The sequence below is a fragment of the Devosia sp. genome, from assembly GCF_017307495.1.
GTDB lineage: Bacteria > Pseudomonadota > Alphaproteobacteria > Rhizobiales > Devosiaceae > Devosia_A.
The window spans coordinates 1-57,671 of record NZ_JAFKHE010000025.1; the positions used below are offsets into that span (position 1 = coordinate 1).

At 63.8% G+C, this 57,671-nt stretch carries 46 protein-coding genes (1 of these 46 running past the window's edge); 37 read left to right on the top strand and 9 right to left on the bottom strand.

Annotated elements, in window-relative coordinates; translation table 11 throughout:
• From J0I99_RS15840 to terL, 10 genes are all read left to right on the top strand, one after another.
• On the top strand, positions 1 to 312 hold a 312-nt coding region (locus J0I99_RS15840), incomplete at its 5' end, for a tyrosine-type recombinase/integrase (protein WP_291398583.1).
• Positions 313 to 481: 169 nt separating this feature from the next.
• Entirely contained in the window at positions 482 to 3,142 is a 2,661-nt protein-coding gene (locus J0I99_RS15845) for a GH116 family glycosyl-hydrolase (protein ID WP_291398584.1), read from the top strand.
• Positions 3,143 to 3,169: 27 nt separating this feature from the next.
• Positions 3,170 to 4,441 carry a sugar ABC transporter substrate-binding protein gene (locus J0I99_RS15850; protein ID WP_291398585.1) on the top strand — a complete coding sequence of 424 codons (1,272 nt, stop codon included), beginning with the start codon at positions 3,170 to 3,172 and terminating at the stop codon, positions 4,439 to 4,441.
• A gap of 73 nt (positions 4,442 to 4,514) precedes the next feature.
• The gene (locus J0I99_RS15855; protein ID WP_291398586.1) at positions 4,515 to 5,399 is read left to right on the top strand and encodes a carbohydrate ABC transporter permease; all 885 of its coding nucleotides are present in this window, start codon (positions 4,515 to 4,517) and stop codon (positions 5,397 to 5,399) included.
• A gap of 2 nt (positions 5,400 to 5,401) precedes the next feature.
• A complete protein-coding gene (locus J0I99_RS15860) occupies positions 5,402 to 6,292 on the top strand; it encodes a carbohydrate ABC transporter permease (protein WP_291398587.1) in 891 nt (296 codons plus the stop codon).
• A gap of 13 nt (positions 6,293 to 6,305) precedes the next feature.
• Positions 6,306 to 7,199, top strand: a complete 894-nt coding sequence (locus J0I99_RS15865) for an AraC family transcriptional regulator (protein WP_291398588.1) — start codon at positions 6,306 to 6,308, stop codon at positions 7,197 to 7,199.
• 1 nt (position 7,200) lies between these two features.
• Positions 7,201 to 8,289 (top strand): ABC transporter ATP-binding protein, encoded by a 1,089-nt coding sequence (locus tag J0I99_RS15870; RefSeq protein ID WP_291398589.1) that lies wholly within the window; start codon positions 7,201 to 7,203, stop codon positions 8,287 to 8,289.
• Positions 8,290 to 9,286: 997 nt separating this feature from the next.
• Positions 9,287 to 10,708, top strand: coding sequence for a DNA methyltransferase (locus tag J0I99_RS15875; RefSeq protein ID WP_291390204.1), 1,422 nt, complete (start codon positions 9,287 to 9,289; stop codon positions 10,706 to 10,708).
• Position 10,709: 1 nt separating this feature from the next.
• A complete protein-coding gene (locus J0I99_RS15880; RefSeq protein ID WP_291390205.1) occupies positions 10,710 to 11,177 on the top strand; it encodes a DUF5681 domain-containing protein in 468 nt (155 codons plus the stop codon).
• Positions 11,170 to 12,651: a phage terminase large subunit gene (terL, locus tag J0I99_RS15885; RefSeq protein ID WP_291398590.1), complete on the top strand. Its 1,482-nt coding sequence runs from the start codon at positions 11,170 to 11,172 to the stop codon at positions 12,649 to 12,651. Before J0I99_RS15880 ends, terL begins: the two co-directional genes overlap by 8 nt.
• Here terL and J0I99_RS15890 read toward each other — a convergent pair.
• Together J0I99_RS15890 and J0I99_RS15895 are read right to left on the bottom strand one after the other, a co-directional pair.
• Positions 12,599 to 12,910, bottom strand: coding sequence for a hypothetical protein (locus tag J0I99_RS15890; RefSeq protein WP_291392703.1), 312 nt, complete (start codon positions 12,908 to 12,910; stop codon positions 12,599 to 12,601). The genes terL and J0I99_RS15890 overlap by 53 nt on opposite strands.
• Positions 12,911 to 12,991: 81 nt before the next feature.
• Positions 12,992 to 13,798, bottom strand: a complete 807-nt coding sequence (locus J0I99_RS15895; protein WP_291392701.1) for a hypothetical protein — start codon at positions 13,796 to 13,798, stop codon at positions 12,992 to 12,994.
• 124 nt (positions 13,799 to 13,922) lie between these two features.
• Between J0I99_RS15895 and J0I99_RS15900 the strand changes: the two genes are divergently transcribed.
• From J0I99_RS15900 to J0I99_RS15920, 5 genes are all read left to right on the top strand, one after another.
• The gene (locus J0I99_RS15900) at positions 13,923 to 14,129 is read left to right on the top strand and encodes a helix-turn-helix domain-containing protein (protein WP_291392699.1); all 207 of its coding nucleotides are present in this window, start codon (positions 13,923 to 13,925) and stop codon (positions 14,127 to 14,129) included.
• A gap of 872 nt (positions 14,130 to 15,001) precedes the next feature.
• Positions 15,002 to 15,856, top strand: coding sequence for a hypothetical protein (locus J0I99_RS15905; protein WP_291392698.1), 855 nt, complete (start codon positions 15,002 to 15,004; stop codon positions 15,854 to 15,856).
• Positions 15,853 to 16,287: a cytochrome c gene (locus J0I99_RS15910; protein ID WP_291392696.1), complete on the top strand. Its 435-nt coding sequence runs from the start codon at positions 15,853 to 15,855 to the stop codon at positions 16,285 to 16,287. Before J0I99_RS15905 ends, J0I99_RS15910 begins: the two co-directional genes overlap by 4 nt.
• Before the next feature lie 97 nt (positions 16,288 to 16,384).
• Positions 16,385 to 17,524 carry a multicopper oxidase domain-containing protein gene (locus J0I99_RS15915; RefSeq protein WP_291392694.1) on the top strand — a complete coding sequence of 380 codons (1,140 nt, stop codon included), beginning with the start codon at positions 16,385 to 16,387 and terminating at the stop codon, positions 17,522 to 17,524.
• Positions 17,521 to 18,717, top strand: a complete 1,197-nt coding sequence (locus tag J0I99_RS15920; RefSeq protein ID WP_291392691.1) for a ZIP family metal transporter — start codon at positions 17,521 to 17,523, stop codon at positions 18,715 to 18,717. Before J0I99_RS15915 ends, J0I99_RS15920 begins: the two co-directional genes overlap by 4 nt.
• A gap of 722 nt (positions 18,718 to 19,439) precedes the next feature.
• Here the strand turns inward: J0I99_RS15920 and J0I99_RS15925 are convergent.
• From J0I99_RS15925 to J0I99_RS15940, 4 genes are read right to left on the bottom strand one after another with little or no spacing between them, the layout of a single operon-like run.
• Positions 19,440 to 19,889: a signal peptidase II gene (locus J0I99_RS15925; RefSeq protein WP_291398591.1), complete on the bottom strand. Its 450-nt coding sequence runs from the start codon at positions 19,887 to 19,889 to the stop codon at positions 19,440 to 19,442.
• A gap of 21 nt (positions 19,890 to 19,910) precedes the next feature.
• Positions 19,911 to 20,378 carry a Cu(I)-responsive transcriptional regulator gene (cueR, locus tag J0I99_RS15930; protein ID WP_291392690.1) on the bottom strand — a complete coding sequence of 156 codons (468 nt, stop codon included), beginning with the start codon at positions 20,376 to 20,378 and terminating at the stop codon, positions 19,911 to 19,913.
• On the bottom strand, positions 20,375 to 22,936 hold the full coding sequence (locus J0I99_RS15935; protein ID WP_291392688.1) for a heavy metal translocating P-type ATPase: 2,562 nt from the start codon (positions 22,934 to 22,936) through the stop codon (positions 20,375 to 20,377). Before J0I99_RS15935 ends, cueR begins: the two co-directional genes overlap by 4 nt.
• Before the next feature lie 58 nt (positions 22,937 to 22,994).
• Complete coding sequence (locus J0I99_RS15940; RefSeq protein ID WP_291392686.1) at positions 22,995 to 23,543, bottom strand: TetR/AcrR family transcriptional regulator; 549 nt, start codon at positions 23,541 to 23,543, stop codon at positions 22,995 to 22,997.
• A 119-nt stretch (positions 23,544 to 23,662) separates the two neighbouring features.
• Between J0I99_RS15940 and J0I99_RS15945 the strand changes: the two genes are divergently transcribed.
• Together J0I99_RS15945 and J0I99_RS15950 are read left to right on the top strand one after the other, a co-directional pair.
• On the top strand, positions 23,663 to 24,151 hold the full coding sequence (locus J0I99_RS15945; protein ID WP_291392684.1) for a hypothetical protein: 489 nt from the start codon (positions 23,663 to 23,665) through the stop codon (positions 24,149 to 24,151).
• A gap of 147 nt (positions 24,152 to 24,298) precedes the next feature.
• Positions 24,299 to 24,499: a heavy-metal-associated domain-containing protein gene (locus tag J0I99_RS15950; protein ID WP_291392682.1), complete on the top strand. Its 201-nt coding sequence runs from the start codon at positions 24,299 to 24,301 to the stop codon at positions 24,497 to 24,499.
• 234 nt (positions 24,500 to 24,733) lie between these two features.
• Here J0I99_RS15950 and J0I99_RS15955 read toward each other — a convergent pair whose 3' ends face one another.
• The gene (locus tag J0I99_RS15955) at positions 24,734 to 26,326 is read right to left on the bottom strand and encodes an AarF/UbiB family protein (protein ID WP_291398592.1); all 1,593 of its coding nucleotides are present in this window, start codon (positions 26,324 to 26,326) and stop codon (positions 24,734 to 24,736) included.
• A 450-nt stretch (positions 26,327 to 26,776) separates the two neighbouring features.
• Here J0I99_RS15955 and J0I99_RS15960 point away from each other — a divergent pair, with 450 nt between their 5' ends.
• Positions 26,777 to 28,462 (top strand): NAD(P)-binding protein, encoded by a 1,686-nt coding sequence (locus tag J0I99_RS15960; protein ID WP_291398593.1) that lies wholly within the window; start codon positions 26,777 to 26,779, stop codon positions 28,460 to 28,462.
• A gap of 18 nt (positions 28,463 to 28,480) precedes the next feature.
• Positions 28,481 to 32,107: a pyruvate:ferredoxin (flavodoxin) oxidoreductase gene (gene nifJ, locus J0I99_RS15965; RefSeq protein ID WP_291398594.1), complete on the top strand. Its 3,627-nt coding sequence runs from the start codon at positions 28,481 to 28,483 to the stop codon at positions 32,105 to 32,107.
• 34 nt (positions 32,108 to 32,141) lie between these two features.
• On the opposite strand, the gene J0I99_RS15970 is transcribed toward nifJ, so the two are convergent.
• The gene (locus tag J0I99_RS15970; RefSeq protein WP_291390268.1) at positions 32,142 to 34,502 is read right to left on the bottom strand and encodes a phosphoketolase; all 2,361 of its coding nucleotides are present in this window, start codon (positions 34,500 to 34,502) and stop codon (positions 32,142 to 32,144) included.
• Positions 34,499 to 35,680 (bottom strand): acetate/propionate family kinase, encoded by a 1,182-nt coding sequence (locus tag J0I99_RS15975; protein ID WP_291398595.1) that lies wholly within the window; start codon positions 35,678 to 35,680, stop codon positions 34,499 to 34,501. Before J0I99_RS15975 ends, J0I99_RS15970 begins: the two co-directional genes overlap by 4 nt.
• Positions 35,681 to 35,839: 159 nt before the next feature.
• Between J0I99_RS15975 and J0I99_RS15980 the strand changes: the two genes are divergently transcribed.
• From J0I99_RS15980 to J0I99_RS16065, 18 genes are all read left to right on the top strand, one after another.
• A complete protein-coding gene (locus J0I99_RS15980) occupies positions 35,840 to 36,259 on the top strand; it encodes a rhodanese-like domain-containing protein (protein WP_291389558.1) in 420 nt (139 codons plus the stop codon).
• Positions 36,260 to 36,436: 177 nt separating this feature from the next.
• Positions 36,437 to 37,720: an MFS transporter gene (locus tag J0I99_RS15985; RefSeq protein WP_291389557.1), complete on the top strand. Its 1,284-nt coding sequence runs from the start codon at positions 36,437 to 36,439 to the stop codon at positions 37,718 to 37,720.
• 9 nt (positions 37,721 to 37,729) lie between these two features.
• Positions 37,730 to 38,257, top strand: coding sequence for a hypothetical protein (locus J0I99_RS15990; protein WP_291389556.1), 528 nt, complete (start codon positions 37,730 to 37,732; stop codon positions 38,255 to 38,257).
• Between the two features lie 42 nt (positions 38,258 to 38,299).
• Positions 38,300 to 39,982 (top strand): alpha-glucan family phosphorylase, encoded by a 1,683-nt coding sequence (gene glgP / locus J0I99_RS15995; RefSeq protein WP_291398596.1) that lies wholly within the window; start codon positions 38,300 to 38,302, stop codon positions 39,980 to 39,982.
• 104 nt (positions 39,983 to 40,086) lie between these two features.
• Positions 40,087 to 40,794, top strand: a complete 708-nt coding sequence (locus tag J0I99_RS16000) for an ABC transporter ATP-binding protein (protein ID WP_291390442.1) — start codon at positions 40,087 to 40,089, stop codon at positions 40,792 to 40,794.
• A gap of 11 nt (positions 40,795 to 40,805) precedes the next feature.
• Complete coding sequence (locus tag J0I99_RS16005; protein ID WP_363278177.1) at positions 40,806 to 43,163, top strand: FtsX-like permease family protein; 2,358 nt, start codon at positions 40,806 to 40,808, stop codon at positions 43,161 to 43,163.
• Positions 43,164 to 43,286: 123 nt separating this feature from the next.
• The gene (locus tag J0I99_RS16010; protein WP_363278175.1) at positions 43,287 to 44,402 is read left to right on the top strand and encodes an HlyD family efflux transporter periplasmic adaptor subunit; all 1,116 of its coding nucleotides are present in this window, start codon (positions 43,287 to 43,289) and stop codon (positions 44,400 to 44,402) included.
• A gap of 127 nt (positions 44,403 to 44,529) precedes the next feature.
• Complete coding sequence (locus J0I99_RS16015) at positions 44,530 to 45,204, top strand: DUF6629 family protein (RefSeq protein WP_291390436.1); 675 nt, start codon at positions 44,530 to 44,532, stop codon at positions 45,202 to 45,204.
• Positions 45,205 to 45,781: 577 nt separating this feature from the next.
• Complete coding sequence (locus tag J0I99_RS16020; RefSeq protein ID WP_291390435.1) at positions 45,782 to 46,201, top strand: hypothetical protein; 420 nt, start codon at positions 45,782 to 45,784, stop codon at positions 46,199 to 46,201.
• Positions 46,198 to 46,473, top strand: a complete 276-nt coding sequence (locus tag J0I99_RS16025) for a hypothetical protein (protein ID WP_291390433.1) — start codon at positions 46,198 to 46,200, stop codon at positions 46,471 to 46,473. Before J0I99_RS16020 ends, J0I99_RS16025 begins: the two co-directional genes overlap by 4 nt.
• Positions 46,474 to 46,556: 83 nt before the next feature.
• Positions 46,557 to 47,921: an MBL fold metallo-hydrolase gene (locus tag J0I99_RS16030; protein WP_291390431.1), complete on the top strand. Its 1,365-nt coding sequence runs from the start codon at positions 46,557 to 46,559 to the stop codon at positions 47,919 to 47,921.
• On the top strand, positions 47,918 to 49,459 hold the full coding sequence (locus J0I99_RS16035) for a thymidine phosphorylase family protein (RefSeq protein ID WP_291390430.1): 1,542 nt from the start codon (positions 47,918 to 47,920) through the stop codon (positions 49,457 to 49,459). Before J0I99_RS16030 ends, J0I99_RS16035 begins: the two co-directional genes overlap by 4 nt.
• 38 nt (positions 49,460 to 49,497) lie before the next feature.
• Positions 49,498 to 50,565 carry a type II glyceraldehyde-3-phosphate dehydrogenase gene (locus J0I99_RS16040; RefSeq protein ID WP_291398598.1) on the top strand — a complete coding sequence of 356 codons (1,068 nt, stop codon included), beginning with the start codon at positions 49,498 to 49,500 and terminating at the stop codon, positions 50,563 to 50,565.
• 29 nt (positions 50,566 to 50,594) lie between these two features.
• Positions 50,595 to 52,016 carry a multicopper oxidase family protein gene (locus J0I99_RS16045; protein ID WP_291398599.1) on the top strand — a complete coding sequence of 474 codons (1,422 nt, stop codon included), beginning with the start codon at positions 50,595 to 50,597 and terminating at the stop codon, positions 52,014 to 52,016.
• A 22-nt stretch (positions 52,017 to 52,038) separates the two neighbouring features.
• Positions 52,039 to 54,483 carry a cation-translocating P-type ATPase gene (locus J0I99_RS16050; protein ID WP_291390427.1) on the top strand — a complete coding sequence of 815 codons (2,445 nt, stop codon included), beginning with the start codon at positions 52,039 to 52,041 and terminating at the stop codon, positions 54,481 to 54,483.
• An 11-nt stretch (positions 54,484 to 54,494) separates the two neighbouring features.
• Positions 54,495 to 55,394, top strand: a complete 900-nt coding sequence (locus J0I99_RS16055; RefSeq protein ID WP_291390441.1) for a ribose-phosphate pyrophosphokinase — start codon at positions 54,495 to 54,497, stop codon at positions 55,392 to 55,394.
• A 72-nt stretch (positions 55,395 to 55,466) separates the two neighbouring features.
• Positions 55,467 to 56,525 (top strand): beta-propeller fold lactonase family protein, encoded by a 1,059-nt coding sequence (locus tag J0I99_RS16060; RefSeq protein WP_291390425.1) that lies wholly within the window; start codon positions 55,467 to 55,469, stop codon positions 56,523 to 56,525.
• A 681-nt stretch (positions 56,526 to 57,206) separates the two neighbouring features.
• Positions 57,207 to 57,671, top strand: the 5' portion of a protein-coding gene (locus tag J0I99_RS16065; protein WP_291390323.1) for a cytochrome c. It continues 129 nt past the right edge of the window; the window shows 465 of its 594 coding nt (coding positions 1-465); its start codon is at positions 57,207 to 57,209; its stop codon lies off the right edge, out of view.

Below are 57,671 nucleotides of genomic sequence, written 5' to 3' on the forward strand. Positions count from 1 at the left end.
AAAATGCCAGCGTCGGATAACGCTCAACAATGCCATGTCGATCACTCCACAGCCCCCGCTCAAACCACGAGGGGCAAGGGTCACACATGGGTCAAATCTCGATGGAAAAATCCCAGCCTGCTGGGTCAGTTCTCAGTGGCAATCAACACTCACTCGTTGCGTAGAAGCAAGGTAGCGCAGCTCTATCGGAAGACGGGGAACCTGAGGGCAGTGCAGTTGCTGCTCGGACACGCAAAAATCGAGACGACGGTTCGCTACCTCGGCGTAGAGGTAGACGACGCGCTTCGGCTTGCGGAGCAGATCGAACTCTGAAGATTGGCGCGAAACCAAGGGTCGGTTTCGCGCCACAAGCGGACGTCCTGCCGATGTGTACAAATGTCCTCGCGACAGGATTGAACGCATGCCATCGCTAATCGCGCTACTAGGCAGATAGCAACGAGAGGCCGAACCTCTTGTGTCCTGTTCTGGGAGCGATGTGCACATGGAGCGCGCAGCCTATTTTCGTTACGCCGGCGAAGCCGCACGCAACGTGGTGTTTCCACTGGGCGGTATCGGCGCCGGTTCTATCGGCATCGGCGCCGATGGTCGGCTCCGCGACTGGGAAATCTACAACCGCCCCAACAAGGGCAGCGTCAACGGCTTCAGCCACTTCGCCGTCCGAGCCGAACGGGACGGTGTTGTGCTGGACACTCGGGTGCTCCACGGACCGTTCCAAGGCTCACTAACCGGCGATTACCTCGGCAAACAATTCAACTCGTTCGGCTTCGGCGTGCGCCGGGAGCATATGTCGGGATTCCCCAGCTTCGAGAGTTGCGCGCTCTCTGGGCCCTATCCGGTGGCAACGCTGGATTTCGCGGACAAGCGCTTTCCCGGTACGGTCAAGCTCAACGCATTCAGTCCCTATCTGCCAATGGAGAGCCGCTACTCGAGCATGCCGGTGGCGATGTTCGAGTTCACCCTTTCCAACACCACCGATAAGGCGATCGACTACACGTTGTTCGGCTGCCTCGGCTTCGAGTTCCGCGACCCGGCAACGGTGAGCGTCGGCAACGACGGTGATCGTATGGCGCTGAACGGCCGGTCGGTGTCCGACCCCAAATCGATCCATTACAGCGAACTCGGTATTTCGACCGATTGGGCCGAGACCAGCCACCAGCGGCATTTCTTCCGCGGCAGCTGGTTCGATGCGCTGGAAGTGTACTGGCAGGACCTCAATCGGCCGGGTCCACTTAAGGACCGCTACTACCAAGATGGTGCGACGCACCGCATGTCGGGCAGCCGGGCCGTCGCCGAGCATTCGACACTCGCCTGCCACCTCACCATCGCGCCGGGCGAGAGCAAGACCGTCAAGGTCGCCATCGCCTGGTATGTGCCCAACGCCAGCAAGTACTGGGTATCGCAGAACGCCCTGATCGGCGAGCCCAAGGACATCCCGAGCGTCTGGAAGAACTACTACGCAACCCAATGGACCAGCGCCGACGCGGTCGCCGCAGAAGCGTTCGCACGTTGGGAGTTCCTTGCTGGACAAACCAAGCGCTTGCAGGCGGAGCTGCTCGCCTCGACGCTGCCGGATTCGGTGCTAGACGCCGTGTCAGCCAACCTGTCGATCGTCAAGACCGCCACCGTGCTGCGACTCGAGGACGGCACCTTCTACGGCTGGGAGGGTTGCCATCCCGATGCCGGCTCCTGCGAGGGCAGCTGCACCCATGTCTGGAATTACCAGCAGGTCCTGCCCTTCCTGTTTCCGGACCTCGAACGTTCGATGCGCGAGGCCGATTTCGCCTACAACCAGTTGCCTGGCTCGGGCGGCATGGCCTTCCGGCTGGCACTGCCGCTCGGCATCGGCACCTCGAACGACCGGCCCTGCGTTGATGGCCAGTTCGGCAACGTGCTGAAGGCCTATCGCGACTGGAAGCTTACCGGCGACCTACGCTGGCTCCAGCAGGTGTGGCCGTACGTCAAGGCGGCGATCGGCTACGCCTGGCACCCCGACAATTACGACATGTGGGACCCGGAGAAATCCGGCGTACTCACAGGGCGTCAGCACCACACCCTCGACATGGAGTTGTTCGGGCCGAGCTCGTGGCTCAACGGCTTCTATCTGGGGGCGCTGCTGGCCGGGTCGCAGATGGCCAGGGCGGTAGGCGATGACGATGCCGCCGCAGAGTTTGCCGAGATCTATGCCCGCGGCCGCAAGTGGACGCACGAGAACCTGTTCAACGGCAGCTACTTCATTCAAGACGTCGATCTCACCGACAAGGCGCAGCTCGCCCGCTTCGAGTCAAAGCTCGGACAGTCGAACTACGTGCGCGGCTCGATCTACGACCTCTACTGGAGCGATGAGCATGGCCAGGTGAAATACCAGGTCGGGCAGGGTTGCGAGATCGACCAGGTGCTAGCGCAGTGGCATGCCGGGCTCTACGGCCTCGGCGACGTGTTCGAACCGGAAAAGTTCGCCTCTGCGGTCCGCGCCATCTACCAGCACAATTTCAAGCGACGGCTTGGGGACGAAGCCAATCCCTGCCGCGTCTTCGGCTTGGAGGATGAAGCTGGCACGTTGATGTGCGCATGGCCGCCTGGCGCGGAGCGTCCAGCTATCCCGGTGCCCTACAGCCAGGAGTCGATGCACGGCTTCGAATACGCCTTCGGCTGCCAGTTGATGATGATCGGCGAGTTGGAAAAGGGCATCGAGGTATTCGCCGCGGTGCGGGACCGTTATCGCGGTCACAACCGCAACCCATGGAACGAAATCGAGTGCGGCTCCAACTATGCCCGTTCGATGGCGAGCTATGCCGCGGTGCTTGTGCTGTCCGGCTTCGCATTCGATCTCAGCGAAGGACGCATCTCTTTTGCGCCCAAGCTGCAGAGTGGCGGCCGCTTCCGCTCGATGTGGTCGACCGGAACTGCCTGGGGAAGCGTCGCCATCGATGATGGCGAAGCCCGCATCACTGTGCTCGGCGGCGAATTGTCGATCGACGAGATCGGCGTCGGCGAGATCACCTTCAAGGCCCAGGCCATCGATCATTTCGGCGGCAAGCCAGAGCGTCGCGAAGGACGCTCAGTGTTTCACCCCGGCATGGGCATGATGCTCCGCCATGCGGGGATTACCGCTACCAACCAACCGGACATCGCAAGCCTTTAAGACCCGTGCCAACAGGGAGGAGACCCCATGCGCAAGTTCCTATCGATCAGTCTACTGGCCGCGGCCATTGCCAGTCCCGCGCTAGCCCAACCGGCCGCCGATACCACCGCCACCCTCAAGGTGTTCCAGTGGGTCAACCCGCAGATTATCGCCTCGACCGAGAAGGCGATCGAGCGGTTCAAGGTCAAGTACCCCAACGTGACGATCGAGACCCAGTTCGTGCCGCAACCGACGTGGGGTGAGTACAACAACTCGTTCCTCAACCAAGTCGCCACCGGTGATGTGCCGGATGTGTTTGCCGCCGCTATCGAAGGCTTCGCCGAAGTCGGTAGCAAGGGCGTATTGGTCAACCTCGAAGAGATCACCTCCAAGGATCCCGCCGCTGCGACCGTGCTTGCCGACATCGAGCCGAACCTGCTTGACGGCATGCGCACAAGGCCGAGCGGGGAACTCAACTTCTTCCCCACCGAGTGGAACAACATCGTCATGTACTACAACAAGGACATGTTCGATGCCGCAGGTGTCTCCTATCCCTCGGATGACTGGACCTGGGCCGACTTCCTCGAAACGGCCAAGAAGCTGACGGTCAAGGATGCTGCCGGCAATACCACCCAGTACGGCTACGTTGTCCCGGGCTTCAACTTCGGCCTGCAGCCCTGGTTCTTCACCAACGAGGCAAGCACGCTCGATGCCGACTGGCGCGCGCCGACGGTAACTACCGACAACTATCGCGAGACGCTGCAGTTCCTGCATAGCCTTATCAACGAGCACAAGGTCTCGCCCGGGTTCGAGGCGGGCGTGGGCGATAACAAGTTCGTCGCCGGGCAAGTGGCGATGTTTGCCGCCGGCCATTGGCCGCTGCCCGAGATCATCGCCAGCGACATGAAGAACGTCGGCGTTCAGATCATGCCGATCAACAAGGTCAAGGCGACCGTCTTCGGAATCGGTGGGCTGTCGATCACCAAGGCCTCCAAGAACCCCGAACTCGCGTGGGAGTTCATCAAGGAGATGACCGGCAAAGAGTACCAGCAGGAACTCGCCGACTCCGGTCGCTCAATCCCCTCGGCTCGCTCATTTGCGACGACGCCGGAGTGGACTGCCTTCCCGGACAACGCAAATCTGTTCTACGAGTCCGCAGCGACCGCCAAGGCAGTTGCTGCCCCGCCCAACTTCGCCCAGGTCGAGGAAATCTTCATGCGGCACTTCGGCGCCTACATGAGCGGGAACCAGGACCTCGACACCACGATCACCGAGCTCGACAGCGAACTGTCGCGCGCCATGAAGCGAGCCTACAACTAACCTGCCTAGGGGCCGGCGGGGTGCGCAAGCATCCTTCCGGTTTCACCGGCACGAATAAGACTTGGAGGGGTCGATGGCCACGCTCAAGCAGAAGGAAGCGGTTGCAGCCTACGGGTTTCTGATTCCTGCCTACGCGATCTACATCCTGTTCCTGGCCCTGCCGCTGGTCGCCGCGCTGATGCTTTCGGTGCTCGAGGTCGACCGGCTCACGCTGAAGGCTGAATGGGTCGGCTGGGCGAACTTCGATTGGATCTTCACCGATCCGCGCTTCTGGCAGACCTTTGCCAACACCTTCTATTTCATCGTGCTGGCCGTCGCCGGCAATGTTGGCCTGGGCCTGGCGCTTGCCGTGCTGCTCGATCGTAGATTGCCGGGGCCGCTGCTGTACCTGTTCCGTCTTGCCTATTTCCTACCGGTACTGGTGTCGCTGGCGTTCGTCTCCTTCATCTGGCAGTTCCTCTTCTCCTACGACCTGGGCGCCATCAACTACTACGTCAAGGCAATGGGCCTGCCGCCCGTGCGCTGGCTGACCGACAAGAACATCGCCATGCTGTCGATCATCATCATCGACGTATGGAAGAATGTCGGCTTCTTCCTCATCGTCTTCCTCGCAGCGCTCCAAGGCGTCCCAAAAACCCTGCTCGAGGCAGCGCGCATCGACGGCGCCTCTGCGCTGACGACGCTCTACCGCATCAAGCTGCCGTTCATCGCGCCGGTTATCCTGTTCTGCATAACTTACGCTACCATTGGGGGCCTGCAGGTCTTCGACTCGATCAAGATCATCACCAATGGCGGACCAGGCGACGCGACGCGCTCGGTGGTCATGTACATGTACAGCGAGGCCTTCAATGCCGGCGAGCTGGGGACCGGTGCCGCCTCGGCACTGACCTTGCTGATCGTCATCGCCATCGTCGTCGCGATCCAGCTCAGCATCGCGCGCCGCTGGGTGAGGAGATAGAAATGCAGAGCCAGGCCACACTCTCGGCGAGGCCAAACCTTACCGCCCGCGTCCACTCGGCGCTGCGCGTTCTCGACTGGCGCAATGTGCCGGTGATGATCCTGCTCGGTATTGGCGCAGTGCTCATGCTGCTGCCGTTCCTGTGGATGTTCGCCGCCAGCATGAGGCCGGCCAACCAGGCCTACCAGCTGCCGCCAAGCTTTTTTCCCACCCAGTTTAATCTCGACTCGTACCGGGCGGCGCTCGAGTCCCCGATTCCGTTCCTCAGGATGTACCTGAACAGCTTCATCGTTGCTGCCGCGACCACGATTGGCGTGATCTTTACAAGCGCCATGGCGGCCTTCGCCTTCTCCCGGCTCCGCTTCCCAGGCACCTCCGTGCTGTTCGGGTTGTTGCTGATCGGGCTGATGGTGCCACCGGCGCTGATCGTCATCCCGTTGTTCTTCGGCATGGCGGCGTTCGGCCTGCTCGACAGCCTGTGGTCGTTGATCCTGCCCGCGCTCGCCAACCCGCTCGCTATCTTTATGATGAGGCAGTTCATGGAGGGCCAGCCACGAGAGTACGAGGAGGCGGCGTTCATCGACGGCGCCAAATACTGGACCATCTTCCGGCGCATCTCGCTGCCGCAGATGGGGCCGCCGATCGCGGCGCTGAGCATCATTGTGTTCACCTCGAGCTGGAACAACTTCCTGTTGCCGCTGATCTTCGTGCGCAGCTTCGACGTCATGACGCTGCCTGTAGGGTTGACGGCGCTGTCGGACTCGTTCGGCTCACTGTCGCTGTCGGTCGTCATGGCTTCGGTCACGATGTGCGTGCTGCCGCTGCTCGTTGTATTCCTTGTGGCGCAGCGCTTCATCGTTGAGAGCATCGCCAGCACCGGCATCAAGCGCTAGTTGGAGACCTATCATGCTTGGATCGCAAATCCTCGATCTCAACAGCTCGATCACCGGCGCCGACATCGGCGTGCCGGAGATCAAGACCTTCGGCTTCGCTAGCTTCCAGAAGGCGATGGCGACCACTGACAGCTGGTCGTCGCATAACGGGCCGGAGCTGGTCTTCGTCATCGAAGGCGAGGCCTGCTGGGAGCTCGAGAACGAGGCGCTGATCCCCGTCTCGGGCGGCCAGTTCGCGCTGTTTCCAGCCAACAAGAAGCACCGCATCGTCAACGGGCTCTATCCGCCGAGCCAGTCGTTCTGGATCGTCATGGCCGGCGCCGGCCAGATCGCCGATCCGGCGCTCCTCACGAGCGACGGCTTCCGCGACTTCCAGAACTATCTCGGCTGCCGCGGCCTGACCCATGACATCGAGCCCCGCTGTCTCGATGCCATCAGCGAACTGGGCCGGCTGGTGGCCGACCCGCGCATCTATACCGGCTCCAGCCTCTTGATCGCCGAGATGCGTGCGGCGCTGCATACGGTGCTGATCGAGGCCTGGAAGGCGCAGGACAAGAAACTCGCTGACCGCAGCAATAGCGAATTGGTGGATGAGTTCCTCGAAGTTCTGCATTCCAACCCCGACGCAGACTTAAACATAAGCGAGGTCGCTAGCCGCCTCGGCTTCTCACGTAGTTATCTGCACAACCGCTTTCGCAAGGAGGTGGGCATGTCGCCCAGCGACTATGCGCAGCGCCTTCGCATCAAGCGCTGCTGCAGTAAACTTGCGACCACCGACGAGCCGGTCACCGACATTGCCATCGAATTCGGCTTCGGCAGCTCACAGTACTTTTCACGCGTCTTCAAAAAATACCTCGGCACCACGCCGAGCGAATACCGGCAGCAAATGCTGATCAGGGAGCACTGAAATGGCCACCGTCGCCCTTCGCGATATCCGCAAGTCCTATGGCAAGCACGAGGTGATCCACGGCGTCAGCCTCGATGTCGCCGATGGCGAGTTCATCGTCTTTGTCGGCCCATCGGGCTGCGGCAAATCGACGATGCTGAGGATGATCGCCGGCCTCGAGACGATTAGCGAAGGGCAGTTGCTGATCGACGGGCGCGTGATGAACGAGGAGACGCCCACCAGCCGCGGCATCGCCATGGTGTTCCAGTCATATGCGCTCTATCCCAACATGACCGTCTACCAGAACATGGCCTTCGGCCTCGAGCAGGCCCGCATGCCCAAGTCGAAAATACGCGAGTTGGTGATGGATGCAGCGCACACGCTGAAGATCGAGCCTCTGCTGCAGCGCAGGCCCGGACAGCTCTCGGGTGGCCAGAGCCAGCGCGTCGCCATCGGTCGCTCGATCGTCCGCAACCCGCGCATCTTCCTGTTCGACGAACCGCTCAGCAATCTCGATGCCGAGCTTCGTGTCCACATGCGGGTCGAGATTGCCAACCTTCACAAGCGGATGAGGCGCACCACCATTTACGTCACACACGACCAGGTCGAGGCAATGACTCTCGCCGACACCATCGTGGTGTTCAATGAGGGTCGCATCGAGCAGATCGGTACCCCGCTTGACCTCTACAACAAACCCGCCAACCGCTTTGTCGCTGGCTTCCTCGGCTCGCCGAAAATGAACTTCCTCTCGGGCAGAGTTGGCAGCGATGGTGGCAAGACCTGCATCGAGGTCCCGGGCGGCAAGCTGCCGCTGGACTTCAGCCGGGCAGCACGAACCGGCGAGACCATCGATGTCGGTATCCGGCCCGAGCATGTCGAAGTGATATCGCCCGACCGCGCCGACGCCACCGCCCGTGTGCAATTCACCGAACAGCTGGGTGGCGAAACCTTCCTCTACTGCGATGTAGGCGACGCCGGCGAAGCGCAGCGCATCGTCATCAAGCGGCCCGGCCAGCAGCGCTTCGGCGACAACGAGCTAATCGGCCTCGCCCTACAGCCGTCCGATATCTACTGCTTCGATACCAGAACGGGTGTCTCACTGGCAGCCTGATGGGAAGCTCTATGGCGACACTTCGAGCACTGCTGTGGTCCTGGGCACACCTTGGACACCAGCCATACACCGGGCGGTTTCGGCGCATAGTCAGATTCTAGACCTGTTAAACCCTTGATGCAGAGGGCTGTGTGAGCTTCGCATTTTGCGTCGCCCCCCTGTGCGGGAGACGATGCGGGGGGCTCTATGGGGGAGCGATTGGTTTTGGGGCTGGGGGCGCGCTGCAGCAACAGATTGCCCTCCTGTGAGAGCCTGCTTTGGGCCACAAGCGGACCTTTGGAGCATTGCTACCAACCGACTGCTCACCAGAGAGTCAGTCCAACGAACGAGTGGTGGAGTGAAGCGCCCCAATGCCAAGTGCGAAACTGGCCATTAGAGAATGGCACGACTGCATCGCGATTTCGGGCTCCGAATCGGCTGTCTCCAGTTGGGTTCGCGCCACCGCCAGGGCGAATAGACGCGACCCTTCCGAGGGTTAGCTGCCCACCCCCCGCAAGACAAAAAAAGCCATCAATATCAATGACTTAGTGGCGGTGCATGTAGTCACCGCAAACCAGTCTCCAATTTCCCTGTTCGGCGGGAGAATACAGGGATTTCTCCCATTTTCTGGCCTTTTCGCATCTAAGAGGGCGGCGATTTTCTCCGCTTCTTCAGTTCGTTAGCAGGCGAATTCCCTAGACCCCGGAACAGGGATTTTCGCCGCCCGATCAGGGAATTTCGGGTCCCGATCAAGGTCGTTGAACGGCCCGCCTTTGAGGTCGCGATCTGGATGCTCGGCTACTTTTGCACCGGGGTTCATTTGCCGTAATGGCGCAAGAGCTCCCAGCGGTCCTGCGAACGCGTCGCAAGGACATGCTGGCGACATTCCCAGTTTCAGTTGGCACCCCTAGTTCCCTCAGTCCCCGACGACGGCAATTCTGCTTGGGTCGCTGCCACTCACTGGCCGGCAGTGACCCACCGGTGCCGCTGTGGTGCCGGCAGAAGCAGGAGTGTCCAATTGCGAAAGACCCAACCACCCGTGGCGAACCATGGGAACCGCAACAGTCAGCAAATCGAGTACTGGCCCACCGCAAACCTGCGCCCCGGTCCGAGAGTACGAAAGCACCCCGAGGCTCAGATCGAACGCATCCGCGCCAGCATTCGACGCTTCGGCTTTCTTTGTCCGCCGCTGATTGAACCGACCGGCGACATCATCGCCGGTGTCGCGCGCGTCGAGGCGGCCCGTCGTCTCGGCTACGACGAGTTGCCGGTGCTTGTCGCGAGCCATCTGTCTGCGGCCGACATCAAAGCCTACCGCATCGCCGACAACAAGCTCGCGGAGATGTCCACTTGGGACCGTGACGCCCTGAGGCTCGAGTTTGAGGGCATCATCGAGATCGACAACACCTTCGATCTCCAGTTCACCGGTTTTGACACGGCCGAGATCGACCTGGTTCTCAATCCCATCGACGCCAGCGAGGAAGAGGGCCCCGACGACGAGGCCCCTGTCCCGAACGCCGTCGCAGTGAGCCGGGTCGGCGACGTGTGGATGCTGGGAGAACATCGGCTGGTCTGTGGTGACGCACTGTCCAGCGAGACCTTTGACGTGCTCATGGGCGGCGAAGCCGCTCGGCTCGTGCTGAGCGACGTCCCCTACAATGTGCCTGTCGATGGCCACGTGGGCGGGCTCGGCAAGACGCAGCATCGGGAGTTTGTGCAGGCCTCCGGGGAGATGACCGACGCCGAGTTCGAGGACTTCCTGCGCAAGGCCATCGTCGTAATGGTCGCCAATCTGATGGATGGCGGCATCGTCGGCTTGTTCATCGACTGGCGCAGCGTCGAGACCATGCTCCGGGTCGGGCGCGAACTTGGGCTTAGGCTCCTCAATCTCATCGTTTGGAACAAGTCGAACGGCGGCATGGGCAGCCTCTATCGCAGCAAGCATGAACTGCTTTGCTTGTTCAAGAAGGGCAAAGCTTCGCACGTCAATAACGTGATGCTCGGCGCCAAGGGGCGGTACCGGACCAACGTCTGGGACTACGCCGGGGTGAACACTTTTGGGGCTGGGCGCATGGCCGACCTCGAAGCGCACCCCACCGTGAAGCCCGTCGCCATGATCGCTGACGCTATCATGGATTTGACCGATCGCAATGAGTTGGTGATCGACAGCTTCGTCGGATCGGGCACCACGATTGTCGCTGCGCAGAAGACCGGCCGGATCGCCAGGTGCACCGAACTCGATCCCCTCTACGTCGATGTGGCTATCCGGCGGTTCAAGGCGCGGTTTGGCATAGACGCTGTGCACCAAGCGACTGGACTGACTTTCGATGCGCTCGCTGCGCAGCGGAGCGAGAGCAGTGCGGAAGCCACCCCTCCGGTTGTTGTGCCGCCGGCAGTTCGTGCGCGCGTGCGTCCGACAGCATCGGTCGAGGAGGTTTGACATGACAAGGACTCGCCCCAGCGGTCATTCCGCTCCCGTTCGTCGGCGGGAGCGGCCAAGGCCTTCGACCACGGAAGCAGTTCCGTCGATCTCGCCTGCCTCGGAACAGTCGTACGAGGTCGGCTATGGCAAGCCGCCCAAACACTCGCAGTTCCAGCCCGGTCAGTCCGGGAACCCGAAGGGTCGGCCAAGAGGATCGAAGAGCCCGTTCACACTCCTGCGCGAGGAGCTGCAGCAGAAGATCACCCTGCGGGAGGGCGACAAGGTGACGACAGTCACCAAACTTGAGGCGGTCATGAAGCGGATCGTGAACGATACGCTCGGTGGCAAGGTCTCTTCGACCAGGATACTGGTGCCGTTGCTGCACGTCTTCGAAGCGCAGGATGCTTCAACCCCCGAAGATCGCAACTTTTCGCGCTCCGATGAAGAGCTGCTGCGCAGCTTCATGAAGGGGTTTGGCGATGAATGAGATCCCCAAACACCCCTTACGCGTCGATGATCAGGCAGCAGTGCTAGAGGTGCTGCTCACGCGACGGCTCGACCTGTTCATCGCCAAGACGTTTCAGCACCTGAACGATGGCCAGAACGTCAAACCGAACTGGCTGCTCGGTACGATGGCTTGGCACCTCGACCAGGTCGAACGGGTCGCGTTGAGGCGTCTGATCATCAACGTGCCGCCGCGGCACCTGAAGTCGATCTCGGCCTCGGTGGCCTTTCCGGCCTTCGTGCTCGGACGAAGTCCGGGCACCACCTTCACCCTCGTCTGCTACTCGCAAGAGCTGGGTGAGAAGATGATGCGCGATCTGCGCAGCGTCCTTGGCAGCCTCTGGTACCGGCGAGCATTCCCGGACATTCGCCTGACCAAGAACACCTCGTCCGAGATTGTCACCGACCGCAATGGCGGCGTGAACATGACCTCGGTCGAGGGCACCCTGACAGGTCGCGGCTCCGACATCATCATCGTCGACGATCCGATCAAGCCCGGTGACGTTCAGTCGGAAGCCGAACGCAAGCGTGTCAACGAGTGGTTCTCCAACACACTGTTTTCGCGCCTCAATGACAAGAAGACCGGCCGCATTGTGGTCGCCATGCAGCGCCTGCACGAGGATGATGTCACCGGCTATCTCACGGCATCGCCCGACCATGGCTGGACTGTATTGAAGGTTCCCGCGATCGCCGAACTTGAAACCAGCCATCTGGTGATCGGCAGGCCGGCGCCATACGTCCGTGCCGCCGGCAGTGTGATCGATCCTGACCGCGAGGACCACGAGACGCTAGCCCAGCTCCAGCGCGACCTCGGCTCACTGGTGTTCTCCGCGCAATATCAGCAGGAGCCGCTGCCGCGCGAAGGCAACCTGGTAAAGACGGCGTGGTTCAGGACCTATACGGCCGAGGACCTTAGACTGGGGTTCGATGCCGTTGTCGTCAGTTGGGACACTGCCTCGGCGGCCAATGACAATAACGACTTTTCGGTGGGGTCCGTTTGGGGCGTGCGGGACAATCACTACTACCTGCTGCGCGTGTACCGCGAGCGACTGGAATATCCCGCCCTCCGGCGACTCATCCTGGAAGTTGTGCGCCGACACGGCGCCGGTCGCGTCCTGCTCGAGAGGGCCGACAGCGGCCGCAACCTCTACAGCGATCTGATTGTGCGCGACCGACACCACCGCTACCGCACGGTCAACCCCAAGGGCAGCAAGGAAGATCGCCTCGCCGCCTGCTCAGCCATTATCGAAGAAGGCCGGGTCTATCTCCCGGAGTCCGCTGACTGGCTGTCCGCCTTTCTGACCGAGATCGCCGGCTTTCCCAACACCCGTCACGATGACCAGGTCGACAGTATCAGCCAGTTCCTCAACCACATGCGGCGTCAGCCGAAGGGCCTGCTGAAGCTCAGCTCGGAGGGCCGGCCAAGACTGGAGCGCAAACGACTTCGTCCACGCTGACCTGAGCCGGCTGCACTGGCGGTGTGCCGCTGGCCATCGCCCCGCCCTCGGCACTTCTGAATTGCTCCGGCTCAATGCCGGTGAGTTCGACAAACAGCCGCTCGAGCCGTTCGACGCGCTTATCGTGCGCATGGAGTTCCTGATCTTCCAGACAGTCGATGAGCTCCAGGATGGTCGATGGCCGCAACTCGCTCTCGCGCAAAATGATCCGGTCACGGTGGGCGGCATAGTACCGAGCGTTGGCTTCACGCTTGTCCATTACAGAAGTCCCCGTGACCCGAGGTGGCGGGTGGAGCGAAACTGCTCGCCCCACGCACCACTCCGATCTCCCCCCGAGGGCTCATTTGCCAAACCGCTCGACGGCCTCAACCCAGTCGAAGGGAAGCGGGTAGTCTCCGACGTACCAGCCGGTCATCACTGGATTCCCCTCGGTGTCGGTATAGTAGGAGCGCCGGATATCTTCCTTGGTGTGAGTTTCGAGGGGAACGAAGGCGGTGTGCCCGTCCTTGTTCGCGACCATGAAGATCATCGGGTCACTGAAGAACCCAGCGAAAAAGCCGCCCCCAAACAAGGTGCATCCGGTTAGCCGGAAGCCGTCGATAACGTCGGATTTGCAGACGGCGTTTGTGTATAGCCTGCCGTCAAAGTTCTGGAACAACCCTCTCTCAGCCATCTTGATGTAGTGGAGCATGAGGGCCTCTTCGACTTTTTTGGCATCGTCACCGGTCGACGCCTTCCAGTCGGCCTCTTCGATCATCTCCCAGCCGCGCCACAGAGCTTCACAGCGCTGGCCCCAGGACTCGGTCATCGCGACGGGCTCCCACTCCGTGAAGGGGGCGCCGAGGTCCTTCTCGATCTGGGCGTAGTTTTCGGCCTGCCGCGCCCTTATCCAGTCGCCCTTTTCGTCAGTGCCGGAAATCCCGAACTTGTCGTCGGCCTCCCGGATGGTAGCGAGGTATCGCTCCTGGCCGTCACAGTAGAGCTTGAGGGCATCGGGTCCGAACTGGCTCGTCTCTTCCGCTACAGCCGGTGCACCAACAGTCGCCGCCGCCGCGATCGCGAGGGCGGCCACGTGGCCGAGGTGCTTTCGAGCTGGCGCGGCGCCGGTGTTGGTGAGGTGTCCGTAAGCCTTTGGCTTTGTGCGCAAAACTGATCTCCCATCAGGTTCGGTTTGATGACGAACACTGATGAGACTCATAGGCTACAAGTCAACTCGAAATGAGACTCATCGGCTGTAGATTGATCGGCTACATCCGCATTGGCTCCTGGGCATGGAGCTCCGTGCGATCTTTGCGGCGAACATTAAGCGGTTGCGCAAAGAGCGCGGCATGTCGCAGGAGGATCTGGCCTTCGAGTCAGGTCTGCACCGGACCTATATTTCCGGGATCGAGCGCGGCATCCGCAACGTCGGACTCGACAACATTGGGGTCATAGCTGAGGCACTGGGAGTGCCACCCGACGTGCTGCTTCGAGCATAGGGCGCACGAGCTGTGCCGTGGGTACCCAGCGGTCGGCCGACTGACGAGCAGGAAAGATCGCGATTCAGCTCAGTAGCGGTCCGTCAAACGTGAGTCCTGTAGCGGCAGCGGAAGTTAGGGAATTACACATGTCTTCCGAACACAGACCCCCGGCTGCTGAGAAGCCAGGCCGCTCTTTCCCAGATCCCGTCGTCGGCAAGTCCGGGTGCCCCTTCGGCCACCGAGGCGCCTGTCACAAACCCACGAGACAGCTTAGTGCATGCAGGTCATGGCGCGCGCCCCGGCACCAGCCCAAGTTCCGCTCATGCGATCTGACGTACCCGGTCCATCTTTCCTAGCTACCGCCTCGGCGGATGCCGAGCGCTCTACTCGGATCACAACCTCGCCAGCCGCTTGATTCCAGTACCTAACCACCACACTGTGCCGCAATGTCGCCCTTGGTCCGGCAATTCTTAGTCCTGACGATCCTAGCGGTTGCTGTCGCTGGGCTGGGGAGCTTCGCGGTAGCTGCCAATACCAGGGGCCTCATGCTGCAATCGGCCCAGATGTCGATGGGCACGCCGGTTATGGAATGCGAGCGACAGGCCCCAGCGATGCCCTGCGGAGACCAGCTGGGGTGCAATATTACTTGTACTGCTCCGGCTGTCGATCTGCCCGTGCCGATCGGCCTTCAGCATGAAACCGCTGCCCTCGCCGCGTCGCCGAGGCTAGTTCGGCCCTTTCCGGTCGCAACGGCACCGTCCTTAGCAACTCCCCCGCCGCGAACCACCCATATCGCCTGATCGAGGCGCCGCCGCCAAAGCAAAGGGCAGCAGCCCAGCTCGTGCGGGGCGTGCTCTCATCCAAACGACATCTAGCGGGGACTACCTCTCATGCGTCACCACATCGGCCTAATCATCCTCACCATCGCTCTAGCCCTCGCCCATGCGACTGCCACAAAGGCCGCGCAGCTCCCGCTCTCCGAGGTTTCCCACATCCACGGCATCGCCTTCGACCAGTCCCGGCCCGGCAGCCTGTTGCTGGCCACCCATAACGGTCTGTTCCGCGGCAGTCCGGACGGTACTGCCGAAACGGTTTCCGCCGATACCAGCGACTACATGGGGTTCAGTCTCGACCCTGCCGACCCCTACCGGCTACTCGCCAGCGGCCATCCGGACCAGGCTGGCGGCCTGGGCATCATCCAGTCTACGGACGGCGGCATCACCTGGACAAAGCTCGCAGACGGGGTGAACGGCCCGGTTGACTTCCACGCCATGACCATCAGCCGTGCCGACCCAAAAGTGATCTACGGCCTCTTTGGCGGCATCCAGGTGAGCCGCGACGGTGGCGCTACATGGTCGATGGTCGGTTCAGGCCCCGAACGGACCATCGACCTCTCCGCCGCGCCTGATAGTTCCGATCTCCTCTACGCGGGTACTGTCGGCGGCTTCATGCGCAGCGCCGATGGCGGCCGGAACTGGCAGTTGGCCGGTCCCGCCGGCGTTGCGGTCACGATGGTCGAGGCGACCGCCGATGGCGCTCTCTATGCCTTCTTCTATGGCGCGGGCCTTTTTCGCCTCGCGTCCGATGGCCAATGGGCGGAACTCTCGACCGGCTTCGACAAACGATACTTCCAGCATCTTGCTGCCGACCCGCTCGACCCGGCTCATCTCGCCGCCGTCACCGATGAGAGTGCCATCCTTGAAAGCAAGAACGGCGGCAAGACCTGGCAGCCGTTCGCAAAATGAGGTCTCTCCTCTTTGCCCTGCTCATCATCTCTGGCTTGGTGACTGCAACCGGGTATGGCTTCCTCGTCTCAGCACGGTCGGGCGGGACCGAAACGCCCGGCCGCGCCCTCTATGTGACCAACTGCGCTGGCTGCCATGGTGTCAGTCTCGAAGGCCAGCCTGACTGGATGAAGCGTCTCCCGAGCGGTCGGTTGCCCGCTCCGCCCCACGACGAAACCGGCCATACGTGGCATCATTCCGACAAGCAGCTCTTCACCATCGTCAAGAGCGGCCTATCTTCGATCGCTCCCGGCTACGAGAGCGACATGCCAGTGTTTGAAGGCGTGCTCAGCGACGAACAGATCACCGAGGTGCTCGACTACATCAAAAGCACCTGGCCGGACCGCGCACGAGCATATCAAGCTGATCGATCAAAGGCCGACCCAATGTGAGACTGCTGAGCATGACGATCTACCTGCAACTCATTCCTACTTGCAAAAGACCGTAGTTTGGGCTCTAGTTGCGAGCGATTTGCAACTAGGACGATTCATGAGCAGTGATGATACGGCGATCGAGCCGGTAACTCGTCGGGGCCTGCTGATCGGGGGCCTGCTGGCTGCGGGTGGCGCTGCAGGTTTTGCTACCGTGGCTGCGGCACAGACCGACCACATCGTGCACGCCGCTGATGCAACTCCTGCGTTCGCACCTGACCCTTACGCCGCGCCCTCGGCCAATGCCGGTCCCCATGGCGCGATGATGACGGTTGGCGAAGTCGACCATGCACGGAACGGCTTCGATCCGAGCGCGATCGTTTCGACCTGGGATACCGGGACGCTCTCCACCACCGCCGAAGGCAAGCCGCTGCGCATCTTCGAGGTCGAGGCGATGGACAAGGAGATCGAGATCGCTCCGGGGGTGATGTTCCCCGCCTGGACCTATAATGGCCGCGTACCCGGTCCGGCCTTCCGCGCCAAGGAAGGCGAGCGACTGCGCTTCGTGTTCAAGAACTTCGGTTCCCACCCGCACTCGATGCATTTCCACGGCATCCACTCGGCCCGCATGGATGGGGTGCCGGGTGCCGGCCTCGTCAGTCCTGGCGAGGAGTTCGTCTACGAGTTCGACGCAAGGCCCTTCGGCTGCCACCTCTACCATTGCCATGCGGTGCCGCTGAAACGGCACATGCACAAAGGCATGTACGGTGCCTTCGTCATCGACCCCGATCCGGAGCGGCACCCTCAGTTCGAGGCGCAAGCCAAGTCGCGGCTGCTTGGGACGCCCGAAAACGCCGAGTGGCAGGAACTGGTGATGGTGATGAACGCCTTCGACACCAATTTCGATGGCGAGAACGAGTTCTACGCCGTCAACTCCATCCCCCATGCCTATGGCAACCGGCCGATCCGCATCGACAAGAGTCGACCGGTGCGCATCTACCTCGTCAATGTCACCGAGTTCGATCCCATCAACTCGTTCCACCTGCACGCCAATTTCTTCGACTATTACGACACCGGCACTTCGCTGACTCCAAGCTTGCGCTCCGACATCATCACGCAGTGCCAGGCCCAGCGCGGCATTCTCGAGTTCAGTTACGCCGATCACGAGCCGGGCATGTACATGTTCCACGCCCACCAGTCCGAGTTCACCGAACTGGGTTGGATGGGGGTGTTCGACGTCGTGGAGTCGCCGCTATGACCGACACCGCGTCCACCCTTCCACCACCCGTTGCCGCTCCCCGCTGGCAGCGTGTCGCCTGGTTGCTCCTGCCGCTCGTGCTCTTGCTTGCGGCAGTTGCCTGGATCGTGGCGGCAGATCCGCTGAGGAGCCTCAACAACGGCGCGCCGCCCGTCGAAGCGTTGACTTACGAGCGCACGATTCTCGACGGCTCCGGTATTCGCGTCCTCGTGCGCGGGGGAGGTTCCGAGCCGATGTCGATCGCGCAAGTCCAGGTCGATGACGCCTACTGGACCTTCACCCAGGATCCGGCCGGACCGCTGTCGCGCGGCTCGACCGCGTGGATCGCGCTTCCCTATCCGTGGGTGGTGGGCGAAGCCCATGCCATCAACATCGTGACCAGTACCGGCACCACGTTCGAGCACGAAATTCCGGTCGCCGTGGCAACGCCCCAACCAAGCGCGGCGGGCCTTACGGCCCAGGCCCTGATCGGTGCGATCGTGGGCATCCTGCCGGTGGCAGTCGGCCTCATGTTCTATCCGGCGCTGCGCGGCGTTGGCCGACCGGGCATGAATTTCCTGCTCGCCTTGACGATTGGCCTGCTCGCCTTCCTGCTCGTCGACATGGGCTCAGAGGCGCTGGAGCTTGCCGGCGAATCGGCCGCCCTGTTCCAGGGCCCGGCGCTGGTGGTGCTCGCCGCGCTCGCGAGCTTCCTCGTCCTCATGGCGATTGGCCGCTGGCGCGGCACGCCGCAGGGCCTTGCGCTGTCCTTCTTCATCGCGCTTGGCATCGGGCTCCACAATCTCGGCGAAGGGCTGGCCATCGGCGCCGCCTTTGCCGCGGGCTCGGCCGGGCTCGGCACCTTCCTCGTGCTCGGCTTTGCCGTGCACAACATCACCGAAGGTATCGGCATCGCCGCGCCCATCCTCAAGGAGCGCCCGCCGCTCTGGAGCTTTGTCGCCCTGACCGTGGTGGCCGGCGCCCCTGCGGTGATCGGCATGTGGCTCGGCAGCCTTGCGGTCGCCCCGCAATGGTCGGCGCTCGCGCTCGCAGTCGGCGCCGGCGCGATCTTGCAGGTGATCGTCGAAGTCGGCGCCTACCTGCTGCGCTCCAACAAGGGCGCAGCCTCGACCTGGCTGTCGCCGGCGGCACTTGGCGGCCTGCTCACGGGCGTTGCTTTCATGTATGCGACGGCTGCCCTGATCAAGATCTAGGTCTAGAGACCAAGGATCGCCTCTCGAACGTTGAGTCCGGAGAGAGCCTGTGTGCGGTGGTGACCGTCAATCGCAATCTGCGTGGCAGGAGAATATCCCAACTGCCTTGGGGGCTTGCCCGTCCAAGTAGTGCTGGCAGGCTCTGGTCCAGGCGCAACACATGCACGGTCGGAAGTGGGCCTTCCGTGTCGCCCATTGTTCGGGCCTCAGCGCTTTCGACGGCTGAAACCGGGTGGAGCGTTGCCCAAAGAAACGACTCGTGTCGGCCATGGCGAACGCTCCTGCCGATGATGTTGCCTGATAGCACCACTTGCCCGGAATTGAGGATCAACGGCGATCCCGCGATCTCAGCACCCAGCGACCGCACGAGCTCGAGTTCGGCGGCCGATGCTCCTCCTGCACCTAGGGCATGAACCGCTCTCTCGTACCGCCCGGCATACTTGTCCTTCCGGTACCTGGCAAAGTGGGGCGTTTCCACGAGGCGAGCACGGCTATCGCGCCATCCTGCAGTGGTCGGGTGCGACAGAAGATAGGCGTCCATGATCTTGCGCAGTCGCGAGCGCTCATGGGGCGTCGCTCGGGCAACCTCGAGAAGTTGGCCGTCCCTTCGTGAGGGGAACATTTCCCCCTGCAATGCGCCGAAAGCGTCCGGTTCCATCAAGACCCTCGAGCTCCCCGCTGTAGGGGTTGCCACTGTTGGAAGGTCAAGACCCCTGCAGCGGTTATGCATCTGGCTTCGGACGTGGCCAGAGTATGATGAGGACCCCGAGCACCAGGAAGGTGTCGGCCAGATTGAAGATCGGCAGCTGCCAGTCTGATACTCGAATCGCGACAAAGTCGGTGACGCGGCCCTGGAGCCAGCGATCAGCAAGGTTCCCAGTTCCTCCAGCGCTGACGACGGCGGCGCCCAGGGCTATTGACCCGCTTCGCGGCGCGAACCACCACCCGAAGATTGCGACGAAGACAACTACGCCGGCGACGAGCCAGGTCGCAGACCCGGCAGGCAGCAGACCGAAGGTCGATCCCTCATTGAAACGCAGACGAAGGGCAAGGAAGGGACCCAATTCCAGATCGGAGGCACGAAGCCCCCAGCGTGCCAGAGCCTTCGCACCGAGGTCGCTAGCAACCAGCAAGAAGGCCAGAAGCACCAATCCAGCGCGCGCGGGTGTCATGGCCGTGGGTGCCGCGAAACGCTAGGCCTGCCCGGCGGCGATGGGATCGGTGCCGACAACGCCGAACCGAGGAAGGCGTGCTTTCGGGGCCGGGGTGACGGCTGCTTCCGCGAATTCCTCGATGATGGGGCAGTCGGGGCGATCGTCACCGTTGCAGTGATCGGCGAGATGCCGAAGCGTGTGGCTCATGGCCTGCAGCGCTCGTGCCTTTTCTTCTAGTGCTTCGATGTGTTGCAGGGCGATGGCCTTGACGTCCGCGCTTGCGCGCGAGCGATCCCGCCACAGCGCAAGCAGGTCGGCCATCTGGTCGACGGAAAAGCCCAGGTCCCGCGCACGGCTTATGAACTGCAGGGTGTGCACCTCCTTATCCGAATAGACGCGGTAGCCGGACTCGGTGCGAAGAGGCTGGGTGATCAGGCCGATGGACTCGTAGTAGCGGATCATCTTGGTCGACACGCCACTGGCTTTCGATGCTTGACCGATGTTCATGATGCAGGCTCCAGAATCTCGAGGTTGCGGATCGAGGCGCGCTCGGCGTGCACCGAGTTGCCATGGGCAAGCGGGGGAGCAAAGCGGCGCAGGCGCAGCGCGTTGCCCAGCACGAAGACGCTGGAGAGCGCCATCGCCCCGGCCGCCAGCACGGGTGACAGCAGCGTGCCGCTGATGGGGTACAGAACCCCCGCGGCCACCGGGATCAAGGTGACGTTGTAGGCGAAGGCCCAGAACAGGTTCTGCTTGATGTTGCCGATCGTCGCCTTGGAAACGGCGATGGCATTGACCACGCCACGCAGGTCGCCGGACATGAGTACGACGTCCGCGCTTTCGATGGCGATGTCCGTCCCGGTGCCGACCGCGAGGCCGACATCGGCCTCAGCCAGGGCAGGCGCATCGTTGATGCCGTCGCCGACAAACGCAATCTTCCGGTCGGCTCCCCGCAGCGACTTGACGGCGTCGACCTTGCCGTCGGGCAGCACTTCGGCGACGACCTCGTCGATGCCCAGACGCTTCGCGACCGCGCGGGCGGTGCGGGAATTGTCGCCGGTGATCATCGCGACCCTGAGCCCGAGGTCGTGCAGCGACCGGATAGCCTCGGGCGAAGTGTCCCGGATAGGATCCGAGACGGCGATGATCACGGCCAGTTCCCCGTCCACGGCGGCGTAGAGCGGTGACTTGCCTTCGTCGGCCAGGCGGCCCGCTGTTTCGTTGAACTCGGCCACGTCGATCCCCGCCTTTGCCATCGCCCGGTCGGCGCCGACGAGGACGCGGCGGCCGGCCACAGTTCCGACGACCCCAAACCCGGGATCGGCCTCGAATGCCGTGACGTTGGCAAGCGACAGGCCCTCCTCCGTTGCTGCGGAGACGATGGCTTGCGCGACGGGGTGCTCGGACTTGGCTTCGACGCTCGCCACCAGGGCCAGAACCTCGTTGCGGTCGTAGCCGGCACGGACGACAAGGTCGGTGAGCTCGGGCTTGCCCTTGGTCAGTGTGCCCGTCTTGTCGAAAGCCACGACTTCCGCCGATCGCAGCGTCTGCAACGCTTCGCCCTTGCGGAAGAGGATTCCGAGCTCGGCCGCCCGGCCTGTGCCAACCATGATCGACGTCGGCGTCGCCAGACCCATGGCGCACGGGCAGGCGATGATGAGCACCGCGACCGCGTTCACCAGCGCAAAGGTCACGGCAGGCGACGGACCGAAAACGAACCAGGCGGCGAAGGTCAGCGCAGCCGCGGCCATCACGGCAGGCACGAACCAGGCGGTGACCTTGTCGACGAGGGCCTGGATGGGAAGCTTGGAGCCCTGCGCGGCCTCGACCATGCGGATGATCTGGGCGAGCACCGTGTCGGCACCCACCTTGGTGGCCGCGAACGTGAAGGCGCCGGTGCGATTGATCGTGCCACCGACAACCTCGGCGCCGGCGAGCTTGCGCACCGGGACAGGCTCGCCGGTTATCATGGATTGGTCGACATAGGACTCTCCATCGACCACCACCCCATCCACCGGGACGCGTTCGCCGGGACGGACTTCGATCCGGTCGCCGACAACGACCTGCTCCAGTTGAAGTTCGGCGGCGACGCCATCGCGGATGACACGCGCGGTCTTGGGCTGGAGGCCGATCAAACGCCTGATGGCCTGGCTCGTCCGCCCCTTGGCGCGGGCCTCCAGATAGCGGCCCAGCAGGATCAAGGTCACGATGACGGCCGCCGCCTCGTAGTAGACATACCCCGTGCCGGGCGGCAGCACGGAAGGCAGGAACGTCGAAACGACCGAGTAGCCCCAGGCTGCGCTGGTTCCCAACACGACGAGGGAGTTCATGTCCGGCGCCCCGCGCAGGAGGTTGGGAACGCCCTTTGTGAAGAAGCGCAGGCCGGGCCCGAACAACACCACCGTCGCCAAAGCGAACTGGACGTAGAGGTTGTTGGCCATGCCAATGTTGGTCATGACCCAGGTGTGGATCGCGGGGACATAGTGCGAGCCCATCTCCAGCACGAACAGCGGGATCGTCAGAACCGCGGCAAGCGCGAAGCTGTTACGCAGGCGTACAATCTCGGCGGCGCGCCGCCGATCCCCCTCGTCTGCTCTCGTGGTCGCGACCGGCACGACAACTTCGTAGCCCGTCGCCCGAACAGCCTGCTCGAGCCTGGCCCGCGTGACGCTGCCCGCTGGGAAGCTGACGGCCGCGCGTTCGGTCGCGAGGTTGACGACGGCTGAGCTGACGCCGGGGACAGCGGCCAGCGCCTTCTCGATTCGCACCACGCACGAAGCGCAGGTCATGCCCTCGATCTGCAGCTCGACCAGATCGGAGCGCGCAGAATAGCCCGCCTTCTCGATCGCCGCGACCACCGATCGGGGGTCGAGCTCCTTGGCGAAGGCAACAGTTGCCTTCTCGGTGGCGAGGTTCACGTTGGCGGATGCCACGCCGGGCACTGCACGGATCGCCCTCTCGACGCGCGCGACGCAAGAGGCGCAGGTCATGCCCTCGATCTGGAAATCGGCGACGGTGTGCGCCGCGGCTGCGGCAGGCTCCTGCAGGGCAAATTCGGATGACATGGTCGAGCAGTCCTCAGTTCAACTGCTCAAATAAGTAATCCTTCCAACGATGGGAAGGTCAAGGGCTCGTCGCTCGATTCACGATCAGCCTCCCGACGCCCAGGTCCACGAGCCGGCGAAACGTGTCGGCGACCTCGGACGCGCGCTCTATGGCGCCGGCCTCTATCCAGCTCCGGATCCCCGCGATGAGGGCCCCGCTCAGCATCGCGGCGCGGAGACGATGGCTGTGATCCCGACCCAATTCGTCGGCGACCATCTCCTCGACGATCGACTGGAACTCCACCTCCGCCAATCGTCCGCCGCTTCCGCTCAGAAGTGCGCGATAGAGCCCGCTGTGCGACCTCGCATGCACCAGCAGCGGGTCGACAAAGCTCCAGGGACGGCCGCTCACGCCGCGCAGAACGGTGCTCAGGTCATCGCGCAGCCTGCCAAAACCGAACTTCAGAAGCTCGTCCTTGGACTTGAAGTGCGCGTAGAAGGTCGTGCGGCCGACATCGGCGGCATCAATGATGTCCTGCACCGAGATCGCATCGTAGCCGCGCTCGACGATCAGGGCGACGAATGCCGAATAGAGCGCTTCCCGGGTCTTGCGAACACGGCGATCCATGATTCCGAACGCTCCTCCGCAGTCTGTTCCGAACCGAACGGCCGGCCATGGTCCAGCGCCGTTCCCGAACATAGTGTTCGCTACAGGCAACGTGTCCACTACTTTTTTGGAGCAGCATCATGTCAGCGCAACGGCTCGCGCTCGTATCGATCACCACCCTTGTCGCCACGCTCGTTACGACGGGAATCCACCACATCTTCCGGCTCGGACCAGGCCTCATCGTCCCAACCCTCATCGGCGTTGGATTGGCAATCGTCCTGTGGGTGCTCTACTCGAGGACGCGCAAGGCCGGTTTCCTCGTAGGCTACGGTGCCTTCACGGCCCTTGTCGTGTTCTGGTTCGGGATTCTGGACGGATTTCTCGACCACGTCGTCAAGGCGGCGGGACTGGACAACATCACGTTCCTCGCCGGCGGTGACGCAGAGGTGGTCGCGCCGGCACTGCACCTGTGGTCGCAGGAGGCCAGCACTGCGTTCTACGAGGGCACGGGTATCCTCAGCGCCATACTGGCGTTGCTGACAGCGGTGGCGACGGTCGCGTTCATCTATGTTGAACTCCACAGCCGACCAGCGACCTCGCCTGAGGAAGGCCGACAGCGAAGCGCCTGATCTCGCTCACCCACCGTCTGCCGCCACACCGCGGGGGGACGATCCGCCGACAGGGAATCGTCGAGAATAGTGTTCCCTACCCCTTGACCTTCCCACCGTTGGAAACTCCATCTTCCGGCTATCGCATCAACCAGAGGATGGAATCGAATGCACGACTTCAAAGTCAGCGACATGACCTGCGGCCACTGCGTGGCGACCGTCGAGAAGGCGGTCAAAGGCGCGGATAGCTCGGCCAAGGTGAATATCGACCTCGGCTCGCATGCCGTGAAGATCGAGAGCCAGAAGCCAGCCGCAGTATTCGCCAAGGCAATCGAAGAAGCCGGCTACACCGGCGAGCTTCGGAGTTGAGCCCCAATGGCCCGGTGCCAATCGCCGGGTCACTTGACTGCCAACGGCCACAGATTACTGCTCAATCGACGTCGCTACGAGAGCAGCTGGAGAATGGATATCGCTTCTCGATCAACAGTGGCGAGAAGTGTCCGATAGGAACCTGGGGACCGCGCTGTCGGGCCGTCCCTGCTCATCTGTCATGGCTGTCATCGCCCTGCAGGCGAACGTTGGCAATCGAACCTAGCGACGACTTCAGAGCCCGCCTGATCGCCAGATAGAACGCAACAGGCGAAACGTGAACCAGGCCGCGAGGCCGTAACCCAGCGCCGCCAGAAGAGGCATGTCGCCATAGATGCGCGGACCGATGCTGTCCCGCATCAGAAGCGAGGCGGCAATGTAGAGTCCCAAGGTGATAAGCGCCAGGACTTGGCGATTGCTCGTGCGATTGAGATGCGCCTTGAGGCCGTCGATGCGCAGGCTCAGGCTGAGCCCCTCCCCTTCCCGATTGAGACGACGGATCCACTCTCTCAGGACTGCTGGCAGATCCTGCATCGCGGTGACTGCGTCGATCTTCAGACGATCAAGCGAGTTCTCCCAATCGAGGTCCCCGGTTGCCGCCTTGAGGAACTTGGGGCCCTTCGCCTGCAAACCGGCTACGAGCGCGAACCCGGGGTCGAATACTCGCACTGCATGCTCCGCAAGGAACATCGCCCGCATCAGCACAACCAGATCGTAGGGTATGAGGACATTCTGGCTGCGCCCCAGTCGCGCGACACGCAGAAAAACCTCTGCAAGCGACCACTCCTTGAGCGGCAGCGCCGCATAGTCGGAAATGATCTCCGCCAGGTAACGTCGGAATTTGATCCTTTCAATTTCACCCCCGATGATACCGAGGTCGATGGCAGCGTCCAGTAACCAGTCGGCATCCTGGCGGATGAACGCAGCCGCGAACGCACCGAGGTTGCGCCGCGTGTCCCGATCCAGGAACCCGACCAGCCCGAAGTCGTGAAAGCATATCCGCCCCTCCGGCGTGATGAAGAGATTGCCAGGATGGGGATCGCCGTGAAAGACGCCGAGTACCAAGATCTGGTGGAGGTACAGATCGATGAAGTCCTGCGCCAGCTGCGAGCCCTGCGATTTGATCGCGGGATCGTCGATTCGGTATCCATGGCTGCGCTCCTGGACAAGGACGGTTTCGCTGATGAGGCCCTCGATCGCCCGCGGGACATACACGGTCGGCCAATCGGTGAAGGCGGAGGCGAACCGCGTTATGCTGCGCGCCTCACGCGCGAAATCCGTCTCGTTGCGTAGATTGGTCCAGATCTCCCTGATGACCAATTCGGGCTGGTAGTGACGCAGGCGCCGCGACATCGCACCGCCGATCTGCGCCAGCCATGCCAATGCGCGCATATCGCGTTCGATTTGCCGCTTGATGCCGAGGCGCCTGACCTTGACGACTACCTCCCGCCCATCGTGAAGGCGGGCAGCATGGACTTGGGCTATTGACGCGGCGGCGAGTGGCTTACGCTCGAATTCGGCAAACAGCTCCGCGAGCGGGCGTCCAAACGCGCGCTCGATCTCGCGGATCGCCTGTTCGGCCGGAAACGGCGCCACGTGTTCTTGGAGCGATTGGAGGGCAGCGATGTAGTCGTCGGGCAACATGTCCCGCCGCAGGCTGAGCGCCTGGCCAAACTTGATGAAGGTCGTCCCCAGCCGCGCCAATGAGAGGCAGAGCCGCTCCGCGGGCCGCACGCGGGACCGTGACAGATGGAGCCGATCGATCGCCAGCGCCCACCCAAGGCGAACAATCTCCAGGGCGATCTGGAACAACCTTAGTAAGAGCATGATCGGCCTCGCAGCGGCGCCGCGGCTCACTCCCGTCGACCACCCGGTTCGCGACAATGAAAGAGAGTATAGACGCTCTCGGCTGAGAGTTTTTGATCCTAGGCAAGCGGCCCGGCCCGCTCATTCGACTTTCGGCGACCACGTCGCGCAGGTGCTCCGGGTCGATCAGGGTTCCGCAGCGAAAGGACCTGTGATTCCTCACAGAACGACCAAGGTCCAAGCACGGGTGCCGTGCTCCTGACCGGCAGCGCCGTGCTCTCCACGACCCGCTTCAAGGTTTGATCAGGATCAAAGCGCTGCGCCTGCAGCGGGAGCCTACTCAAAACCTCCTTCGTAGTGTCTTGGGCCAGTGAATTGGAGGCTGGACTGAAGCACCCGATGGCAAGGCGGTTGTGCTCAAGCAGGACCACGGCGACTTGAGCCGAGCCGCCGAAAATGGAGCAGCACCTAATGCTCAAGCAAGCCGACGCCACTCGCACCCGCGCTGCGGCCCATGGCACGGGCGCCTTGCGGCGGCAACTGCCGGCCTGGATCGAGCATCTGCCGCCGTGCAATGCCGCATGTCCGGCGGGTGAAAACATCCAGGCCTGGCTCGACCTCGCGCAAGCCGGGAGATACCGCGCAGCCTGGGAAACGCTGGTACGCGACAATCCCTTGCCGGCCGTGCACGGCCGGGTTTGTTACCACCCGTGTGAGACAGGCTGTAACCGCGTCGAGCTGGACGCGGCGGTGAGCATTCACGCGGTCGAACGTTTCCTCGGCGATCTTGCGACCGCAGAGGGGTGGCCCTATCCCGTCGATGCCGAGCCGAGCGGCAGGCGCGTTCTCGTGGTCGGCGCCGGCCCGAGCGGGCTGTCGGCCGCCTACCATCTCACCCGCCTGGGTCATGCGGTCGAGATATACGAGGCCGGTCCCCTGCCCGGGGGCATGATGCACTTCGGTATTCCGGCCTATCGGCTGCCGCGCGCCGACCTTCTGCGCGAGATCGGGCGAATCGAGGCGATGGGCGTCAAGATCGTGACCAACCACAGGGTCGATGATTTGCTGGCCGAAATGAAGGCCGGCGAGTTCGATGCAGTGTTCATCGCCATCGGCGCCGGCATCGGCAAGCATGTCGAAATTCCGGCACGAGACGCCGTGCGCGTGCTCGACGCGGTGTCGCTCCTCCATAACGTTACCACCGGCGAGGCGCCGCTTCTGGGCCGCCGCGTCGTGGTCTATGGTGGCGGCAACACGGCCATGGACGCCGCGCGCACGGCCAAACGCCTCGGCGCGGACGAAGCACTGATCGTCTACCGACGCGACCGCGCGCACATGCCGGCGCATGCCTTCGAGGCCGATGAGGCCATCGAGGAAGGCGTCAAGATCAAGTGGCTGACGAGTATCAAGGAGATCATTGGTCCGGAGCTCACCGTCGAGGCGATGGAGCTCGATGCGGGTGGACGGCCGCGGCCGACGGGGCGTTTCGAAACGCTGCACGCCGATGCGATCGTGCTGGCGCTCGGCCAGGATACCGACAGCGGCTTCCTCCGCCAGGTACCGGGTATCGAGTTCACGACAAATGGCTCGATCGAGGTCGGGCCCGACATGATGACTGGGCACCCCGGCGTCTTCGCCGGCGGCGACACGGTGCCGGGAGTGCGCTCCGTCACCACCGCTGTCGGGCACGGCAAGCAGGCAGCTCGCTACATCGACGCCTGGCTGCAAGGCGTTCGCTACGCGCAGTCGCCCAAGCACCCGCCGGTCAGCTTCGACATGCTCGACCTGCCGGTGTTTCTCGAGGCGGCACGAAAGGCCGAGCCGCAATTGCCCCTGACGGCGCGGGTAACGTTCGACGAGGTCGTGCAGGGCCTGAGCGAGCTGGAGGCACGGTTCGAGGCGGGCAGGTGTCTCTCCTGCGGCAATTGCTTCGAGTGCGACAGCTGTCTTGCGGCGTGTCCGGAGCAGGCGATCACCTCGCTCGGGGACGGGCACGGCTACCGCGTGGAGGCCGACCTCTGCACCGGGTGCGGTATCTGCTTCGAACAATGCCCCTGCCACGCCATCGAAATGTCCCCCGAAGCCGAGCCGCCGGCGACGCCACTCGGCACCTTCGGCGAGCCGCTGGCGCCGCACCGCTTCCAGCTCCGCGAGTAAGCCCCGGGAAGGAGACCCATGCCAATTACGCGGATGACCCTTGATGGCAATGCGGCCGTCGCCCACGTCGCCTATCGCGTCAACGATGTGTGCGCGATCTATCCGATCACGCCCTCCTCGCCGATGGCCGAGCTCGCCGACGAGTGGTCGGCGGAAGGCAAAACGAACCTCTGGGGCGCGGTACCGATCGTCCAGGAGATGCAGGCGGAAGGCGGCGCGGCCGGTGCCGTCCATGGCGCGCTTCAGGCCGGCGCGCTTACGACCACGTTCACGGCCTCCCAGGGCCTGCTCCTGATGATGCCGAACATGTTCAAGATCGCGGGCGAGCTCACGCCTTGCGTCTTTCACGTGGCAGCGCGGTCCATCGCGACGCAGGCCCTTTCGATCTTCGGCGATCACTCCGACGTCATGGCGGTGCGCAGCACCGGCTTCGCCCTGCTCGCCGCGGCGTCAGTGCAGGAAGCGCACGACCTCGCCCTGGTGGCGCAGGCGGCAACGCTCAGGTCCAGGGTGCCCTTCGTCCACTTCATGGACGGCTTCCGCACTTCGCACGAGGTGAACACCGTAACCATGCTGTCGGACGAGCAGATCCTCGCCATGATCGACGAGGATCTGGTGCGCGCCCATCGCCGGCGCGCCCTGAGCCCGGAGCGACCCGTCACCCGCGGAACGTCTCACAACCCGGACACGTTCTTCCAGGCCCGGGAGACGGTGAACCCTTTTTACGCAGCAGCCCCAGGTATCGTTCAGGATGCCATGAACCGCCTTGCCGAGTTGACGGGGCGGCACTATCGGCTGTTCCGCTATGACGGCCACCCGGCGCCAGAACGCGTCATCGTGGCCATGGGCTCGGCGACCGAGACCCTGCGCGCCACCTCCGCGCGGCTGGTCGCACAAGGCGAGCGGGTCGGGGTGCTCCAGGTTCTGCTCTACCGGCCCTGGTCGGCGGAGGATTTCCTTCAAGCACTGCCCTTGAGCGTGCGGCGAATTGCGGTGCTCGACCGCACCAAGGAGGCGGGAGCATCGGTCGAGCCGCTCTGCCTCGATGTCGCTTACACCCTGGCCGATGCCGCTGCTCGGGATGTGCGAGCGAATTTGCCGCTCGTAGTCGGCGGCCGCTACGGCCTCGGTTCCAAGGACTTCACGCCCGCCATGGCAAAGGCGGTGTTCGATCACCTCAAGGCTGACGAGCCGCGCACCGGTTTCACGATCGGCATCAATGACGACGTGTCGGGCACCAGTCTGCCGGTCGCGGAGGATTTCGAGATCGAGCCCGCGGGCACGACGCGAGCGCTGTTCTTCGGCCTCGGCTCCGACGGCACGGTCGGGGCGAACAAGAATAGCGTCAAGATCCTGGCGGAAGATCCAGACCGCTTCGCGCAGGGCTATTTCGTCTACGACAGTCACAAATCCGGCGCCGAAACGATCAGCCACCTGCGCTTCGGCGATACGCCAATCACGGCGCCCTACCTGCTGACATCAGCTGACTTCATAGGCGTGCACCGGTTCGAGTTTCTCGACAAGATGGACGTCCTGCGCCACGCCCGCGAAGGGGCAACCGTCCTCATCAACGCCCCCTATGATCCCGCGGATGTCTGGAGCCATCTGCGGCGGCCCGTACAGCAGCACATTCTGCACGAGCGCCTGCGCGTCTTTACGATCGATGCGAGCGGGGTGGCCCAGCGCCTGGGGCTGGGGCCGCGGGTGAATACGATCCTGCAGACCTGCTTTTTCGCCATCAGCGGCGTGCTGCCGCCCGAAGAGGGCGTCCGCCGCATCCGCAAGGCAATCGAGGAGAGCTACGGCGAGAAGGGTCGCGACATCCTCGAGAAGAACTTCGCCGCTGTCGATTCCGCGCTCGACCACCTGCACGAGCTCGCCATTCCCGGAGGCGTGACCTCGACCGAGGAACTGCGCGTCTTCGTGCCGCCCGATGCTCCAGACCAGATGAAGCGCATCGCGGCGCTGCAGTTCTCCGGTCGTGGCGACGAGATTCCGGTCAGCGCAATTCCCGTGGACGGCAGCTATCTTGGCGGCACGACGCAGTACGAGAAGCGCAACCTCGCCTTCGAGGTGCCGGTATGGAACCCGGACCTCTGCATCCAGTGCGGCCAGTGCAGCATCATCTGCCCGCACAGCGTCATCCGCGCCAAGTCCTATGATGCGACGCTGCTGGAAAACGCACCGGACGGTTTCCAATCCGCCCCCGTCAACGCGCGCGGCTACCCGGACAAGCGCTACACGCTCGAGATCGCGGTCGAGGACTGCACGGGCTGCGGGCTGTGCGTCGACCATTGCCCGGCCCACGATCCACTCGAGCACAGCGTCAAAGCGCTCAACTTCATGCCTCGGCAGCCGCAAGTCGAACAGGGACGGCGCACGCTTGCCTTCTTCGACTCTCTGCCCGAGCACAGACGCCAAGAGGTGGATCTGCACCAGGCGCGCGGGCTACAGTTCGTGCGGCCGCTGTTCGAGTTCTCCGGCGCCTGCGCCGGCTGCGGCGAGACCCCTTATCTCAAAATCCTGTCTCAGTTGTTCGGCGACCGCCTGCAGATCGCCAACGCAACCGGCTGCACGTCGATCTATGGCGGCAACTTACCGGCGCTGCCATGGCGACCTGGCCCCGATGGCCGCGGTCCGGCCTGGAACAACAGCCTGTTCGAGGACAATGCCGAGTTCGGCTTCGGCATGCGGCTTGCCGTCGACCAGCAGGCGGAGATGGCGCGCGCCCTCGTTCGTACCCTCGCCGATCGCATCGGGCCAAGGCTTGCCGAGGACATTCTCGATGCGCCGCAGCGCACCGACAGCGAGATCGTCTCGCAGCGGGCGCGGGTCGAGGAGCTTCGCCGGCAACTCGCGAACATGAAGGGTGGCCCGGCGCGGGACCTCGAGACGCTCGCCGAGTATCTGGTGCGCCGCAGCATGTGGATCGTCGGCGGCGATGGCTGGGCATACGACATCGGTTCCGGCGGCCTCGACCATGTCCTGGCGCAGTCTCGCGATGTCAACATCCTCGTGCTGGACACTGAGGTCTACTCCAACACAGGTGGCCAGGCGTCGAAGGCGACACCCCTCGGAGCGGCGGCAAAGTTCGCCGCTGCCGGAAAGCGCACGCCGCGCAAGGATCTTGCGCTGCAAGCCATCGCGTCCGGCTATGTCTACGTCGCCCAGATCGCCCTTGCGGGCAGTCCCGAGCAGACCCTTCAGGCGCTGCGCGACGCCGAAGAGTATGAGGGGCCCTCTCTGATCCTGGCCTACAGCCAGTGTATCGCCCATGGACTGCAGTTGAACCTGCGGGACGGCATGAAGCAGCAGCGTCGCGCCGTCGCCAGCGGCTACTGGCCGCTGTTCCGGTATGATCCGAGAATGCGCCAGGCCGGCATGAACCCCTTCCGTCTCGACAGTACGCGCCCGCGATTGCCACTCGAGGACTTTGTCTATCAGGAGCTTCGCTACCGCCTCCTCACCCAGACTCGCCCCGAGGAGGCGCGGATACTGCTGCGTCAGGCCCAGGCGGCCGTCGATGAGCGCTATCGCATCTACGAGGATATCGCGGCGCGAGACGGAACGCGCTTCCATCCCTTCTGGCAGGAGGAGAGCGCGGCCCGGAGTGACACAGCCGAGACCGGGCAAACCCAGAAATGACGCTCGAAACCGCCTATCTCGGCCCGCCGCTCGCTCAGCGCGGAACCCATCTCCAATCGCGAATATCGGGCATGTCTTCGCCGTTCTCGCGAATATAGGCTTCATGTTCGGCGAGTTTGCCTGCAACGAAGCTCGCGAATTCGGTCCGGCGTTCCGCGAGCGCGGGAACCCGGTCGACGACCGCCTTGGCGACATGGAACCGGTCGATGCCGTTCAGCACGGCCATGTCGAAGGGTGTAGTCGTCGTGCCTTCCTCCTGGAACCCGTGCACGTGGAAATTCGCATGGTTCCGGCGCCGGTAGGTCAGCCGATGAACAAGCGTCGGATAGCCGTGATAGACAAAGATCACCGGCTTGTCCGTGGTGAACATCGCGTCGAAGGCTTGGTCGCCGATTCCGTGCGGGTGCTGGCTAGGTGCCTGCAAGGCCATGAGGTCGACCACGTTGACGAAGCGGAGCTTCAGCGCGGGGAACCATTCGCGCAACAACATCGTCGCTGCCAGGGCTTCCATGGTGGGCACGTCCCCGGCACAGGCGATTACCGCATCGGGCTCGCCGTCGGCGTTGGAGGCCCAGTTCCAGATGCCTAGGCCCTGGGCGCAGTGATCGATCGCTTCGTCGCGGCTGAGCCACTGCAACTGCGGCTGCTTGCCGGCGACAATGACGTTGATGTAGTCGCGGCTGCGCAGGCAGTGGTCCACAACCGAAAGCAGCGTATTGCCATCGGGCGGCAGATAGACCCGGATGATGTCGGACTTCTTGTTGGCGACGTGGTCGATGAAGCCGGGATCCTGGTGCGAGAAGCCGTTATGGTCCTGCCGCCAGACATGGGAGGTGAGCAGGTAAGTGAGCGAGGCAATGGGCTTCCGCCACGGGATCTCGCGAGAGATCTTCAGCCACTTGGCGTGCTGGTTGAACATCGAGTCGACGATGTGGATGAACGCCTCGTAGCAGGAAAAAAAGCCGTGCCGTCCGGTGAGGAGATAGCCCTCGAGCCAGCCCTGGCACAGGTGCTCGCTCAGCACCTCCATCACTCGCCCGTCGGGGGAGAGTTGGGTGTCGGTGTCGATGATCTCCCCCGCAAAGGCACGGTCGGTTGCCTCGAAGATCGGTGACAGGCGGTTGGACTCGGTCTCGTCCGGGCCGAATACGCGGAAGTTGCGCTGCTCGGCATTGCCACGCATCACGTCACGCAGGAACGCGCCGGCCGTGCGGGTCGACTCTGCGACCACCGTACCGGGCACCGGCACCTCCACCGCATAGTCCCCGAATTCGGGGAGCTTCAGGTCCTCGAGCAGCAGACCGCCATTGGCGTGAGGATTGGCCCCCATTCGACGCGATTCGCTGGGCGCCAGCTCGGCAAGCTCGGGCACGAGACGGCCATTGCGGTCGAACAGCTCGTCCGGCCGATAACTCTTCAGCCAATCTTCGAGAATTTGCAGGTGGCCCGGCACTTCCGCCAGCTTTGCCAAGGGGACTTGGTGGGAGCGCCAGGATCCCTCCGTCGGCTTGCCGTCCACCTCCCGGGGCCCGGTCCAACCCTTGGGGGAGCGCAACACGATCATCGGCCAGGCAGGTCGCCTCGTGAACCCGAACGTACGGGCATCGGCCTGGATCGACCGGATATCGTTCAGCACGCTGTCGAGTGTCGCGGCCATCGCCTGGTGCATCTCAGCAGGTTCGGAGCCCTCGACGAAATGCGGGGCGTAGCCGTAGCCGCGGAACAAGGCGTCGAGCTCGCCATGGCTGATCCGCGACAGGACCGTGGGGCCCGCGATCTTGTAACCGTTGAGGTGCAGGATCGGCAGTACGGCGCCGTCACGGGCCGGGTTGAGGAATTTGTTGGAATGCCAACTCGCCGCCAGCGCCCCGGTCTCCGCCTCGCCATCGCCGACCACACAGGTCGCGATCAGGTCGGGGTTGTCGAAGACCGCACCGTAAGCGTGCATGAGCGAGTAGCCGAGCTCGCCACCCTCGTTGATCGATCCGGGAACCTCGGCAGCCACGTGGCTGGGGATACCGCCGGGATAGGAGAACTGGGTGAACAGGCGCTTGAGGCCGGCTTCGTCCTGACCGATCTCGGGGTAGAATTCGGAATAGGTGCCCTCAAGATAGGTGTTCGCAACCAGTCCCGGTCCGCCGTGTCCCGGTCCGGTGACATAGATCATGCTGAGATCGTTCTGCCTGATCAGACGGTTCAGATGGACATAGATGAAGTTCAGGCCCGGGGTGGTTCCCCAGTGACCGAGCAGCCGCGGCTTCACGTCCTTGATCCTTAGCTTGCGCCGCAGCAGCGGATTGTCGCGCAGGTAGATCTGGCCCACGGACAAGTAATTGGCAGCACGCCAGTAGGCGTCCATCCGGCGCAGCAAGTCGGGCGGCAGCGGCTCGGTCATTCGGAAAGCTCCTTGTTGAGCAGTTCGGCTGTAATCTGGGCGATCACCGCTTCCTCGTCCGTCGCGATGACGCGGACCTGCACGTTGGCCGATGGTGTGGAAATGATCGGTGCGTCGGCGCTGTTCGACACGGAATCGAGTTCGATGCCGAGAAAGCTGAGCCCATCACAGATGCGGCTGCGCACGACGGACGAGTGCTCGCCGATCCCGCCGGCGAAGACGAGCATATCGAGGCCACCCAGAGCGGCGATGAGACCCCCGATGGCCTTCCTGATTTGGTAGCAGAAGAGCGCCAGAGCTTCGGCCGCTCGCGGGTCGCTGGACTCCCGCTCCAGCAGGTCGCGGACGTCGCCGCTTGTCCCGGAAATGCCGAGCAGGCCCGACTCGTGGTTGACCATGCGGTCGAACGATGCTGCATCCATAACGTCGGTGCGGGCGAGATACTGGACGAGCCCCGGATCGAGATCGCCGGAGCGCGTGCTCATTGGTACGCCCGCGGCCGGCGTGAAACCCATGGTCGTGTCGATGCTCTTGCCGTCCCTCACCGCTGCGAGGCTGGCACCGTGACCCAGGTGAGCCAGAACCAGCCGGCCGCGCGCAGCATCCCGGCCCGTTTCGCGCTCCAGCACCCCCATAAGGTAGGTGTACGAAAGACCGTGGAAGCCGTAGCGCTCGATCCCTCGCTCGAAATATCGCCTCGGGATGGCGAGCATTCGGGCCACGGTGGGCATGGACCGGTGGAAGGCCGTGTCGAAGCAGGCCACCTGCGGTATGTCGGGGAGCCGCTGCCGGCAGGCGGCGGCGATCTCCATCTCGGTCGGCAGGTGCTCTGGCGCGAAAGGGCTGATGCGGCCGAGTTCCGCCAGCATGGCGGCATCGATGATCGCCGGGGCGACGTAGCGGGAGCCGCCATGGACGATGCGGTGACCGACCGCCACGACGGAGCCCAGGTCTCCGTTCCCGTCAAGCCACTCGAGCACGTAGTCGGTCGCCGCACGATGGTCGAGCCGGCCAACTTCGCGGTTGCTATCGCCGACGCTGAACGTGGTGCCGTCTCGCCCTACGCGATCGAACTGTCCGCGCGTGACACACCGCTCGGGGCGGCCAAGATCGAAGATGGCGAACTTCAGGCTCGACGAGCCGCCATTGAGCGTCAGTATTGTTCTCTGGCGGGCCATTTGCGGCCATCCTTCGCCGTGTCGCTGCAAGAGCCATACAACGCACGAAGCGCGACAACCGATTGATCTCGATCAACTGTTCTCGATGTCTGGAAGAATATGGCGCGGCCAGTCCTTGCGTACCCCATGCTGTTCCCGACAGATCGGAGGTCCTCCCTGATGCGATTGCACCTGACGTTGCCCCTCGGATATCGGTTTATCGCACTTGTCCTTTGGATCCTCCTGGCTAGCTGGGCCAGCGTTGGCTCCGAACAACGCGCGCCGCCGTTCGAAGCCCTAACCGTCGAGCAACTGGCCGAGCGTATTCCCGGCAAGACCTTCTGGCTGGTGAACGTTCATGTTCCCTACGAGGGCGAACTGCCATCGACCGATGCTTTCATTCCGTTCGACAAGATCACCGAATATCTCGATCGTCTGCCGTCCGACCTCGACGCACCCATCGTGCTCTACTGCAGAAGTGGCCGCATGAGCGAAATCGCCGCGACCGCTCTGGTGAAGCTCGGCTACCGGAACGTCTCCAACCTCGCGGGCGGCATGCTCGCCTGGGAGCAAGCAGGCAATCAGCTGCTCTATAGATAGGTGGCCGGCCGGCGACCTCGTCGGGCGCACTCCGTCCGCAAACACGCGATGTGGCCTGTGATCGATTTGCTGGCGCCGGCCATTCAGACATCGCGTTGCCGCATTGACCAAGGTCAAACAGCGCCCTGCCCGAAGTGGCACTCTCTAGAGTCTGCAGACCAACTGGACAAGGTCGACGTGAACCGAACCATCGAAATCGGGGGCAATCTTCCGCGCCGCGCCTTGGTCACTGGCGCCTTTGCTGTTGCCGTCGTTGCCTTGGCATACGGGATCATGTTGCCGTTGCTGCCGGTGATGATCGGGCAGGTGACCCCTGCGCCAGGCTCGTCGGACATCGCCTGGCACACCTCTATGCTCACCGGGGCGTTCGCGATTGCGCCGCTGATCGCGGCCGGTCCCTGGGGCCTGTTGTCGGACCGCTTTGGACGGCAACCCATCCTGATCGTCGGCTTGCTCGGGTTCTCGATCACCTTCGGGGCGACGGCTTTCCCGCCTTCACTGCTCGCGTTCTATGCCTTGCGGCTGTTGAATGGGGCGTTCGCTGCCGCCATTCTGCCCACCGTTCTTGCGTGGGTGACCGATCTCGAACACGACGAACCCCGGCGCGCGCGGGCCTTCGCGCTGGTCAGTGCAGCCTCCAGTGTCGGCCTGTTGGCGGGACCCATGTTGGGGGGCTTGGCCGCCGATCTGCCGCCATTGCCGATCGCCCTTGGCTCTCTCTCGGCCTGGCGGATCACAACGTTTCTCGGCGTGGCTGTTCTCGCGCTTGGGGCCGCCGTCGCCATTGTATTCACTGACACGGATGGTGGTTTGCTGGCCTCCTCCTCCGCGCACCTGGTGCGAGAGAAGGAGGTCAACCGGGCGGTTCAGGTTTCGTTTATACTGCTGGCCGCCACCGTCGCCGCTGGGCTCGGCCTGTTTGAAGTGGGACTTGCGCTCCAGAGCAGCGCCCTGGCCGTGCCCCCCTCGGTACTGGGGTTCATGTTCGCCGGGTGCATGGTGATCATGCTTCTCGTTCAGGTATTGGCGTTTTCGCCGTGGGCGAGGCCGGCCGTGACCCAGAGGTTCATATCGCCGGCGTTCCTGCTCCTGGGGCTCGGCTTGATTCTTATCTTGGCGAGTTCCGACAAAGGCGGTCTTGTGCTGGCGACCGCTGGTGTGGCGGCGGCGGGCGGGTTTCTCGCACCTGTCTTGGCCTATTGGCTGTCCTACGGGTCGGGGAAGCGAGCCGGTGCGCACCTGGGACTTGAAAGCGCCGCGGTCAGTGTCGGACAGACACTGGGCTCGACGGGCGCAGCGGTGTTGATCGGCTCCTCGGTCACGGGCGTCATGTGGCTCGGTGCACTGACCATCGGCGCCGCTGCTGCCGGGTTGGCGCTCAGCATCCGTCTGGGCCGGTCAGGCGGAGTGGCCATGGCTAGAGCCGCGGCCAGGGATGAAACCATGACCGGCATGCAATAGGAGGAGAAAATGACATGGCTTTCGTCACGTATCCGGGACACTGCAGGTCAAGTGCAACACACGGTCCTGCACCTGACAGGACGGCTTCTGGCCGGTCTTGTCCTGGCCCTTCTGCTGATGGGGGCAGAGGTCGCGGCCGATGACACCAGCAACTTCAAGACGGTCGCCGGCATCAGCGTCTACATGGGGTTGATGCCGGCCGAGATCGTGAAGGGCCACCCGGCGGGACACACTGAGGCCCAGATGCACGGGGGTCCGCCCAGCGGACCGCATGCCTATCACCTTGTGGTGGCGCTCTTTGACGAGGCGACCGGCAATCGCATCGAGAATGCCAGGGTGGCGGCCACCGTGTCCGGACTTGGACATATAGGGCAGACCAGCGTGGCTCTCGAGCCGATGCTGATCGCAGATACCGTGACATACGGCGCATTCATCGACCTGCGAGCCCTCGAGCGTTTCGACATCGCACTCACCATCAAAGTTCCCGATAGACCCGATCCCGTCCGGGTGGACTTCGCCGAGGAGCATTTGCCTTGACCTGCACGTGCGGCCGACGAGCGGTGACACAGGGGGGCCGCCGTGAACGCCCTTGACCCGTTTCTCCATCGGACGCGTGTTGCGTATTTCTCTATGGAGATTGCCCTGCGCCCGGAGGTTCACACCTATAGCGGCGGCTTGGGCGTGCTCGCCGGCGATACGGCGCGCTCGGCCGCCGATCTCGACCTGCCCATGGTCTTCGTGACCCTGCTCAGCCGGAACGGCTACGTCCGCCAGGAGGTCGGGCCGCAGGGCAACCAGATCGATCTGCCGAGCCCATGGATCCCGGAGGACTGGGCATCGCCTTTGCCGGCGATGGTCGCGGTGTCGATCGAGGGGCGCAGCGTGTGGGTCCGGCCCTGGCTCTACGTCTTGACCTGTCCGATCGGCAACTCCCTGCCCGTACTGCTTCTCGACACCGACCTCGACCAGAACAGCCTGGAGGATCGGCAGATCACCGACCGCCTCTATGGCGGTGACGAGGCCCACCGGGTGAAGCAGGAAATCGTCCTCGGCATTGGCGGGGCGCTCCTGTTGCGCGCGCTGGGCTTCAACATCCGCACCTATCATCTCAATGAGGGCCATGCTGCGCTACTGGCCCTGCAACTGCTGCGCGACACGCGTCGGCCGGGGGACGTCGGATCACCGAGCCTCTACGATAGGGCCAGCGTCCGCGAGCGCTGCGTATTCACGACGCATACGCCGGTTGAAGCGGGGTTCGATCGCTTCGACTACGGACTGGTCAACCGCCTCTTGGGCGACTTCTTCGGCCTGGCAGAGCTCAAGGCCCTGGCGGGCGAGGACAGGCTGAACATGACCCGCCTCGCACTCAACCTCAGCGGCTATGTCAACGGGGTGGCACGGCGCCACGCCGAGACGGCCAGCGGCATGTTCCCCGGCTATCAGATCCGCTCGATCACCAATGGCGTGCACGTTCACACCTGGGTCCATGCAAACCTTGCCCGGCTGTTCGAGGCGAGATTCCCGCACTGGGCGCATGAGCCGGAAGTCATCGCCCTCGCCGACCAGATCCCCGACGGCGAAATCTGGACCGCCCACCAGGCCGCCAAGGTCGAACTGCTGGGCGTAATCAAGGAGAGAACGGGCACCCAGTTGCAGCTCGATGTTCCAGTTATCGGCTTTGCCCGCCGCATGACGTCGTACAAGCGGCCGAACCTGCTGTTCACCGACCTTGCGAGACTGAAGCAGATCGCCCGCGAACGGCCGTTCCAGATCGTGCTGGCGGGGCTCGCGCACCCGCTCGATGAACCGGGAAAGCAAATCATCGAGGAGCTGCATCGCCACATCCGCGACTTGCAGGACGCGATCCCGATCGCGTTCCTGCCCGAATACGACATGAGCCTCGCCCGCACGCTCGTGTCGGGTGCCGACATCTGGCTGAATACGCCGTTGCCGCCGCTCGAGGCCTCCGGCACCAGCGGCATGAAGGCGGCCCTCAACGGCGTGCTCAACCTCAGCGTGCTGGACGGCTGGTGGGTCGAAGCTTGCGTCGAGGGCGTAACCGGCTGGGCTATCGAAGGCACCCCGCCGGGCGCGGGTGATGCCGAGGCGCTCTACCGCAAGCTCGCGGACGTCGTGCTGCCGCTCTACCAGGACCGAGCCCGCTGGGTGTGGATGATGAAGCAGTCCATCAGCAAGATCGGCTCGACCTTCAACAGCCAGCGCATGATGCGCCGCTACGCTGCGGAAGCCTACATGCGTTGAGGGGCCCCGCCCGTCACCCCTTGACCTACGTCAATAGTCGGTGGTTCGAGGCTGCCATGGTAATTCGTCTGGCCAGAGGGTACCGGACCCAAGCGGAGCGCACTGTGGGATCCAGGGTCTTTACAGCGCAGGGTTTGACGAAGGTCTACGGCTCGGGGGACGTCGAAGTGCGTGCTCTCAACGACGTGAATTTCGAGATCGACGCCGGGGAGATCGTCGTGCTGCTTGGCCCATCCGGCAGCGGGAAGTCGACGCTGCTCAACATCATGGGCGGCCTCGACCAGGCGACGAGCGGGCACCTGTTCTACAGGGACACCGAACTTACGACCCTCAGCGATCGTGCCTTGACCTTCTATCGGCGCGAGCGCGTGGGGTTCGTGTTCCAGTTCTACAACCTGGTGCCCAGCCTCACCGCTTATGAGAACGTGGCGCTGGTCACTCATCTGTCGAAACGTCCGCTGGCCCCGGCGGATGCCTTGGCGCTCGTGGGGCTCGAAGGGCGCCTCGACCATTTCCCCGCCCAGCTGTCCGGCGGCGAGCAACAGCGCGTGGCCATCGCGAGGGCCATTGCCAAGCGGCCCGAGGTGCTGCTGTGCGACGAGCCGACCGGCGCCCTCGACTCAAAGACCGGTATCCGCGTGATCGAGGCGCTGCTGACCGCAAGCGCCGAGCTTCGGACGACCACGCTGCTCATCACCCACAATGCGGCGATCCAAAGCGTCGCCGACCGCGTGTTCTTCTTCGCCGACGGCCGCATTTCCCGGATCGCGGCCAACGACACCCGCACGTCGGCGGCCGAGCTCACATGGTGATCGCCGTGAGCATGCTCGACACCAAGCTGCTTCGCGATTTCGGACGACTTTGGCCGCAGGTGCTGGCGATAGCGTTGGTGATCGCGGGGGGCGTTGCCTCGCTCGTGCTCTCGGTCGGCTCGTTCCGGTCGCTCGACGAGACGCGTGCCGCCTACTACGAGCGAAACCGGTTCGCCGATGTCTTCGCGACGGTGCAGCGCGCGCCACTGACACTGGTCGACAGCATCGCCAAGATCCCGGGCGTGGCGGCGGCGGAAGCGCGCATCAGCAAGCTGGCGCTTCTCGATATCGAGAACTTCCTCGAGCCGGCCACGGGGCTCTTCATCTCCCTTCCGCGAGGCGGCGCCCCGGCGCTCAATATCCCCTACCTGCGTGTCGGGCGCTATCCCGCTCCGGGCAGCGCTGACGAAGTCATGGTCAGCGACGCCTTCGCCAAGGCGCACGGACTTGTTCCCGGCGACAGCTTCTCGGCAATCCTCAATGGGCGGAAACGCGTGCTGACGATCGTCGGGACCGCGCTGACCCCCGAGTTCATCTACGCGATCGGGCCCGGCGACCGCATGCCCGACAACCGCCGGTTCGCTATTATCTGGATGCCTGAACGGGCACTCGCCAGTGCATACGGCCTTCAAGGGGCCTTCTCCAGCGTAAGCATCAAGTTGCTGCGCAACGCCTCGGAGGCCGAGGTTATCGATCGGCTCGATGCCCTACTCGATCCATACGGCGGCGATGCCGCCTACGGGCGCAAGGACCAGACCTCGCACGCTTTTCTCGAGCACGGGCTCGACATGCTGAGAAGCATGAGCAGCACCATTCCTCCGATCTTCCTGCTCGTCACCGCGTTCCTCATCAACCTCGTCCTCAGCCGCCTCGTCGCTCTCGAACGGGAGCAGATCGGGCTGTTCAAGGCTCTCGGCTACGGCAACGGGGCAATTGCCGGCCACTACATCAAGTTCGTGCTGGGCGTTGCCGTATTTGGCATCGCTGTCGGCAGCGTGGCAGGCACCTGGCTGGGCGTATACGTCACCGGCATATTCGGCGAGTTCTACCAGTTTCCCTTCCTGGTATTCGCCGAGAGTGCGGACGTCTATCTGCTCGGCGCGGCGCTCAGCCTCGCCGCGGCGATCGCGGGCGCCTTCCGCGCGATCCGCGAAATCGTCGCCCTTCCGCCGGCCGTCGCCATGCAACCTGCCGCCCCGCCACGCTACGGCCACATCCTGCCCGGGTGGCTGTCGCTCGATCGCATCCTGTCGCAACCGATGATGATGACGCTGCGCGGTCTCGGCCGCCGCCCCCTGCGCTCGATCCTCACGGCGACCGGCATCGCGCTCGCCACGGCCATCCTGATCGTGTCGCTGTTCACCGCCGACGCCATCGAGCAGCTGGTCGACGTCACCTACTTCATGGCCGACCGGCAGGACGCCAGCATCGGCTTCGTCCAGAAGGAGCCGGCCGGCATCGTGATGCAGGTAGCGAGACTGCCGGGCGTGCTGGCGGCCGAGCCCATCCGCGAGGTTCCGGCCCGCATTCGTTCCGGCAATGTCGAGCGCCGCGTCAGCATCAGCGGCCGAACGCGCGGCGCCGACCTGAGCCGGATCATCGACACCGACCTGCAGCCGGTCGTGCTGCCCGAAACCGGCCTTGCGATCTCGGCCTATCTCGCCGGCATCCTGGGTGTGAACGTGGGTGACACGGTCGAACTCGACCTGCTGGAGGGACAGCGCCGCACCGTCACCGTGCCTGTCGCGGCGCTGGTCGAGGACTATTTCGGCATTCGCGCCGTGATGGATGCCTCGGCGCTTGCCCGCCTCATGCGCGAAGCGCCGAGCACCAACGGCGCCAATATCAGCCTCGATGCCAGCCGCACCGAGGACCTGTACGCCGCCATCAAGGCGATGCCGGTTGCCGCCGGCCTGGCCCTGCAGGACACGACGCTTGCCAACTTCCGCCGATCCCTTGCCATCACGATCACCACCATGGCCGGGATCTATACCGGCCTCGCCGCGATCATCGCGTTCGGCATCGTCTACAACAGCACCCGCATTTCCCTGTCGGAGCGGGCCCGGGAGCTTGCAAGCCTCAGGGTGCTGGGGTTCACGCGCTGGGAAGCGATGCGCATCCTGTTGCTCGAGCTCGTCATCCTGACTCTGGTCGCACAGCCGCCGGGGTGGCTCGTGGGCTTCGGCCTCGCCTGGATCATGAAGACGCGGCTCGCCGGCGAGCTGATGCGGGTGCCGATGATCATGCAGAACCTGACCTATGCCATCGCCAGCGCAATCATCATTGCAGCCGCGGTGGCCTCTGCCCTGGTCGTCGCCCGGCGCGTCGCCGGACTGGATCTTGTTGCCGTGCTCAAGACGAGGGACTGACCGATGCGGTGGTTGAAAACAGCAACCTGGATATTTGCGCTCCTCCTGATCTCGGCCGGCGTGGCCTGGTTCGTGTGGCCTCGCCCTGTCCCCGTCGACCTCGCGTCGGTGACATTGGGGCCAATGGAAGTGACCGTCGACGACGAGGCGCGGACCAGTCTGCGCCATGTCTACACCGTGTCGGCCCCGGTCACCGGCAAGCTTCTTCGCATCTCCAGCCCATCGGGCAGCCACGAGGATACTTCGCTGCACGTCGGCGACCAGGTGATCGCCGGCGAAACGGTCGTGGCGGTCCTGCAGCCCATGCAACCGGGATTGCTCGACATTCGCTCGCGTGAAGAGCTCCAGGCCGTATCGGCTGCCACCGAAGCAGCCGTCACACTGGCCGAGGCCGAGGTGCGGCGCATCGAGGCGCTGCTGGCCTTTTCGCGCGACGAACTCGAGCGGGCGCAATCCCTCGCGGCAACCAACGCGATCCCCTCAAAAGCGCTCGAGGCCGCCCAGACCGAAGCGGCCGTGAACGAAGCCGCCCTCGAGAGTGCAAGGGCGCAGCTGCAGGTCCGGCAAAGCGAGCAGGCAGCCGCGCGGGCGCGCCTGATGGAGCCAGGCGATGACGATGCGTCGGCCGATCCTGCCTGCTGCATTCGGCTCACCGCCCCGGCGACCGGGGTGGTGCTCCGCATTCTTCAGCAGAGCGAAGGCGTGCTGGCGGCCGGTGCGCCGATTCTCGAGATCGGCGATCCGCGCGACCTGGAGATCGTTGCCGACCTGCTCTCCACCGACGCCGTGCAGATCGGGCCGGGGGCCGCCGTCCGTATCGACGAATGGGGCGGCCCTCCGCTGAGCGGGCGCGTCACCCGCATCGAGCCGGACGGCTTCGCCAAGGTGTCGGCACTTGGGATCGAGGAGCTGCGCGTGCGTACGCTGATCGACCTGGTCGATCCGCCAGAGAAGTGGTCGGCCCTTGGCAACGATTTCCGCGTCACCGTGCACGTGGCTCTGTGGAGCGCGGACAGGACATTGACCGTCCCTGTCGCCGCCCTGTTCAGGAAAGGCGACGATTGGGCGGTCTTCGCGCTGCGTGACGGTCGAGCTCAGGCCACCTTGGTCCAAATCGGACACCGGAACGAACGATCGGCCGAAGTCCTGTCCGGGCTTGCAGAGGGCGATGTCGTGGTCCTGCATCCGAGCGATCGCATCATCGACGGCACGGCGATTGCCCAAAGGCAGGTTCAGTAGCGGAACTTCAGTTGCCCGAGCCCTCTTTATACTGAGGTTGACGCTCGGACGGCCCCAGTTCGACGCTGGCGCCGCTGAAACCCCCCGGCTAGGGTGATCGCTCATCCGCTCTCCGAGTATCAAGAAGATGTGCCTGTCCGCCCCCGTCAGTTTCGTCGCCGCAGCAGCTCTCGTTCCGACAGGCGCATACACGGTGAGCCGCGCCTTCAGATTTGACCGACGCTTTCTCGCTCTGGCTGCGCTGCCGGTGCTGTTCGGCCTCCAGCAGTATTTCGAAGGTATGGTTTGGCTTGCCGGCGCCGCTGGGGACCCAGCCTCACTTGCAGGCAATTCGCTGGCCTACATGTTCTTTGCGTGGATCGCGTGGCCGGTTTGGGTTCCCATCTCCGGACTCTTTGTCGAGACGGGCGGAAGGCGGCTTCTGTATCTGGCTTTTGTGATCGGCGGTGCGATGTTGGGGGGCCTTCTGTACGTGCCGTATTTTGCGCACGATGGCTGGCTGGCGATCCGGTTTCTCGAACGGGCGATCGTTTACGACACCACCGAGCTGCTCGACTTCATCATGGCCCGCGAGTTTACATACGGCATCTATGTGTTCTTCGTCGTTACGCCCCTTTTGATATCGCGCGACCGACATGTCAGGGTTTTTGGACTCCTTATCGCTGGCGTCTTGGCCGTGACCTACGCCTTTTTCCAGTATGCGCACATATCAGTTTTCTGCTTCGGCGGCGCCCTTGCCTCGCTCTACCTGGTGTTCGCGATCTTGCAAAAACGGGACGCCGCGGTGCGGTCATCGGTCTAGCGAGCCGCCGAGCCGAATGCGCAGGACGTGCCATGCAGAGGGTTTGATCTCGATCAATAACCTCTTTGCCCAGTCATGGGTAAGGTTACCTCTATGAACCGACTGCTCTTCCAGATCCGAGCCTTGTTGACGGCCCTGCTGTTGGGTCTGGGCTTGGCGTTTGGGGTTTCGGCTGCGATTGGGGGCACCATTCCGTGCACGGCACTGACTGACCTCCATCAGACTGCCGAAGCGGCTCCCGTTGTTGTCGATGCTGCCTGTCAGGATCGTAGTTGTGTGCCTAGCGCAGCGGCGTGCTGCACCGACATGATGGCCGGATCTTGCAGCCTCGCTGCCCTTGTCCAGCCCGGCGCCTCGCTTGAGACCATCCGCAGACTCGACCACGCCGAGTGGCTGGCTGAGCCAACGAGCATCCTCGTGGGGCATGATCCCCAGGCCAGCCGCCGGCCGCCCCGCTCTGCTGCCTGACCACCGGCCTTAGCCGCACTACCCTTTCGCCGGCGCCTGATCGTTCGGGGCCGGCCAGTGGGTAACCTATCCTCACCGACACTCTCTGTCTCAAGCAAAGGAGGCTTCCATGCGCTCACTCAGATCCCTTTTCGTCGCGGCGATCGTCGTCGGGCTTGCCAGCCCGGCACTGGCCCAGACCGACCCGCACCATCCGGAGGCAACCGGGGCAGCGCCGGCCGTCGAGGGCACCGAGACCGCACCCGCCGTCGTGGGCACTGATGCTGCGCCGTCGGCCGGGATGCCGGCCACCACTACGCCTGGGTCCGACATGTCGGCCTGCCCCGACATGATGTCGATGATGAAGATGATGATGCAGTCCGGATCCGGCGACGCCCAGTCCATGCAGATGATGCAAATGATGCAGATGATGCAATCTATGCAGATGATGCAGATGCAGCTCATGCAGCAGATGCAGCAGATGCAGCAGATGCGGTCGGGCGCGGCGCCAATGGGACCCGACCTGCCCGCTGAAGGCGCCTCGCCATGATCAACCTCATCGAAAGGCGCACTCTGTCGCGGCTCGGGAGCTCAATCGGGGGCGGTCTCGCGCTGGTCGTGCTGTTCCTGCTTTGCGCTCTGACCGCGCTGTTGGCACCCAGCATTCAGGCGACGCATGCCTGGATAAGCCTGTTCACCCTTGCTCCAGTGACGTCGCCGCAGGCCTGGCTGGAAGGCTCATTCTTCAGCCTGGTGTTCGGCGGCATCGTCGGGTCGGTGTTTGCCTCGGTCCACAACGCCATCTCGGCAAGAGGACTCTGATCAGATGCGAGACCGGGCTGGGGCAGTCCCCGCCTCTCTGGGGCTGCCTTGCCAATCGCAATCCACTCGAAGGTCGAAAAACTATGAGCTTGTCCCTGTCGTTCCTTGGTGGTGCGGGCACCGTCACGGGGTCGAAATTCCTGCTCGAGACCGGTAGCCGCCGGGTCCTCGTCGACTGCGGCCTGTTCCAGGGCCTCAAGGAACTGCGGTTGAGAAACTGGGCTCCCTTCCCGGTGCCGCCGAACAGCATCGACGCGGTACTTCTGACCCACGCGCACATCGATCACTCCGGCTACCTGCCGGCACTGGTGCGCGATGGCTTCGCCGGCAGGATCTACTGCTCCCACGCCAGCATGGAACTGTGCGAGATCCTGCTGCGTGACAGCGGATTCCTGCAGGAGAAGGATGCCGACTACGCCAATCGGCACGGCTTCTCGAAGCACCACCCGGCCCTGCCGCTCTATACCCTCAAGGATGCCGAGGCCGCGCTGCCGCATTTTTCGCCGGTGCCCTTCCACCAGCCGCACCAGATCGATGGCGGGCCGACGGTCCAGTTGCGCCACGCCGGCCACATCCTGGGAGCCGCGACCATCGAATGCGACTGGAACGGCATCAAGACCGTATTCTCGGGCGATCTCGGCAGGTTCGACGATGCCATGATGCTCGATCCCGAGCCGGTGCCATCGGCCGACTACCTCATCGTCGAATCCACCTACGGCAACCGCCGCCACGACCGGCGCAACCCGCAGGACGCGCTGGCCGAAGTGATCAACCGCACGACGGCGCGGGGCGGCACAGTCGTCATCCCAGCGTTTGCAGTCGGCCGGGTGCAATCGCTGCTCTATCACCTCGAGCGCCTGCGCACCGCGGGTCGGATCGGCAACGTGCCGATCTTCCTCGACAGCCCAATGGCGATCAATGCCAGTGAGATGCTGTGCACGCATCTCGCTGATCATCGGCTGCCGGCCGGAGCCTGCATCAAGGCGTGCGACATCGCCCACTATGTTCGCGAGGTCGACGAATCCAAGGCCCTGACCAACAATCCCGTACCCAAGGTGGTCATCTCGGCGAGCGGCATGGCGACAGGCGGGCGTGTCTTGCACCACCTCAAGCGCTATGCCCCAGACCGGCGCAACACGATCCTCTTTGCCGGCTTCCAGGCCGCAGGCACCCGCGGTGCCGCCATGATTGCGGGCGTCGACAGCATCAAGATCCACGGTGAGTTCGTGCCGGTGAGGGCTGAGGTCGAGAACCTCTCAATGCTTTCGGCGCATGCCGATGCCGACGAAATCCTGCGCTGGCTCGGCGGCTTCAAGGCGCCGCCGCGCATGACCTTCATATCGCACGGGGAACCGGAGGCTTCGGAAGCCCTGCGCCAGAGGATCGAAGGAGAGCTCGGCTGGCCCTGCAGGATTCCGGGGCACCTGGAACGGGCGGTGCTCGAATGACCAACGTCGGCGCACACCCGGAGCACAGGACGAGAATCTCGCCGATGCCCCTCCGGGCGCGGCCGCTCGGCATCCACACCCTGGACGAGCCAGTGGCGTTCATGCGCACCGACTGCCATGTCTGCCGCTCGGAAGGTCTGTCCTCCCGCTCGCGGGTCTTGCTGCGATCAGGAGATCGCACTGTCGTAGCGACGCTCTATCAGGTCTCGTCGGATCTCGTCGCCGTTGACGAAGTGGGACTGTCCGAAGCCGCATGGAGCCTATTGGGTGTGGTGCACGGCAACCCGATCACCGTGCACCACCCCGATCCCTTGACGTCCTTTGCTCATGTGCGCTCGAGGATCTTCGGCAACCGGCTGTCGCCCGGCCAGTTCCGCGAGATACTGGATGACGTGGCGGCCAGGAGGTATTCCAGCGTCGAGACGACCGCCTACCTCGTGTCCGGGTCGTCGTTTCCGCTGGACGAAGCCGAGACGGTTGCCCTCACCCGGGTAATGGTCGATCTGGGCGAAACGCTTACCTGGCCGAACACCCCGATCGTCGACAAGCACTGTGTCGGCGGTCTGCCCGGCAACAGGACGACGCCGATCGTCGTCGCGATTGCGGCCGCGCTGGGGCTCACGATGCCCAAGACCTCATCGCGCGCGATCACCTCGCCAGCGGGCACTGCCGATGCAATGGAGACGCTGGCGCCTGTCGACCTGGACTTGCCGGCCATACGCCGGGTGGTCGAACGGGAGGGCGGCTGCGTCGTCTGGGGCGGAGCGGTGGGCTTGAGCCCCGCCGACGACCTCTTGATCCGCGTCGAGCGGGTGCTCGACCTCGATTCCGAAGGGCAACTGGTCGCCTCCGTCCTTTCCAAGAAGATTGCTGCAGGGGCTACTCACCTTGTCCTCGACATTCCGGTCGGGCCGACGGCAAAGCTGCGCACTGCCGCGGCTGGCGAGGCTCTCGCCGGCCGGCTGGCCGCGGTTGCCGACCAGTTCGGCATTGCCACAAGGGTGGTGATCACGGACGGCACCCAGCCGGTCGGCAGAGGCATCGGACCCGCCCTCGAGGGTCGCGATGTCCTGGCGGTCCTGCAGCAGACGCCGGGCTTCCCGGAGGACTTGCGTGCGCGGGCGTGCGCTCTCGCTGGAGCAGTGCTCGAACTGTCGGGCAAGGCATCGCCTGGTGAAGGGGTGGTCATCGCGGCGCAGACCGTTGCGAATGGCCGGGCATGGGCAAAATTCCAGGCGATCTGCGAGGCACAGGGCGGTCTGCGCACCCCGCCGACCGCACCCTATCAGCATTCACTGACGGCTCTGTCCTATGGCCGCGTCACCTCCATCGACAACCGCAGGATCGCACGCGTCGCCAAGCTCGCCGGCGCGCCCGGATCCAAGTCGGCAGGTGTCGAAATGCATGTACGCCTTGGTGACGAGGTCTCGTCCGGGCAGCCGCTCTACACCATCCACGCGGAGACCCCGGGGGAGATCGAATACTCCCTGGATTACGTCGCCGCCAAACCGGACATCGTGGGGGTCGGCGGAGCTTGAGCACAACACTGTTTCCAATGGCATGAGGAGAAACGTCGATGAACCGACCCAGAGTCCGCGTGGCAATCAATGGCTACGGCGTCATCGGCAAGCGCGTGGCCGACGCGGTGCGCCTGCAACCCGACATGGATGTCGCCGGCGTTGCCGACGTGACGGCCGACTGGCGGATGCAGGTCGCGGCCGAGAAGGGGTTCGACCTCTTCGGTGCGAATGAGGCTGCGGTAGGCGCCTTGAGGACAGCAGGGCTCGAACCCCGCGGCACCCTGACAGCACTGCTCGAACAGGCCGATGTCGTGGTGGATTGCACGCCCAAGCGCGTCGCCGCCGAGAACGTCACCACCTACCGCGCCAAGGGGCTCAAGTTTATCCTGCAGGGCGGCGAAAAGCATGCGGTAACCGGCCATTCGTTCGTTGCCGAATCGTCCTATGCCGCCGCCGTCGGTCGAGACAGCACACGTGTGGTTTCCTGCAACACCACGTCGGTAGTTCGCACCCTAACCGCTCTCAAGGCCGCCGGCCTGCTGGTTTCGGCGCGCGGCACCCTTCTGCGGCGCGCAACCGATCCATGGGAGAGCCACGAGAGCGGTATCATGAACACGCTGGTACCCGAGCCGGCCATTCCGAGCCACCAAGGGCCCGACGCTCAGAGCGTCGATCCGGAGCTCGACGTGGTCACGATGGCCGTCAAGGTCCCGGAGACGCTCAGTCACCTGCACTACTGGAACGTCCGGCTGACGCGAAGCAGCACTCGCGAGGAGGTTCTTGAGGCCTTTCGCGGCTCCGCGCGCATCGCCCTGATCCGTGGCGACCGAGGCTTAGGGGCGCTCAACGCCGTCAAGGAATGGATGCTGGATATCGGCCGCCCGCGCGGCGACCTCTACGAGGTGGCACTGTGGGAAGACATGGTCACGGTGCGCGGCGACGAGCTCTTCTATGCCTACATGGTGGACAACCAGGCGATCGTCATTCCAGAGACGATCGATGCCATCCGCGCGATCTGCGCGCTTGAACCAGAGCCCTCCCGTTCGATGGCGATCACTGACGCCAGCCTCGGCATTGGCCGGCTGGTCGCAGCAATCCGGCACGAGCCTGCCACGATCGCATGAATCTTCGTTTCTTCTCAAGGAGACTGACCATGAAACGTCGTGAATTTCTTGTTGGAGCAGTCGCCGGCACCGCTGCTCTATCGCTGCCCTTGGCACTGAGCCGGTATGCCGTCGCCGCCGGCCCAGAACCGAAGCTTCTCACCATTGTTCGCCGCACGATCGAGGTGAACGGCAAGGCGGCCAGCGTATTCGGCCTGCAGCAGCCCGACGGCTCGGTGGGACTGCGCTACCGGGCAGACGATGCGTTCAACCTGCTACTGCGCAACGCGACTGCGGAGCCGACGATCATCCACTGGCATGGGCTAACCCCGCCCTGGCCCAGCGACGGGGTCGCGGATGCGCCGTTGCCGCTGATGGCCGCCAATTCCGAACGCGCCTTCGACTTTCCAGTCGGGCGGCCCGGAACTTACTGGATGCACGCCCACACATTGCAGGAACAGGCTCTGCTGGCGGCGCCGCTGATCGTCGCCGATCCCGCCGATGATGGCCGGGATGAACAGGAAGTCGTCATCCTGCTGCACGACTTCTCGTTCAAGACCCCCGAGGAGTTGCTGGCCGGCCTGGTCCCGGCAGCCACCGCCTCGGAGCCGATGTCGGGCATGGACATGGATCATGGCGCACACGGCAGCATGGATATGTCCGCGGGCGGCGCGACGATGGATCTGAACGATATTGAATACGACGCCTATCTTGCCAACGACCGGACGCTCGACAACCCGGAGATCGTCGCAGTGGAGCGCAGCGGTCGGGTCAGGTTACGGATTATCAATGGCGCTACAGCTACGGCATTCACCATTGATACCGGAGAACTGGAAGGCGAACTGATCGCGGTCGACGGCCAGGCCATCGAGCCCATCAAGGGCCGGCGCTTCCCCCTCAGCATGGGACAACGTGTCGATATTCGTCTCGAACTGCCGGACGAGGCGAAATCGTTCCCGATTCTTGCCCTGCGGGAGGGGAGTCCGCATCGAACGGGCATTATTCTCCGTCCAGTCGGGGCTGAGGTGACCAAGGTCGCGATGCAGGGAACGGAAGCGGGGCCGGTGCTCGATCTGGTCCTCGAATCCGAGTTGCGGTCACTCGCGCCGCTGGCTGAACGGACCGCTGACAAATCCTTCGCGATGACCCTTAATGGCGACATGACCGCCTACAAATGGGGGTTGGGACTCGATCAGCCGATCCTTGCCGACCTGGGTGACCGGATCGAGATCAAGATGACCAACATGACGATGATGGCCCACCCGATGCACCTGCACGGCCATCACTTCCAGGTCGTCGCCATCGACGGGCGGCGCTTCGCCGGTGCCGTTCGCGACACCGTGCTGGTTCCGCCCCAACGCTCGGTCACGATCGCCGTTGAGGCAGACAACCAGGGCCAATGGGCATTCCATTGCCACCACCTCTACCACATGGCCGCCGGGATGATGTCGACCTTCGGCTACCGGGTCTGACTAACACAGGGATATGCAAGACATGAAAACCGCTACGCTCGAGGTCGCCGATCTCACCAGCATCCTGGACTTTGCTGTCGTCGAGAAACGGCTGACGGGTTTCCCCGGAGTACACCACGTCGCAATGAATGCCGGCTCGAGCACTGCCAGCATTCACTATGACGAGGCAAAGACGAGCCCGGAGCAGCTGGCCGAGCAGATCATGGCGTGCGGTTTTCATTGCCGCGGCGAGACGGCGCCGCGGCACGTCTGCGTGCCGGACAGCACGGTCGTGCCAGTAGGTGGCCCCAAAGCTGCCTCGCATTCGGACCACAAGGCGCATGCCGCAGGCACACCCGCCGCAATGGGTGAGGATCATTCCGCTCATCAGGGTCATCCACCAGCGGCGACACCGGCCGCAGCCAAGCCGCCACATGACGCGATGGCCCATGAAATGGGGCACGGCGCCGGCATGGACATGCAGGACATGGTGCGCGACATGCGCAACCGCTTCGTCGTCAGCCTCATCTTTACCGTGCCGATCTTCCTGCTCGATCCGATGGGCCTTGCCCAGCCGCTGATCCAGCCACCCTTCGGCCTCAGCATGAACCTGACGATGTTCATCCTGGCGAGCGCGGCGATCCTCTACCCCGTTTGGCCCTTCCTCGTTGCGGCGTGGCGCGCCCTTCGCAACGGGGTGCTCAACATGGCCGTGCTCGTCGTCCTTAGCGTCGGGACCGGTTATCTCTTCAGTGTCGGCGCGACGTTCTTCTTCGACGGTGAACAGTTCTACGAGGCGGCGGCCGTGCTCCTCGTCTTCATCCTTTTGGGGCACTGGCTCGAGATGCGGGCCCGCGCCGGCGCATCGGCGGCAATCCGCGCGTTGCTCGACCTGGCCCCGCCAAAGGCGACCGTGCTGCGCGACGGCAAGGAGATCGAGATCGCGACGTCCGAGGTTGTCCTGGGCGACATCGTCGTCCTGCGGCCGGGGAACAAGCTGCCGGTCGACGGCGAGGTGATCGAAGGCGAGTCGACGATCGATGAGTCGATGCTGACCGGCGAGTCCATGCCCGTCACCAAGAAGGTCGGCGACCAGGTGATCGGCGCTACGATCAACAAGAGCGGGACCCTGCGCTACCGCTCGACCAAGGTGGGCGCAGACACAGCCCTGGCGCAGATCGTCAAGCTGGTCCAGGAGGCGCAGAACTCCAAGGCCCCGGCCCAGTTGCTGGCGGACCGGGCCTCGCAGTGGCTGGTTCTTGCCGCCATCGTCATCGGCCTTACGACCTTCGCCGTGTGGTTCTGGGTCATCGGCCAGACCCTGTTGTTCGCCCTCACCCTCACCATCACCGTGTTCGTCATCGCCTGCCCCGACGCCCTGGGGCTCGCCACGCCGATGGCGGTGATGGTTGGCACAGGACTGGGCGCGTCGAACGGCATCCTGTTCAAGAACGCAGCGGCCCTCGAGGAAGCCACCAAGCTCGACGTGATGGTCTTCGACAAGACCGGCACGCTGACCATGGGGCAGCCGAAGGTTGTCGACGTGGCAGCCGCGCCAGGCATCACTGTGGAAGAAGTTCTGGCGGTGGCGGCCGCCGTCGAGCGTGGGTCGGATCACCCGCTCGCAGTAGCAATCGTCGAGAAGGCCGAGGGCCTCACCATCCCCACTATCTCGGGCTTTCTCAACATCGAAGGAAAGGGAGCCACCGCCAGGGTCGGCGGCGATCCTGTGTATCTTGGCAACCGAGGTTTGATGGAAGAACAAAAGGTCGACCTCCTCGAGCTCGGAGCGAGGGCGGAGGCACTCAAAGGCGAGGGACGCACCGTCATTCACGTTGCGAGGTCAGGCAACCTGCTTGGCCTGATCGCCATCGCCGACGCTCCCCGCCCTACCGCCGTCGCCACCATCGCCAAGCTCCACGAGCAGAAAGTACGCGTGGCAATGCTCACCGGCGACAATGCCGGAACGGCAAAACGCATTGCCGGCGAGCTGGGCATAGACATCGTCCTTGCCGACGTACTGCCGGGACAAAAAGCTGCAAAGATCAAGGAGCTGCAGGCTCAGGGGCTGAAGGTCGGCATGGTTGGCGACGGCGTCAACGATGCCCCGGCCCTGACGCAGGCCGATGTCGGCTTCGCCATCGGCGCCGGCACCGACGTCGCGATCGAAAGCGCGGACGTCGTGCTGATGAAGAGCGATCCCTATGACGTTGTGGGCGCGATGACCCTCTCCAGGGCGACGCTGCGCAAGATGCACCAGAACCTCTGGTGGGCGGCCGGCTACAACGTCATCGCCTTCCCCATCGCCGCAGGGGTGTTCTTCCCATTCCTGCTCAGTCCGCAGGTCGCGGCACTGGCCATGTCGGGCAGCTCCGCCCTCGTCGCCATCAACGCGCTCATGCTGAAGCGCACCAGGCTCGAAGGCATCCGGCGCCGGGACGAACCGGTCTCCTTGGCGGACGAGGCTGCAGTGGGGGCTACGCCTTGATTGCACCAGATGTGGAACCGCCCGTCCTCGTACCTCTGCCGGGAAACGAAACGATGGCGAGCCGGCTGGCCGATCTTCTCGAGGCCGAGGTCTGCGAGATCGAGACACGCCGCTTTCCGGACGAGGAGACCTATCTCAGGTTCACCCGATCGCCGGAAGGACGATCGGTGGCCCTGGTCTGCACCCTCGACCGCCCGGACCCCAAGTTCCTGCCGCTCCTCTTTGCCGCGTCAGCGGCAAAGGAGCTCGGCGCCAGCCGGGTCGGGCTGATTGCGCCCTACCTGTGTTACCTCCGGCAAGACCGGAGCTTCCATCCTGGCGAGGCGATCACCTCGGCGACCTTCGGCCGGGTGCTCTCAGCCGAGATCGACTGGCTGGTGACGGTCGATCCGCATCTGCATCGCTATGGCTCGCTCGATTCCGTGTACACCGTCCCTTCCCGCGTTGCGGCAGCGGCTCCCGCGATCGCAGCGTGGGTCTTGACCAATGTGTCACGCCCGTTGCTCATCGGCCCCGACAGCGAGAGCGAACAATGGGTGGCAACTGTGGCCCGCCTGTGTAACGCCCCCTACAAGGTGCTGGCGAAGGAACGGCTGGGGGACAGGAGCGTCCGTATTGCGATACCGGACCTGAGCGGCTTTTCGGATCGAACCCCCGTACTAGTCGACGACATCGCCTCGTCCGCTCAAACGATGATCCAGGCGGCCCGGCAACTGCGGGGGAGCGGCCTCTCAGCCCCCATCTGCATCGCGGTCCACGCTCTGTTCACTGCCGAGGCATTTGCTCAACTGCGGGATCAAGCGGCCTGGGTCGCAACGTGCAACGCGGTCACTCACGAAACCAATGCAATCGACATCGCCCCGGCCCTCGCCGAGGGCGTCGCGGGCCTTAGGAGCGCGCACCTTGTTTGACCTCCGACAAAGATGCCCGCCGCGGCTCAGGATACCATGACCAGACCAAACTAGCATAGCCGGAGATGCGCCATGTCCATCAACACCTCAGCGGCTCGAGCCGCAGCCGGGGCAATCGCCCTCACACTCCTTCTGTTCATGGGCGCTTCGGCCCCGCAGGCGGCAGCGCCGATCGGGAACGGTGGCTACGTCTACACGGCGAATGAAGGCGATAACTCGCTGAGCCGCATCGACCTCATCACGGGCGAGGTCTTGACGGTTCGAACGGCCGTCACTCCTCACAACGTGCAGATCACGCCGGATGGCGAGACCCTCCTGGCAGTCGGTACGGAAGCCATGACGATGACGATGGATGGCAGCACGGGCGCCCATGATGGCGAGGCCAAAGGCATCCTGCTTGTGTTCAAGGCCGACGACCTGTCGGCCGGCCCTTCGGCCCAAATCGAAGTCGGCGAGCACCCGGCCCACGTCATCGCCGACAAGGATGGCAAGCGTGCCTATGTCACCAATTCCGAAGACGGCACGGTGACGGTGGTGGACCTCGTGACAGCGTCAGTGGTGGGCACGATCCCGACCGGCAGCTTTCCCCACGGAATGAGAATGAACCCGGCCGGTGACGAGATCTACGTTGCCAATGTCCAGAGCGGCACCGTCTCGGTGCTGGATGCCGATGGGCTCAAGGAGATCGAGCAGATCACGGTCGGCAAGGCCCCGGTGCAGGTCGGCTTCACGCCCGACGGCGCTCGCGTGTTCGTGTCGCTCCGCGACGATGACAGCGTCGCAGTGATCGACCCCGCAGACCGCTCCGTTCTCGATCGGATCGCCGTCGGCGACGGCCCGATTCAGGTCTACGCCACACCCGACAGTGCCTTCGTGCTGGTTGCCAACCAGGGCACCGAGGAAGAACCGAGCGACACGGTTTCGGTGATCGATGTTGCCGCGAACCAGGTGGTCCGGACCATCCGGACCGGCACGGGCGCTCATGGCGTCGCAGTAAGCGACAACGGCCAGTTGGCGTTCATCACCAACATTGTTGACGGCACAGTTTCAGTCATCGAAATCCCGAGCTGGGAGGTGATCGCCACCATTGCCGTGGGAGCAGGGCCAAACGGAGTGACGTTCGGGCGCTAGGCACTTTGCGGTGCGGGCCGGAAGGCCTGCTCCGCTCGTGCGGAGCGCGGTCCTGCCGCCCGCATCTACCGCTTGGCTACCTTGCAGGCTTGTTCAACAGAGAGCCCGGGCTGGGCCGCTGTCGCCCGACTGCCGACCAGCCTGTCCGATCCCCGCTACGCCGGCTCGCTGCCATCCGCAGAGTTAACGGTTCATTAGCCATCGCGGGGCAACTTGAGAGGAATCGCGAACGGGATCGCCACGCGAGCGCCAACATTATTGGCTGTATCGCACTTGTGCGAAAAGAGTCGGGTAGATTCGGTTGGGCCACGTCCTGGTGAAATTGCTGAACTGGGCCGCGCTACTGCTCTTGCTTCTGGCGGGCGCCGCCCCGGCTCACGCGGACACGGATCATGCCCTCAGCGTTGACTCTGCTATCGTTGAAGTGAAGGCTGCAGCAAACGCCGCCTTCCATGTCGAAGCCCCGACTGCGCCGTCCGAGCCCGTCGTCCATTGTGGCGCCCCCTTGCTCGGCATCCTTGCGTCCGGGCCATGCACAGCCCGTCTTGCTTGCCGGTTGGTCTATCAGCCCGGGGACGTGTGGCCGGTGTCGCCCCAGCCACCCGGTTTTGATCCGCCGCCACCCCGGAGCCCGTTGACAAGCTAGCGCCATAGCGCCTGTCGTCAACGGGACTTTTGATCATGAAATTGAAGTTGGTGAGCGCCTGGCTGGCAGCCGGGACCGTGATGCTGTCAGCCGCCGTGTTCGCGCATGGGAACGCGACAGGGATTGTCGGTGAGCGAATGATGGGCATGATGATGCTGGGCGAGCAGGTCAAGCTGCTTACGCCTATGCTTTCGGCTGGTGGAGCTGTGGACGGGGCCGCCCTGGGCAAGGCCGCATCCATGATCGAGATGCACGCCGGCCCGGCGATGACGAAGCTGTTCCCCCAGGGCAGCTTGGACAAGCCATCGGAAGCACGACCTCAGATCTGGGAACGCTGGCAGGAGTTCTCCGACTATGCGGGACAGCTCGCGGCGCTCGGCGCCGAACTTCGGAAGTCGGCGGCGACGCCCGCGGAAAAGCCAGAACCGGCGGCAACAGCTGCTCCCACAGCCGCAAGCGAGTGGGAGCGACTCGACGTCGCCGTCCTGATGGGACTCGAG

Bases quoted from the DNA above. Each gene is read 5' to 3' on its own strand.
- J0I99_RS15845 (WP_291398584.1), top strand. From the start codon at position 482: ATGGAGCGCGCAGCCTATTTTCGTTACGCCGGCGAAGCCGCACGCAAC.
- J0I99_RS15850 (WP_291398585.1), top strand. From the start codon at position 3,170: ATGCGCAAGTTCCTATCGATCAGTCTACTGGCCGCGGCCATTGCCAGT.
- J0I99_RS15855 (WP_291398586.1), top strand. From the start codon at position 4,515: ATGGCCACGCTCAAGCAGAAGGAAGCGGTTGCAGCCTACGGGTTTCTG.
- J0I99_RS15860 (WP_291398587.1), top strand. From the start codon at position 5,402: ATGCAGAGCCAGGCCACACTCTCGGCGAGGCCAAACCTTACCGCCCGC.
- J0I99_RS15865 (WP_291398588.1), top strand. From the start codon at position 6,306: ATGCTTGGATCGCAAATCCTCGATCTCAACAGCTCGATCACCGGCGCC.
- J0I99_RS15870 (WP_291398589.1), top strand. From the start codon at position 7,201: ATGGCCACCGTCGCCCTTCGCGATATCCGCAAGTCCTATGGCAAGCAC.
- J0I99_RS15880 (WP_291390205.1), top strand. From the start codon at position 10,710: ATGACAAGGACTCGCCCCAGCGGTCATTCCGCTCCCGTTCGTCGGCGG.
- terL (WP_291398590.1), top strand. From the start codon at position 11,170: ATGAATGAGATCCCCAAACACCCCTTACGCGTCGATGATCAGGCAGCA.
- J0I99_RS15890 (WP_291392703.1), bottom strand. From the start codon at position 12,910: ATGGACAAGCGTGAAGCCAACGCTCGGTACTATGCCGCCCACCGTGAC.
- J0I99_RS15900 (WP_291392699.1), top strand. From the start codon at position 13,923: ATGGAGCTCCGTGCGATCTTTGCGGCGAACATTAAGCGGTTGCGCAAA.
- J0I99_RS15905 (WP_291392698.1), top strand. From the start codon at position 15,002: ATGCGTCACCACATCGGCCTAATCATCCTCACCATCGCTCTAGCCCTC.
- J0I99_RS15910 (WP_291392696.1), top strand. From the start codon at position 15,853: ATGAGGTCTCTCCTCTTTGCCCTGCTCATCATCTCTGGCTTGGTGACT.
- J0I99_RS15915 (WP_291392694.1), top strand. From the start codon at position 16,385: ATGAGCAGTGATGATACGGCGATCGAGCCGGTAACTCGTCGGGGCCTG.
- J0I99_RS15920 (WP_291392691.1), top strand. From the start codon at position 17,521: ATGACCGACACCGCGTCCACCCTTCCACCACCCGTTGCCGCTCCCCGC.
- J0I99_RS15925 (WP_291398591.1), bottom strand. From the start codon at position 19,889: ATGACACCCGCGCGCGCTGGATTGGTGCTTCTGGCCTTCTTGCTGGTT.
- cueR (WP_291392690.1), bottom strand. From the start codon at position 20,378: ATGAACATCGGTCAAGCATCGAAAGCCAGTGGCGTGTCGACCAAGATG.
- J0I99_RS15935 (WP_291392688.1), bottom strand. From the start codon at position 22,936: ATGTCATCCGAATTTGCCCTGCAGGAGCCTGCCGCAGCCGCGGCGCAC.
- J0I99_RS15940 (WP_291392686.1), bottom strand. From the start codon at position 23,543: ATGGATCGCCGTGTTCGCAAGACCCGGGAAGCGCTCTATTCGGCATTC.
- J0I99_RS15945 (WP_291392684.1), top strand. From the start codon at position 23,663: ATGTCAGCGCAACGGCTCGCGCTCGTATCGATCACCACCCTTGTCGCC.
- J0I99_RS15950 (WP_291392682.1), top strand. From the start codon at position 24,299: ATGCACGACTTCAAAGTCAGCGACATGACCTGCGGCCACTGCGTGGCG.
- J0I99_RS15955 (WP_291398592.1), bottom strand. From the start codon at position 26,326: ATGCTCTTACTAAGGTTGTTCCAGATCGCCCTGGAGATTGTTCGCCTT.
- J0I99_RS15960 (WP_291398593.1), top strand. From the start codon at position 26,777: ATGCTCAAGCAAGCCGACGCCACTCGCACCCGCGCTGCGGCCCATGGC.
- nifJ (WP_291398594.1), top strand. From the start codon at position 28,481: ATGCCAATTACGCGGATGACCCTTGATGGCAATGCGGCCGTCGCCCAC.
- J0I99_RS15970 (WP_291390268.1), bottom strand. From the start codon at position 34,502: ATGACCGAGCCGCTGCCGCCCGACTTGCTGCGCCGGATGGACGCCTAC.
- J0I99_RS15975 (WP_291398595.1), bottom strand. From the start codon at position 35,680: ATGGCCCGCCAGAGAACAATACTGACGCTCAATGGCGGCTCGTCGAGC.
- J0I99_RS15980 (WP_291389558.1), top strand. From the start codon at position 35,840: ATGCGATTGCACCTGACGTTGCCCCTCGGATATCGGTTTATCGCACTT.
- J0I99_RS15990 (WP_291389556.1), top strand. From the start codon at position 37,730: ATGACATGGCTTTCGTCACGTATCCGGGACACTGCAGGTCAAGTGCAA.
- J0I99_RS16005 (WP_363278177.1), top strand. From the start codon at position 40,806: ATGCTCGACACCAAGCTGCTTCGCGATTTCGGACGACTTTGGCCGCAG.
- J0I99_RS16010 (WP_363278175.1), top strand. From the start codon at position 43,287: ATGGAAGTGACCGTCGACGACGAGGCGCGGACCAGTCTGCGCCATGTC.
- J0I99_RS16015 (WP_291390436.1), top strand. From the start codon at position 44,530: ATGTGCCTGTCCGCCCCCGTCAGTTTCGTCGCCGCAGCAGCTCTCGTT.
- J0I99_RS16020 (WP_291390435.1), top strand. From the start codon at position 45,782: ATGCGCTCACTCAGATCCCTTTTCGTCGCGGCGATCGTCGTCGGGCTT.
- J0I99_RS16025 (WP_291390433.1), top strand. From the start codon at position 46,198: ATGATCAACCTCATCGAAAGGCGCACTCTGTCGCGGCTCGGGAGCTCA.
- J0I99_RS16030 (WP_291390431.1), top strand. From the start codon at position 46,557: ATGAGCTTGTCCCTGTCGTTCCTTGGTGGTGCGGGCACCGTCACGGGG.
- J0I99_RS16035 (WP_291390430.1), top strand. From the start codon at position 47,918: ATGACCAACGTCGGCGCACACCCGGAGCACAGGACGAGAATCTCGCCG.
- J0I99_RS16040 (WP_291398598.1), top strand. From the start codon at position 49,498: ATGAACCGACCCAGAGTCCGCGTGGCAATCAATGGCTACGGCGTCATC.
- J0I99_RS16045 (WP_291398599.1), top strand. From the start codon at position 50,595: ATGAAACGTCGTGAATTTCTTGTTGGAGCAGTCGCCGGCACCGCTGCT.
- J0I99_RS16050 (WP_291390427.1), top strand. From the start codon at position 52,039: ATGAAAACCGCTACGCTCGAGGTCGCCGATCTCACCAGCATCCTGGAC.
- J0I99_RS16060 (WP_291390425.1), top strand. From the start codon at position 55,467: ATGTCCATCAACACCTCAGCGGCTCGAGCCGCAGCCGGGGCAATCGCC.